This is a genomic window from Rhodococcus sp. T7 (assembly GCF_009872365.1).
GTDB lineage: Bacteria > Actinomycetota > Actinomycetes > Mycobacteriales > Mycobacteriaceae > Rhodococcus_F.
Map to the genome: position 1 here is coordinate 57,672 of NZ_WXYH01000011.1, position 57,671 is coordinate 115,342.

Sequence of the window (57,671 nt, forward strand, 5' to 3'; positions counted from 1 at the left end):
CTTGACCTTCTTGGCCTCGGGCGCAGTGCCCTCGACCAGGGTTCCCTCGAGGCCGTTGCGGCACAGCCACGTGCCGGGGATCTCGGCATCGTCGGCGAAGGGAATGTCGAAGACCTCACCGTTGTCGCACCGGTACTTGGCCATCCGACGGGGTGCGAGGTCGTGGTCACGGTCGGTCTCGTAGCTCACCGCTCCGAGTCGACTCCCTCGAAGTACGCGATCTGCCATGGTTGTGTCCTCTCCTCGTTCGTCTCCGCGCGAGCACGCCTGGACCAGCACCAAGCGTTCACACTCATCTACAACGCCACGGCCTCCCGATTGGTTCCCGCACGCCGCGCAGATGCAACCTCGACATCTTACCGGGCGGGCTCGGGGGCGCCGCGCAGTAAGGTGGTCGACCATGACCAGCGCCTCCCGCAGACCGGATTCCTGTGTGTGGTGCGGACGCGAAGTGGCCGAGACGGGGATGGGCCGGCGTCGCCGGTACTGCCGCCAATCGTGCCGGCAACGCGCGTACGAGCAGCGCAACCAGGTCAAGGGCACCAGTATCCCCGCCGATGCGGTGGTGCTCACGTCGGAGGAAGCCTCCGCCATGGTCGACCGGGTTTTCCAGGTTCGATGTGCCGCCGAGGACGTGGCGACAGCCGTTGCCGAAGGTGCGGCGGCCCATGAGGTGGAGTCCCTGTGCGCCGATCTCGTGCAACTCGCACGTGAGGCCGAACGCTTCCGCTGAGCCTCGCACAGAGGCAGGGGAGCGTGGGACGCACTCTGCTCGACCGGTCCGACCGTCGCCGATCGATGGCGATTCCGAAACGAACATCACGAATCGACGCACACCGGGCCCGCACGTACAGCACGATCAGTACAGCGTGGGAGACCGGCGTCGGTTGGTCCGTCTCACGCGCAGGACTTGCGCATCCAAGGTCTTCTACCCGCTGGGGGAACGAGATGACGACTGTGAATTCGCCGCAGCCGAATAACGGCGCCGAAGATGTGAACGTGAACGTTCCCGAGGGGGCCTTCCCGCTCTCCTCGGTGCAACGGAGCATGTGGTTTGCCCAACAACTGAGCCCCACGGTCCCCAAGTTCATCGCCCAGTACATCGAGTTGCGGGGCGAGATCGACCTGGACCTGCTGAGCGATGCGGCTGTGCGGGCCGGCCAGGAGTTCCAGTCGCCGTTCCTGCGTCTGCTCGACGTCGACGGGGAGCCTTACCAGGCGGTCGATTTCACGATCGACCCGTCGATCGGGTTCCTCGACTTCCGCGGCGAGGACGACCCGATGTCGGCCGCGCAGGCGTGGATCGACGAGGACTACGCGACACCTCTGCGGTTGACCCGGGACCGGCTGGTCGAGATGACCGTCCTGCAGGTCGGTGAGCAGCACTACCTGTGGTACACCAGGATTCACCACGTCGCCCTCGACGGGTACAGCGGCAACACCATGGTGAACCGGATCGCGGCGCTGTACACCGCGGCGATCGAGGGCACCGAACCGGAACCGAACCGTGCGCTGGACCTGCGCGACCTGTACGCACTGGACCAGAAGTACCGGAAGTCGACCCGGTTCGAGAACGACCGGTTGTACTGGGCCGAACGGATAGTCGGCATCGAGCACGGGTCGACGCTCGCCACCCACGACGCGCCCGCGGCCGCGAAGAGCAGGCTCGAGAGCGCGAAGATCTCCGAATCCGCGCTGGGTTTCCTCGGCGAGTCGGATCAGCGGGTCGGTGCCACGTCGGCGGCCGTCCTGCTCGCCGGGTTCGCCTGCTACCTGTCCCGGATGACGGGCAAGCGGGACGTGCTCATCAACCTGCCGGTGTCGGCGCGGACCACGGCGCCGCTGCAGCGGTCCGGCGGCATGCTCGTCAACGTCGCCCCGCTGCGGATCACCGTCCGCCCCGAGGACACGGTGGCCGAACTCGTGCAGCGGACGCAGCTCGAACTGATGGGTGCGCTGCGTCATCAGCGGTGCAGCCTCGAGGACATCCGCCGCGACGCAGGCCTCGCGGGGACGGCGGAGGGTCTCGCCGGTCCGATGGTGAACGTCATGCTGTTCCACCAGGCGTTCACGCTGGGCTCCGTCAGCGGCGAGTACCACATCGTGACGTCGGGCCCGGTGGACGACCTGCTGGTCAACATCTATCAGGGCGGTGACGGCGAGACACTCCTGGATTTCCGCGGCAACCCCAACCGGTACGGCGCGGAGGAGTTGCGCGCCCACCACCGGCGGTTCGTGGAACTGATCGAGGAATTCGTCACCGCGGAGCCGCAGGCGCGGACCGCCGGCATCCACGCCGAGAGCGCACGCCTCGGCGCGCGCTTCCTCGAGCGGGAGTCCCAGCTCGAGTTCTGGAAGCGGGAGCTGGCCGGACTGCCCGAGGTGACGGCGCTGCCGCTGGACCGGCCGCGCCCGAGCGAGCGGGCCGGGGCGGGCGAGGTCGTCGGGTTCGCCGTCGACGCCGACGTGCAGCGCCGCGCGGCACTGCTGGCCGAGGAGGCGGGCACCGGGATCTTCACCGCACTGCACGCCGCGCTGGCCGTGCTGCTGGGCCGGTTGGGTGACACCGACGACGTCGTGATCGGAACACCGATCGTCGGGCGTGACACGACGGACTCGGACGACCCGGAAGCCGGGGCGTTCTTCAACAAGGCCGTCCTGCGGTCGCAGGTGGAGGGGGCGTCGTCGTTCGCCGAGCACCTGAGCCGGGTCCGGGACGCCGACCGGGCCGCGTTCTCGCATGCGGCGCTGCCGTTCGACGATCTCGTCGCCGCCGTCGTCGCGGAACCCGACCCGTCGCACACGCCGCTGTTCCAGGTGATGCTCGAGTTCACCGACGGTGGCCATCCGCACGACTCCTCGGGGACCGTGACGGTCAGCCCGATCCAGCGTGAACACCGCGCCCTGGGGCTGGATCTCGTGTTCTCCCTCACCGAATCGGAGACCGGCGGAATCAGCGGCCGGCTGCGGTTCGCCACGGACGTGTGGGACCGCGACAGCGCGGAGGCGCTTGCCGCCCGCTTCGTCCGCATCCTGCAGGCGGTGACGGCGGATCCGGCCGCGCCGATCGGGGACGTCGACCTCCTCGAACCCGCCGAGTACGCGGAACTCGCGCCGGTCCGCGACGAGCCCGCTGTGGAGCCCCGCACGCTTCCCGCACTGCTCGCCGGTGCCGTCGCGGCGGGCGGCGACGGGGACGCTCTCGTCTACGAGGGACGCACCCTCACCTACTCCGAACTCGACGAGCAGTCGAATCGGCTCGCCCGCATGCTGATCGGTCACGGCGTGGGGCCGGGTTCGGTCGTGGCGCTGGCGATCGCGCGTTCGATCGAGTCGGTGCTGGCCACCTGGGCGGTCGCGAAGTCCGGGGCCGCATTCGTCCCGGTCGACCCGAACTACCCGGCCGACCGTATCGAGCACATGCTCACCGATTCCGGTGCGGTCGTCGGTCTCACGGCCATGGCGCACCGCTCGTCGCTGCCGGCGATCACGCCGTGGCTGGTGATGGACGACGCCTCGTTCGGGCGGGATCTGGAACAGCACACCGCAGGCGCAGTCACCGACGCCGACCGTCTCCGGCCGCTGCGGACGGCGGATCCGGCCTACCTGATCTACACGTCCGGTTCCACCGGCACACCCAAGGGTGTGGTCGTCACCCATGTCGGTCTGGCGAATTTCGCCGAGGACGAGCGGCAGCGGTTCGACGTCACCGCCGGGTCGCGGACCCTGCACTTCTCCTCACCGAGTTTCGACGCGTCGATCCTGGAACTGCTTCTCGCGGTGGGCGCAGGCGCCACGATGGTCGTGGCACCGTCGACGGTGTACGGCGGCACCGAACTCGCGGACCTGCTGCGCCGCGAACGGGTGACGCACGCGTTCGTGACACCGGCCGCGCTGGCATCCGTCGATCCCACCGGGCTCGACCACATCCGGTGCGTCGTCACCGGTGGTGAGAGCTGTCCTCCTGCGCTGGTGCAGCAGTGGGCGCCGGGACGCGTCATGTTCAACGCCTACGGTCCCACCGAGGCCACCGTCGTCGCGAGCGTCGCGGGACCGTTGACGGTCGGCGAACCGGTGACGATCGGCCGCCCGTCCCGCGGTTGCGGTCTGCTGGTGCTCGATTCGCGGTTGCATCCCGTCCCCGCCGGGGTGCCCGGCGAGCTGTACATCACCGGCGACGGTGTGGCACGTGGGTACCACAATCGGTCGGTCCCGACGGCCGAACGGTTCGTCGCCGACCCGCACGGGACACCCGGTGAGCGGATGTACCGCACCGGCGACCTGGCCCGGTGGAACGCGGCCGGTCAGCTGGAATACTTGGGCCGCACCGACTTCCAGGTGAAGATCCGCGGCTTCCGCATCGAACTCGGCGAGATCGACGCCGTCGTCCGCTCGCACCCGAGCGTGGCGTTCGCGACCACCGTCGGCCGCACCGCACCGTCCGGCGACACGGCGCTGGTGACGTACGTGCTGCCCGAGAGCGGGGCGCAGATCGTCGTCGGCGACATTCTCGAACACGCCGCCGCCGCGCTGCCCGCGCACATGGTGCCCGCCAGGGTGATGGAGCTCCTCGAAGTCCCGCTGACGCCTGCCGGCAAGCTCGACCGGAAGGCGTTGCCGGAACCACAGTTCGAGGCGACGTCCACCGTCTACCGGGCGCCGGTGACCCCGACCGAGATGCAGATCGCGGAGGTGTTCGCGACGCTGCTCGGAGTCGAGCGCGTCGGCGTCGACGACAGCTTCTTCGACCTCGGCGGCGACTCCCTCGTCGCGACCCGCGTGGTGTCCCGGGTCAACACGGCCCTCGGCACGGAGATCGGGGTGCTCGATCTGTTCGAGGCGCCCAGCGTCGCGTTGCTCAGCGCCCGCGTCGACGCAGCCGGGCCCCGCACCTCCGCCCGACCCGTTCTCGCCCCGCGGGCCGGTTCCGGCCCGGTGCAGGTGTCGCTGGCGCAGCAACGGATGTGGTTCATCAACCAACTTGACACCGCTTCGCCCGCCTACAACATTCCCGTCGGCATCCGGCTGCGCGGCACGCTCGACGTGGACGCGTTGCGGACCGCGGTGAGCGACGTCCTCACCCGCCACGAGTCGCTGCGGACCGTGTTCCCGAACACCCCCAACGGCCCGATCCAGGTGGTGCTGCCGGTCGCGGAGGTGAGCCCGCAACTCGACGCGGTCGAGGTCGCCGAGAGCGAACTCGAATCCCGCCTGATCGTCGACGCCGCAACCGGATTCGACGTCACCGTGGAACCGCCGATCCGGGCGGAGCTGTACCGGACCGCGACCGACGACCACGTGCTGGTGTTCGTCGTGCACCACATCGCCGCCGACGGCCTGTCGATGACGCCGCTGACCCGGGACGTGATGGTGGCCTACCACGCGCGCGCCGCCGGCGACGCCCCGCAGTGGGCGCCGCTCGAGGTGCAGTACGCCGATTTCGCGGTGTGGCAGCGCGAACTGCTCGGATCCGCCGACGATCCGACGAGTCTGCTGTCCCGGCAATTGGCGTTCTGGGCGCGCACCCTCGACGGTGCCCCCGAGGTCATGGACCTGCCGACCGACCGTCCCCGCCCGGCCCGGCAGTCGATGATCGGCGCCACCGCCGACTTCACGATTCCGGCACGCATCCACACCGCGCTGCTCGACATCGCAAATGCGAACGACGCCAGCCTGTTCATGGTGGTACACGCGGCCCTCGCGGTCCTGCTGTCCCGGTCGAGCGGGTCGGCCGACGTGTCGATCGGATCTCCGGTCTCCGGCCGGGGCGAACGGCAACTCGACGACGTCGTCGGCATGTTCGTCAACACGGTGGTCCTGCGCACCACCGTCGACCCCGATCGCAGCTTCCCCGAGATCCTCTCGCACACCCGTTCCGTGGATCTGGAGGCGTTCAGCAACACCGATCTGCCCTACGAGCGGCTCGTCGACGAACTGAAACCGACTCGCTCCGAAGCGCATTCGCCGCTGTTCCAGGTGATGCTGGTGCTGCAGGGATTCGCGAACACGAGGCTGGAGCTGCCCGGACTCGACGTGGAGGTCGAGGCACTCGAGACCGGTGCCGCCAAGTTCGATCTCCAGGTCATCCTCACCGAGCACATCGAGGACTCCGGCGCCCCGGGCGCGATCGACGTCCAGTTCTCCTACGCGTCGGAACTGTTCGACCCGCCGACGATGACGGCGCTGGCCGCACGGTTCGTGACGTTGCTCGAGACCGTCACCGCCGGATCGGACGCGAAGGTCGGCGACCTCGACCTGATCGGCGCGGACGAGACGCAGCGGATGCTCGAGCAGTGGATCGACACCGACGTTCCCGTCCCGGACTCGGCGACCCTGGTCAGCCTGTTCGAGTCGCAGGTGGCCCGCACCCCGGACGCCGTGGCCGTGGTGTTCGCCGAAGAGGAACTGCTCTACGCGGAGTTCGATGCCCGCGCCAACCGGCTGGCCCGCGAACTCCTCGCCCGCGGCGTCGGCCCCGAATCCCGGGTGGCCGTCGCGCTGCGCCGGTCCCTGGAACTGATGATCGCGATCTATGCGGTGGAGAAGACCGGGGCCGCGTACGTGCCGCTCGACCCCGACCATCCGGCGTCACGGATCGCGTACGTGATCGAGAGTGCCGAACCCGTCTGCGTTCTCACTGCCTCCCGTGACCGGTGCGAGGGCGTCGACAGCGCGGACGCCGCCGTGATCGAGATCGACACCCTGAACCTGTCCCGGCGGCCCAGCACCCCGATCACCGACGCCGAGCGGGGCGGTCCGATCCACCCCGATTCGACCGCCTACGTGATCTACACCTCCGGTTCGACGGGCAGGCCCAAGGGGGTCGCCGTCAGTCACCGGGCGATCGCGAACCGGCTGCTGTGGATGCAGGACACGTACCGGATGGATCACACGGACGTGGTGCTGCAGAAGACTCCGGTCACGTTCGACGTGTCCGTGTGGGAACTGTTCTGGCCCCTCGAGGTCGGTGCACGACTCGTCCTGGCTGCGCCGGACGGTCATCGGGACCCGACGTACCTGTCCCACATCATCGCCGACCACCAGGTCACCACCATGCACTTCGTGCCGTCGATGCTCGCCGTGTTCACGGCGGGCGCCGAACCCGAACTGTGCGGTTCGCTGCGCCAGGTGTTCTGCAGTGGTGAGGCGCTGCCGCCGGCCACCGCCGACGCGTTCCGCGAATTCGGAACCGCGGCGCTGCACAACCTGTACGGCCCCACGGAGGCCGCCGTCGACGTCACCTTCTGGGAGTGCACGGAAGGCGACCGCGCGTCGGTCCCGATCGGTGCACCCGTGTGGAACACGCAGCTGTACGTCCTCGACTCCCGGCTGCACCCGGTGCCGGTCGGGGTGCACGGCGAGCTGTACCTGGCCGGCGTCCAGCTGGCCCGCGGCTACGTCGGTCGCAGCGACCTGACGTCGGACCGGTTCGTGGCGAACCCGTTCGGCGCACCGGGACAGCGGATGTACCGCACCGGTGACGTCGTCCGGTGGCGCGCCGACGGCAACATCGAATACATCGGCCGCCGCGACTTCCAGGTCAAGCTCCGCGGGCAGCGCATCGAACTCGGCGAGGTGGAGGCGGCCGTGCTGGCGCACCCGTCGGTGGCGCAGGCCGTCGTGACGGTGCACCGCAGCGAGGCCACCGGTGAAAGCCTCGTCGGCTACGTGATCCCCGTGGCGGGCGCCGACATCGACACCGCGGTCGTGCGCGACGCGGCGGCGGAGGCGTTGCCCGCCTACATGGTGCCGACCCGGATCATCGTGCTCGACCGGTTCCCGCTCGGCGCCACCGGAAAACTGGATCGCGGTGCGCTGCCCGAACCGGAATTCCTCAGCCCCTCCGCCGAATTCGTCACGCCGCGCAACCCGATCGAGGAAATCCTCGCGTCGATCTTCGCGGACCTGCTCGATTCACCCCGCATCGGCGTCTACGACAGCTTCTTCGACCTCGGCGGCAACTCGCTGGTGGCCACCCGGCTGGTGGCGCGGGTCAACGCCGCGCTCGGCAGCCGGATCGGGGTCCGGGAGATCTTCGACGCCCCGACCGTCGCGACGCTGGCCACCCGGATCGAATCCGAGGCCGGGCAGGGCGCCGAACGTCCGCCGCTGGTGGCCGGGGTTCGCCCCGACCATCTGCCGGTCTCGCTGGCGCAGAAGCGCATGTGGTTCATCAACCAGTTCGACCTCGATTCCCCGGCCTACAACATCGCGCTCGCGGTGCGGCTGACCGGCGACCTCGACGAGGACGCGATGCAGGACGCCGTCGCCGACGTGATGGACCGGCACGAGTCGCTGCGTACCCGGTTCCCGATGGTGGAGGGCGAACCCCTCCAGGTGATCCTGCCGACCGAGGACGTGGTGCCGGATCTGTCGCCGATCGACTCGACGGAAGAGCAGCTGCCCGAACATATTTCGCGTCTGGCGGGCGCCGGCTTCGACGTCACGGTGTCGGTGCCGGTGCGCGCCGCCCTGTTCCGCACGGATCCCGGCGAGCACGTTCTCGTCATCGTCGTCCACCACATCAGCGCCGACGGCTTCTCCATGGCCCCGCTCGCCCGGGACGTCATGACCGCCTACGCGGCCCGCACCGGGGGACAGGCACCGGACTGGACGCCGCTGCCGGTGCAGTACGCCGACTTCGCGCTGTGGCAGCACCGGGTGCTCGGCAACGCCGACGATCCGGACAGCCTGCTCGCCGCCCAGCTCGACTACTGGACGCACACGCTCGCCGGGCTTCCGGAACTGCTCGCGCTGCCGACGGATCATCCGCGCCCGACGCAGCAGTCGATGCGCGGCGGCATCCACTCGTTCAGCATCGACCCGCAGATCCACAGCCGGTTGATCACGACCGCCCGCGAACACAATTCGAGTGTGTTCATGGCCGTCCACGCCGCGCTGGCCGTGCTGCTGGCCCGGTTGGGCGACACGGACGACGTGGCGGTGGGCACCCCGATCGCCGGCCGCGGCGACGCCGCCCTGGACGACATGGTCGGCATGTTCGTCAACACCCTGGTGCTGCGCACCCCGGTCGAACCGTCCGGAACGTTCACCGACCTGCTGTCCACGGTCCGCGACACCGACCTGAACGCGTTCCACCACGCGGATCTGCCGTTCGAGCGGCTGGTCGACGCGATCTCGCCGGAACGCGCGACGTCGCATTCGCCGCTGTTCCAGGTGGTGCTCGAGTTCCGCAACAACGAGCGGCCGCGGCTGGAGCTTCCCGGGTTGACCGTCACCGGCCTCGACCTGGCCACCGACATCTCCAACTTCGACCTGCAGCTCACGCTGACGGAGGAGTTCGGGGTGTCGGGGGAGCCGGCCGGGATCTCCGCGGCGTTCACGTACGCGGCGAGCCTGTTCGACGCGTCCACGATCGCCGGTTTCGCCGACTACCTGCAGCGGATCTTCGACGCGGTGACGTCCGAGCCCGGCATGGCCGTCGGCGACGTCGAGCTGATGGTGGCGTCCGAACGTGCGGCGCTCACCCCGGTCATGGACGGACCCGACGCCGAGCCGCGGACCCTGCCCGAACTGCTCGCGTCCGCGGCGTCCGTGGACCCGAAAGCTGCCGCGCTGTCCTACGAGGGCAGCGAGGTGACGTACCGGGAGCTCGACGAGCGGTCGAACCGTCTCGCCCGCCTGCTGATCGGGCGGGGCATCGGCCCGGAATCGGTGGTCGCGCTGGCGATGGCGCGGTCGCCCGAATCGGTGCTGTCGCTGTGGGCGGTCGCCAAGACCGGTGCCGCGTTCGTGCCGGTCGACCCGAACTACCCGACCGACCGGATCGTCCACATGCTCAGCGACTCCGGTGCGGCGCTCGCCCTCACCGTCGCCGAGTTCCGGCCCACCCTGCCCGACTGCACCCCGTACGTGGTGGTCGACGCGCCCGGCTTCGACGACCAGGTGAGCGCGCACTCCGCCGCCGTCGTGACCGACGCCGACCGGACACATTCGCTCGCGCTGGAGAACCCGGCCTACCTGATCTACACGTCCGGGTCCACCGGCACCCCGAAGGGTGTCGTCGTCACCCATCGCGGCCTGGCGAACTTCGCCACCGACGAACGCGTCCGGTTCGGGGTCACCCCGCGGTCGCGGACCCTGCACTTCTCGTCACCGAGCTTCGACGCCTCGATCCTGGAACTGCTGCTGGCGGTCGGGTCCGGCGCGACCATGGTGATCGCCCCGGCCTCCGTGATCGGCGGCACCGAACTCGCCGACGTGCTCCGCGAGGGCCGGGTCACGCACGCGTTCATCACCCCGGCGGCCATGGCGTCCGTGGACCCCGCGGGTCTCGACCAGCTCGAGTGCGTCGCCACCGGCGGTGACGTGTGCCCGCCGGAGCTGGTGGCGCAGTGGGTGACCGGCAGCAGGCGGATGTTCAACGCCTACGGACCCACCGAGGCGACGGTCGTGTCCAGCGTGACCGGACCGATGCAGCCCGGCGAGGGCGTCACCATCGGCCGTCCGCCCATGGGTACCGGCGAGATGGTGCTCGATTCCCGCCTGCACCCCGTGCCCAACGGGGTGACCGGCGAACTGTACGTCACCGGTTCCGGTCTGGCCCGCGGCTACAAGGACCGGGCGGGCACGACGGCGGAGCGGTTCGTCGCCAACCCGTACGGCGGCCTCGGTGCCCGCATGTACCGGACCGGTGACCTCGCCCGCTGGAACACCGACGGCCAGCTCGAGTACCTGGGCCGCAGCGACTTCCAGGTGAAGATCCGCGGGTTCCGCATCGAACTCGGCGAGATCGAGAACGCCCTCACCCGCTACCCGGGCGTCGCCCGCTCGGTGGTGTCCGCGCACAAGGGCAGCACCGGCGCCAACCGGCTCGTCGGCTACCTCGTCCCCACGGCGGGCGCGGAACTCGACCCGGAGGCCGTCCTCGACTTCGTCGGCGGATTCCTCGCCCCGTACATGGTGCCGTCCGCGCTGATCGTTCTCGACGAGTTGCCGCTCACCCCGGCGGGCAAGCTGGATCGCCGCGCGCTGCCCGAACCCGACTTCGGGGCCCGGGTGTCCACCGGCCGGGCGCCGGTGTCGGAGATGGAACAGGTGCTCTCCGGACTGTTCGCCGAGGTGCTCGGTCTGGAATCCGCCGGTGTCGAGGACTCGTTCTTCGCGCTCGGCGGCGACAGCATCATGTCGATCCAGCTGGTGGCCCGCGCGAAGGCCGCGGGCGTGGTGCTCACCCCGCGGGACGTGTTCGAGGCCAAGACCGTCGCCGGTCTCGCCGCGGTGGCGTCGTGGGTGGGCGCCGCCGACGTCGTCGTCCTCGACGAACTGCCCGGCGGCGGTGTCGGCGACATGCCGACCACCCCGATCACGAAGTGGCTGCTCGAACGGGGCGGCGAGTTCAACCGGATGTCGCAGTCCGCGCTGCTCACCGCGCCGCCGAACCTGCGCGAACTCGAACCGCTGATCGCCACGTTCCAGGCCGTCCTCGACCGGCACGACATGCTGCGCGCGCAGCTGATGGTCTCCGCCGACGAATCCCATCTCGCGGTCCGCCCGATCGGTGCCGTGGACGCGCAGGACCTGATCCGCCGTGTCGCGGTGTCCGCGGCCCCGGGAACACCGGCGTTCGCGGCCACCGTCATCGCGGACCTCGACGCCGCGCTGGACCGGCTCGATCCGGCGGCCGGCGTGATGATGCAGGTGGTGTGGTTCGACGCCGGGGAATCCGGCGGCCGCCTGCTCGTGGTCGCGCACCACCTCGTCGTCGACGGTGTGTCGTGGCGCATCCTCGTCCCCGACCTCGCGACCGCGTGGGCGCAGATCTCGGCAGGCCAGGAACCGGCCCTCGACCAGGTCGGCACGTCCATGCGCCGGTGGGCGCACGGACTGGTCGACGAGGCGACGAACCGGGCCGGCGAACTGGATCTGTGGCAGCGCATCCTCGACTGCGAGGACCCGCTCGTCGGCAGCCGCCCGCTCGACCCCGACGTCGACGTCAACGCGACCGTCGGCCGGGTCACGGTGCAGCTGCCCGCCGAGGTCAGCGAGGCCGTCCTCACGGCCCTTCCGGAAGCGATCCACGGCAGCGTCAACGACGGACTGCTCACCGCGCTGGCGATGGCGGTCACCCAGTGGCGGCGCACCCGCGGCCACACCCTGCACGGCAGGTCCGTCGACGGGACCCTGGTGAGCCTCGAGGGCCACGGCCGCGAGGACCAGGTCGTCCCGGGCGCCGACCTGGGCCGCACCGTCGGCTGGTTCACGGCCATGTTCCCGGTGCGCCTCGACCTGTCGGGCATCGACCTCGACGACGCGTTCGACGGCGGCCGGGCCGCCGGGTCGGCGATCAAGGCGATCAAGGAACAACTGCTGGCCATCCCGGACCACGGCATGGGTTACGGCATGCTGCGGTACCTCAACGCCGACACCGCACCGCTGCTCGCGGCCCGGTCGCTGCCGCAGATCAGCTTCAACTATCTCGGACGCTTCGCCGCCGACCTGTCCGAGGCGGCCACCCGCGCCGGCTGGACGCCGACCGGTGAAGTCGACATGGACCGGGCGCAGGACCTCGACACCCCGGTCACCTCGGCCATCGACGTCAACGCCGTCACCACCGAGGTGGACGACCGGCCCCAGCTGCGCGCCACCTGGGCGTACGCGGCCGGCGTCCTCACCGTCGTCGAGGTGCGGGAACTCGCCGAACTGTGGGTCCGGGCTCTGACCGCGCTCACGACGTACGCGGCCCGCCCCGACGCCGGCGGCGTGACCCCGTCCGACCTCGAACTGGTCAGCCTCGACCAGGACGCCATCGACCGCATCGAGTCGCGCTTCCCGGCGCTGTCCGACATCTGGTCGCTGTCGCCGCTGCAGTCCGGACTGCTGTTCCACGCGTTGCTGGCCGACGAGTCGATCGACTCCTACACGGTGCAGGTGACGCTCGAACTGAGCGGCGCCGTGGCGTCCCGCCTGCGGGTGGCAGGGCAGGCCCTGCTCGACCGGCACGCGAACCTGCGGGCGTCGTTCGTCTACGACGAGGGCGGCACCCCCGTCCAGGCGGTCCACGGGTACGCGGAACTGCCGTGGACGGAGATCGACCTGTCCGCACTCGACGAGGAGAGCCGCGAAGCCGAGATCGAAGAACTCCTCGACGCCGACCGGCGCCGCGGGTTCGACATGGCCACTCCGCCGCTGCTGCGGTTCATGCTGATCCAGGTCGGTGCGGACGAGCAGCGCCTGATCATCACCAATCACCACATCCTGCTCGACGGCTGGTCGATGCCGCTGCTGATCCGCGACCTCCTGACCCTGTACGCCACGGAGGGGGACACCACGGTGCTGCCGCGGGTGCACCCGTACCGCGACTACCTTGCGTGGATGTCGCACCGCAGCACCGAGGACTCCCTCGGGGTGTGGCAGCGCGCCCTCGCTGGGGTGGACGACCCGACGCTGCTCGCGCCGGCCGACGCGTCGGCGCAGAGCGACACGCAGTCGAGTGAACTGATCGTCGAACTCGACGTCGACCGCACCGATCAATTGAGTGTGCTCGCACGCGAACACGGGCTGACCCTGAGCACCCTGATCCGCACCGCGTGGGGAATCGTGCTGGGCGGCCTGGTCGGCCGCTCCGACGTCGTCTTCGGCGGAACGGTGTCGGGTCGGCCCCCGCAGATCGCGGGCATCGAGTCGATGATCGGCCTGTTCATCAACACCCTCCCGGTGCGGGTGACCCTCGACCCGCGGGAAACGCTGGGGGAGTTGCTCGAACGCATCCAGGGCGAGCAGGCCGCACTGCTCGACCACCACTACGTGGGGCTGACCGACATCCAGACTGTGGCCGGTCCGGGCGCCGGATTCGACACGCTGACCGTGTTCGAGTCCTACCCCGTCGACCGAGAGGGGCTGACCGAGCAGACCGACATCGCCGGCATGCACGTCCTCGACGTGCACGACAGCGCGAACGCCGCGCACTACCCGCTCGCCCTCATCGCCTCGGCGCACGAGAACCTGCAACTGAAGCTCGAATTCGTCGAGGATCTGTTCGACCGGGCCGCGGTCGAGCGGATCGGCGACCGGGTCGTCCGTGCGCTGATCGCGCTCGCCGAGCACCCCGGGATGAAGCTCGCGCAGCTGCGCCTGCTCACCGACGTCGAGGAAGCGGAACTGGTTCCGGCCCGCGGCAGGCCCGGCCGGTCCCTGCGCACACTGCCGCAGATGTTCGCCGAGACGGCCGCCGCGTCGGGCGACGCGACCGCGCTCGTGTTCGGGGACCGCCGGATGTCCTACCGGGAACTCGACGAACGGTCCAACCAGCTCGCGCGACTGCTCATCGGCCGCGGCGTCGGGCCGGAAGACATCGTGGCACTGGGCATCTCACGGTCCATCGAATCGGTGCTCGCCGTGTGGTCGATCACCAAGACCGGTGCCGCGTTCGTTCCGGTCGACCCGACCTACCCGCGGGAACGAGTGGAGCACATGGTCACCGACTCGGGGTGCACGTTCGGCGTGCGGGTGGCGGCCGATCGCGACCGGCTGCCCGCCGGGGTCACCTGGCTGACCCTCGACGATGCCGAGACCGACGCCGCCATCGGGGCGATGTCCACCGACACCGTGACCGACGACGAACGCGTCGTGCCGCTGCGCTTCGCGCACCCGGCGTACGTCATCTACACGTCCGGGTCCACCGGCAAGCCGAAGGGTGTGGTGGTCAGCCACCGCGGTCTCGACAACTTCGCCGAGGAGCAGCGAACCCGTTACGCGACGGATTCGGCGTCGCGGGCCCTGCACTTCTCCTCGCCGAGCTTCGACGCCTCGGTCCTCGAATACCTGCTGTCGTTCGCCGTCGGCGCGACCATGGTGATCGTGCCGCCATCGGTGTACGGCGGTGAGGAACTCGCGGAGCTGATCCGCGCCGAGGGCGTCACCCACGGGTTCGTCACCCCGGCGGCGCTGGCCTCCGTGGACCCCGAGGGTCTCGAGGTGTTCCAGAACGTGGTCGCCGGCGGCGAGGCCGTGCCACCGGAACTGGTGACCCGCTGGGCGCCGGGCCGCACCCTGTACAACGGCTACGGCCCCACCGAGACCACGATCATGAGCAACCTCAGCGATCACCTGCAGGTGGGGGAGACCGTCACCATCGGCGCCCCCGTCCGCGGCGTGTCCGAGGTGATCCTCGACTCGCGGCTGCAACCGGTCTCCGTCGGCGTCGCCGGCGAACTCTACATCTCCGGTGAGGGCCTGGCCCGCGGCTACCACGCCCGCGCCGGGCTGACCAGCGAGCGGTTCGTCGCCAACCCCTACGGCGACGCGGGCGACCGGATGTACCGCACCGGTGACCTCGCGCGGTGGCGGCCCGATCACACGGTCGAATACCTGGGCCGCACCGACTTCCAGGTCAAGATCCGCGGCTTCCGCATCGAACTCGGCGACATCGACAGCGCGCTCGCCGGGCACCCGTCCGTCGCGTTCGCCGTCACCCTCGGCCGTCCCGGTCCCGCCGGCGACACCGTGCTCGTGTCCTATGTGCTGCCGGAGGCCGAGTCGGTGCTCGAACCGCCGGAGCTGAAGGAGTGGACGGCGAATCTGCTGCCCGCGCACATGGTCCCGTCGAGCATCATGATCCTCGACGAGATCCCGCTGACCCCGGTCGGCAAGCTCGATCGGGCGGGGCTGCCGGAACCGCAGTTCCTGCCCACCTCCGACGCGTTCCGGCCGCCGTCGACGGTTCTCGAACACACGATCGCCGACGTCATCACCACCGTCCTGGGCATCGAACGGGTCGGCATCGACGACAACTTCTTCGACATCGGCGGCAACTCGCTGATCGCGACCCGGGTCGCGGCACGCCTGACCGCGGAACTCGACACCGACATCGGGGTCCGCACCCTGTTCGAGGCGCCGACGATCCATCAGCTGGCCCGCCTGATCGAGTCGACGGCCTTCGCCCCGGCGCACGACGGCGACCACGTGCGGCTGCCGCTCGGACCGATGGCGCAGCCCGCGCACGTGCCGGTGTCGCTGGCGCAGAAGCGGATGTGGTTCCTCAACCAATTCGATACCTCCTCGGCGGCATACAACATCCCCCTGGCCGTGCGGCTGACCGGTCACCTGGACGTCGAGTCGCTGCGCGCGGCGGTGACGGACGTGTTCGTCCGGCACGAGTCGCTGCGGACCGTCTTCCCGTCCCACGACGGTGAACCGACCCAGGTGGTGCTTTCGCCCGGTCAGTGGACGCCGAACCTCGAGATCACCGAGGTGTCCGAGGCCGAACTCCGTGAGCACATCGCCGGACTCGCGACCGCCGGCTTCGACGTCACGGCCGACGTGCCGATGCGGTCGGCGCTGTTCGCGCTCGCCCCCGACGATCACGTGCTCGTCATCGTGGTGCACCACATCTGCGCCGACGGGTTCTCGCTCACCCCGCTCGCCCGGGACGTCATGACCGCGTACGCCGCCCGCATCGCGGGAAGCGCACCGCAGTGGAACCCGCTGTCGGTGCAGTACGCCGACTACACGCTGTGGCAGCTGCAATTGCTGGGCGACGAGAGCGACTCCGAGTCGCTGATCTCCCAGCAGCTCCGGTACTGGACGGATCAGCTGGCCGACCTGCCCGAACTCCTGCAGCTGCCGACCGACCGGGCGCGCCCGGTCCAGCAGTCGTTCCGGGGCGCGCAGGTCGACTTCACGATTCCGGCGGACGTGCACCGGGCTTTGTCCGCGCTGGCGCGCAAACACAACTCCACCATGTTCATGGCTGTGCACGCGGCCCTGTCGGTGCTGCTGTCCGCGCTGTCGTCCGCCGAGGACATCGCGGTCGGCACCCCCATCGCGGGTCGCGGTGACGCCGCACTCGACGACATGGTCGGCATGTTCGTCAACACCCTGGTGCTGCGGAGCGCCGTCGACCCGGCGGCGGGTTTCGGTGCCCTGATCGATCAGGTGCGGGCCACCGACCTCGCCGCGTTCCACCACTCGGACCTGCCGTTCGAGCGGCTCGTCGACGTCCTCGCGCCGGAGCGTTCCACTGCGCACTCGCCGCTGTTCCAGGCGTTGCTCGAGTTCCGGAACAACGAGACACCGCGCCTCGAACTTCCCGAACTCACCGCGGCCGCCGTCGATTTCGACCTCGAGGTCGCCAAGTTCGACCTGCAGCTCAGCGTCGAGGAAGGCTTCGACGCGGACGGGGTGGCGTCGGGGATCACCGCGTCGTTCATCTACGCCACCGATCTGTTCGACGCCGGCACCGTCCGCACGTTCGCCGACCGGTTCCTGCGGATCCTCACCGCCGTGACCGCCGACCCGCAGGCCCCGGTCGGTGACATCGTGATCACCGACGCCGCCGAGCGGACGGCGATGGCGACCGTGTGGAACACCGCCGGAGTCGAGGCGGGCACCGACACCCTCGCGGACCGGTTCGCGCAGAGCGTGGCCCGGTTCCCCGACGCCACCGCCGTGACGTCGGAGGACGTGGCGCTGACCTACGCGGAACTCGACGCCCGGTCGAACCGGCTGGCCCGGCTGCTCATCGCCCAGGGGGTGGGCCCGGAAACGCTGGTGGCCGTGGCACTGCCACGTACCTGCGATCTGATCATCGCCCTGCTGGCCGTGATCAAGTCCGGCGGCGGCTACCTGCCCGTCGACATCACCTACCCGGCGGACCGGCTGGCGTTCGTGTTCGAGGACGCCGCACCGAACTGCGTGATCACCACGACCGGTGACGTTTCGGCCCTGCCCGACTCGGAGACCCCGGCGATCCTGCTCGACGACCCGGAGACCACCGCGGACCTCGCGCAGCAGTCGCCGGCGGCGATCACCGACGCCGACCGGGTGACCCCGCTCGACGCCGCGTCGGTGGCGTACGTCATCTACACCTCCGGGTCCACGGGCCGCCCGAAGGGCGTCGTCGTCTCGCACCGCAACGTGCTGACGCTGTTCGCGAACACCCAGCCGCTGTACGGGTTCGACGAGAACGATGTGTGGACGATGTTCCACTCGTACGCCTTCGACTTCTCGGTGTGGGAGCTGTGGGGTCCGCTGCTGTACGGCGGCCGGCTCGTCGTCGTCGACTACTACACGGCACGGTCTCCGGAGATGTTCCACGAACTGCTGCGCAACGAGCAGGTCACCGTCCTCAACCAGACCCCGACGGCGTTCTATCAGCTCGCCGAGACCGACCGCATCGTCTCGGAGATCGACGTGAACGCGGCGGCACTGGCGTTGCGGTACGTGATCTTCGGCGGTGAGGCTCTCGACCTCGGTCAGCTCGGCCGCTGGTACTCACGGCACGACGATTCCGCCCCGACCCTGGTGAACATGTACGGCATCACCGAGACGACGGTCCACGTCAGCTACCTCGCGCTCGACCGTGTGTTCGCGGAGTCCGCGTCGGCCAGCGTGATCGGCCGCGGCATCGCCGGGCTGCACGTGCACGTCCTGGACCGGCGCCTGCACCCGGTGCCCCCGGGCGCCATCGGCGAGATGTACGTCTCGGGTGACCAGGTCACCCGCGGCTACCTCGGCCGGGCCGGGCTCAGTTCCACCCGGTTCGTGGCCGACCCGCTCCGTCCCGGGGCACGGATGTACCGCACCGGCGACCTGGCGCGCTGGAACACCGATGGCCAGCTCGAATACCTGGGCCGCAGCGACTTCCAGGTGAAGATCCGCGGGTTCCGCATCGAACTCGGCGAGATCGAATCCGCGTTGCTCCGGTACCGCGGCATCGCGCAGGCCGTCGTCCTCACCCGCGACGACGGGCACGGCGGCCACCGGCTGATCGGCTACGTGGTTCCCGAATCCGGCGCCACCGTCGAGGTGTCCTCGGCCCTCGAGTTCGTCGGCACCCAGCTCACCTCGTACATGGTGCCCGCCACCCTCGTGGTCCTCGACACGCTGCCGCTGACGAGCAACGGCAAACTCGACCGCCGCGCGCTGCCGGAACCCGACTTCGGGGCACGGGTGTCGGCGGGCCGCGCCCCGGCGACGGAGATGGAGACCGTCCTCGCCGGTCTGTTCGCCGAGGTGCTCGGCCTGGAATCGGTGGGTGTGGACGATTCGTTCTTCGCCCTCGGCGGCGACAGCATCATGTCGATCCAGTTGGTGGCCCGCGCGAAGGCCGCCGGGGTGGTTCTCACCCCGCGGGACGTGTTCGAGGCCAAGACCGTCGCCGCCCTCGCCGAGGCCGCGTCCTGGGCGGGCGCCGCCGACGTGGTGGTCCTCGACGAACTTCCGGGCGGAGGGATCGGCGAGATGCCGGTCACCCCGATCACCGCGTGGCTTCTCGAACGCGGCGGCGACTTCCGCCGCTACACCCAGACCGCGCTGCTGTCCCTGCCCGCCGCCGCCGACGAGACGCTGCTGAAGCGCACGATCGCGGCCGTCGTCGATCACCACGACATGCTGCGGGCGCGTCTGCTCGGCGCCGCACCGCAGTGGCGGATCGAGGTGCAGGCCATAGGCGCCGTCGACGTGGACGACGTGCTGCACCGGGTCGAGGTCCCGTCGGTGGTCGGGTCCGCGTTCGCGGAGATCGCCACCCACGAACTCGATGCCGCCGCAGGACGATTGGACCCCGAGGCCGGGGTCATGCTGCAGATGGTGTGGTTCGACGCCGGCGACGAGGGTGGGCGGCTGCTGGTCGTGGCCCACCACCTGGTGGTCGACGGCGTGTCGTGGCGGATCCTGGTGCCCGATCTGGCGACGGCGTGGGCGCAGGTCTCCGCCGGTCAGGAACCGGCACTCGAACCGCTCGGCACGTCGATGCGGCGCTGGTCGCACGGACTCGTCGACGCGACCCGCGAACGCGGCACCGAGATCGAACTGTGGCGCCGGGTGCTCGAAGCCGACGACCCGCTGATCGGATCGCGGCCCCTCGACGCCGCGATCGACGTCGCGGGGACCGTCGAGAAGATCACCGTGGAGGTGCCCGCCGACGTCACCGACGCGCTGCTGACCCGGGTACCCGAGGCGTTCCACGGCGGCGTCAACGACGGTCTGCTGACCGCGCTGGCGCTGGCCCTGGCGCAGTGGCGGCGCACCCACGGCGACTTCACGCGTGAATCGCTGGTCAGCCTCGAGGGTCACGGCCGCGAGGACCAGGTGCTGCCGGGCGCCGATCTCGGCCGCACCGTCGGATGGTTCACGGCCATGTTCCCGGTGCGCCTGGACCTGTCGGGCATCGACCTGGACGACGCGTTCGCCGGTGGCAAGGCCGCCGGGTCGGCGATCAAGGCGATCAAGGAACAGCTGCTGGCCATCCCGGACCACGGCATCGGGTACGGCATGCTCCGCTACCTGGACCCGGACAGCGCCGACCAGTTGCGGGCGCTCGCGAAGCCGCAGGTCACGTTCAACTACCTCGGCCGGCTGGGCGGCGCGACGTCCACCGACATCCACGGGCACGCCTGGGTTCCGGTGACGGACACCAAACTCGACGACATTCCCGCCTCCGACATCCCGGTGGCGTCGGCGCTCGACATCAACGCCGTCACCGGCACCGGGGCCGACGGCAACCGGCTGCGGGCCACGTGGGCGTTCCCGACCGGAGTCCTCACCCCGTCCGAGGTCCGTGCGCTCGCCGACCTGTGGGTGCAGGCGCTGACCGCGCTGACCGAGCACGTCGCGCGGCCCGACGCCGGCGGTGTCACTCCGTCCGATCTGGACCTGGTGACGCTCGACCAGGACGCCATCGACCGGCTCGAGTCCCGGTTCCCGGCGCTGTCGGACATCTGGTCGCTGTCACCGCTGCAGTCGGGACTGCTGTTCCACGCCCAGTTCTCGGACGCCTCGGTCGACCCGTACCTGGTGCAGTTGGCGCTGAAGCTGCGCGGCGACGTGAACGCCGACCGGTTCCGCCGGGCCGGGCAGGCACTGCTGGACCGGCACCCCAACCTGCGGGCCGCGTTCGTCCACGACAGTGCCGGCGCCTCCGCGCAAATCATCCAGCAGCACGTGGAACTGCCGTGGTCGGAGTTCGACCTGTCGGGGCTGGGCCCCGAGGAGACCACCCGCGAATACGAGCGGATCGTGGCACAGGACCGGTCGGTGAAGTTCGACATGGCGGACGCGCCGTTGCTGCGCCTCGCCCTTGTCCGGCTCACCGAGGACGAGTACCGGCTGATCCTGACCAACCACCACATCCTGCTCGACGGCTGGTCGACCCCGCTGGTCATCCGCGACCTGCTGACGCTGTACGCCCTGGACGCCGACGGCAGCCTGCTGCCGCGGGTCCACTCCTACCGCGACTACCTGTCGTGGATGAAGCGCCACGACACCTCGGACTCGATCGACGCCTGGCGCATCGCGCTCGACGGTGTCGAGGAGCCGACGCTGCTGGCCCCGCTGGAGCGGGGCGAGGCACACTCCGCCGTCGCGGAGGAAACCGCGTTCACGCTGTCCGAGGAGCACACCACCCGGTTGCGGGACCTCAGCCGCGAACGCGGGCTCACTCTCAACACCGTCGTCCAGACGGCATGGGGAATCGTGCTGGGCGGCCTGGTCGGCCGCTCCGACGTGGTGTTCGGCGGGACGGTGTCCGGCAGGCCGCCGCAGATCGCGGGCATCGAGTCCATGGTGGGTCTGTTCATCAACACCCTCCCGGTGCGGGTCACCCTCGACCCGTGGGAGTCGCTGGGCGAGTTGCTCGAACGCGTGCAGCGCGAACAGGCCACGCTGCTCGACCACCACTACGTCGGACTGACCGACATCCAGTCGGCGGTCGGCGGCGGCGGCGCGTTCGACACGCTGACCGTGTTCGAGTCGTACCCGGTGGACGAGGCCGGACTGACGGAGCAGACCGACATCGCCGGGATGTTCGTCCTCGGCATCGACGGCAAGGACTCCGCGCACTACCCGCTCGCCGTCGTCGCCTCCGGTGACGCCCGGTTGAACTTCAAGTTCGAGTACCTCCCCGACGTCCTCGAGGAAAGCACGGTCGACGAGATCGCGGATCGGCTGCGGCGGGTGCTCGACGCTCTCGCCGACCGGCCCGAGATCCCGCTGGCCCACATGCAACTGCTCACCGAGGCCGAACTCGCCGAGTTCGCGCCGGTGCGCGGGCGCCCCGGGTTCTCCGTTCGGACGCTGCCGCAGATCTTCGAGGACGCGGCCGCGCTGGATCCGAACCGCACGGCGCTGACGTTCGAGGGCCGCAACGTCTCCTACCGCGAACTCAACGAGCGTTCCAACCAGCTCGCCCGGGTTCTCATCTCCCGCGGCGCGGGCCCGGAGACGTTCGTGGCGCTCGGCATTCCCCGGTCGATCGAGTCGGTTCTCGCGGTGTGGGCGGTGGCGAAGACGGGTGCCGCGTTCGTCCCGGTCGACCCGAACTACCCGATGGACCGCATCGAGCACATGCTCACCGATTCGGGCGCCACCATCGGACTGACCATGGCCGCGTACGAGAAGTCGCTGCCCGACTCGGTGCCGTGGCTGCAGCTCGACTCGCCCAAGTTCGAGAAGGCGTGCCAGTCGAAACCGGCTCTGCCGGTGGCTGATTCGGATCGCCGGTCGCCGATAAGCCTCGACAATGCGGCCTACATCGTCTACACCTCCGGGTCGACGGGCAAGCCGAAGGGCGTCGTCGTCACCCATGAGGGCCTCGACAACTTCGCCGAGGACCAGCGACAGCGTTTTGCGGCCGCCCAGACGTCCCGCACACTGCACTTCTCGACACCGAGCTTCGACGGGTCGGTGTTCGAGTACCTGCAGGCATTCGGGGTCGGCGCCACCATGGTCATCGCGCCGCCCACGGTGTACGGCGGAGCGGAACTGGCCGAACTGATCCGGTCGGAACACGTCACCCACGCCTTCGTCACCACCGCGGCGCTGTCCACGGTGGACCCGGCGGGACTCGACGAGTTCCAGCACGTGGCGTTCGGCGGCGAGGCGTGCCAGCCCGAGCTGGTGACCCGGTGGGCGCCCGGCAGGCAGTTGTCCAACGCGTACGGGCCCACCGAGACCACGGTGATGGCCAACATCAGCGACCCGATGACGGTGGGTGAACCCATCACCCTCGGCGGCCCGATCCGCGGCGTCGCCGAACTCGTGCTCGATTCGCGGCTCCAGCCGGTGCCCGTCGGCGTTCCCGGCGAGCTGTACATCACCGGCGCGGGTCTGGCCCGCGGCTACCACCGGCGCCCGGAACTGAGCAGCCAGCGGTTCGTCGCCAACCCGTTCGGGGAGGCGGGGGAGCGGATGTACCGCACCGGCGACATCGTCCGGTGGCGCGCCGATCACACCGTCGAGTACGTGGGCCGCAGCGACTTCCAGGTGAAGATCCGCGGCTTCCGCATCGAACTCGGCGAGATCGACAACGAGATCGCCACGTTCCCCGGGGTCAGCTTCGCCGCGACCCTCGGGGTTCCCGGCCCGTCCGGTGACACGGTGCTCGTGACGTACCTGCTCCCCGTCACGGAAGGGGGCGTCGATCCCGCCGAGCTGACCGCGTACCTGTCGACGCGGCTGCCCGCGCACATGGTGCCGACGAGCATCATGTTCCTCGACGAGATCCCGTTGACCCCGGTGGGCAAACTGGACCGGTCGGCGCTGCCCGCGCCGGAGTTCCACGTCACCACGACGGAGTTCCAGCCGCCGACCAACGACCTCGAACACAAGATCGTGGACATCTTCACCGACGTCCTCGGTCTCGAACGGATCGGCATCGACGACAACTTCTTCGATCTCGGCGGCAACTCGCTGGTCGCGACGCGCGTTACCGCGCGACTGCGGGACGCCCTGGACACCGACATCGGGGTGCGGGCGCTGTTCGAGGCCCCCGACGCCCGGTCGCTGGCCGCACGCGTCGCCGACAGCGTGAGCGGCGGCGCCCGCCCCGCGCTCGCCCCCGTCGAACGCCCCGATCGGATCCCGCTGTCGCTGGCGCAGAAGCGGATGTGGTTCCTCAACCAGTTCGACACGTCCTCACCCGCCTACAACATCCCGCTCGCGGTGCGGCTGACCGGAACCCTGGACGAGGACGCCCTGCGCCTGGCGATGGCCGACGTCCTCGAACGGCACGAGACGCTGCGCACCGTCTTCCCGACGGTCGGCAACGAACCGACCCAGCGGATCCTGGCCGCCGCCGACGCCCAGCCGGACGTCGACACGGTCGAGGTGGACGCGGCGGACCTGCCGCGGCACATCATGGACCTGGTGTCCCGCGGATTCGACGTCAGCACCGACGTCCCGGTGCGGGCGGCGCTGTTCCGGACGGCGCCCGACCATCACGTGCTGACGATCGTGGTGCACCACATCTGCGCGGACGGCTTCTCCCTGGCGCCGCTCGCCCGCGACGTCATGGTGGCCTACACGTCGCGGCTCGAGGGCGCAGGCCCGCAGTGGGCTCCGCTGCACGTGCAGTACGCCGACTACACCCTGTGGCAGCACGCCGGGCTCGGGTCGGAGAACGATCCCGAGTCGATGATCAACCGGCAGTTGCGGTTCTGGTCGGAGACCCTGGCCGGGTTGCCGGACGTCATCCAGTTGCCGACGGACCGGCCGCGCCCGATCCAGCAGACGTTCGAGGGTGATCGGGTCGAGTTCGCGATCGACGCCGACCTCCATCAGCGGCTGACGGCACTCGCCCGCGCCAACAACGCCACCATGTTCATGGCCGTCCACGCCGCGCTGGCCGTACTGCTGTCGCGGCTCGGAAGCACCGACGACGTGGTCATCGGCACCCCGGTCGCCGGGCGTGGTGAAGAGGCGCTCGACGAGATGGTCGGCATGTTCGTCAACACGCTGGTCCTGCGGAACCGGATCGATCCGTCCGCGACGTTCACCGAACTCGTGCGGCAGATCCGGGAATCCGACCTGGCCGCGTTCCAGCACGCGGACCTGCCGTTCGAGCGGCTCGTCGAGGAACTCAACCCGACCCGGTCCACGTCGTACTCACCGCTGTTCCAGGTGGCCCTCGAGTTCCAGAACAACGAGAACCCCACGCTGGAACTGCCGGACCTGCGGGTCGAGAACGTGGACCTGGAGACCCGGGTGGTGAAGGAAGACCTCGAGGTGATCCTGGCCGAGCGGTTCGACCAGGACGGCGCGCCCGCGGGTGTCGCCGGCGGCCTCGACTTCGCCGTCTCCCTGTTCGACCCCGACACGGCCCGTTCGATCGCGGACCGGTTCGTGCGGGTCCTCGCGGCCGTCGTCGCCGACCCGGACCGGCCGATCGGCACCGTCCCGCTGCTCGACGACGCGGAGATCGACGAGATGGTCCCGGCCCGCGGCAAGCCCGACGTGCGGCCCGAGGTGTGGCCGGACCTGCTGACGGCGGCCGCGGCCCTCGACCCCGACTCGGTGGCGCTGTCGTTCGAGGACCGGCAGGTCACGTACCGGGAACTCGACGAATGGTCCAACCGGCTGGCGCGGGTGCTGTGCGCTCAGGGTGTCGGACCGGAGACGTTCGTCGCCATCGGGATGCCGCGGTCGATCGAGGAAGTGGTGTCGATCTGGTCGGTGGCCAAGTCGGGTGCCGCGTTCGTGCCCGTCGATCCGACGTACCCGCGGGACCGCATCGACTACATGCTCACCGACTGCCGGGCCTCGGTCGGCCTGACCGTCGCCGGCAGGCGTGACAACCTGCCGGACACCGTGCCGTGGCTGGTGCTCGACGACGAGACGTTCGACGAGCAGGTCGCGGCCGTGTCCTCGGCGCCGGTCACCGACGCCGACCGCACGATGCCGCTGAATCTGGCGCACCCGGCGTACCTGATCTACACGTCGGGGTCGACCGGAAAACCGAAGGGGGTCATCGTCACTCACCGCGGCATGGCCAACCTCACCGCGGAGGAACACGAACGGTTCCAGGTCACGCACGACTCCCGGGTCTCGCATCTGGCGTCCCCGAGCTTCGACGCGTCGATCTTCGAGCTGATGATGGCGTTCGGCGCCTCGGCCCGGGTCGTGATCGTGCCGCCCACCATCTTCGGTGGCGCCGAGTTGGCCGATCTGTTCCGCCGCAACGAGGTCACGCACGCGTTCATCACGCCCACCGCGCTGTCGTCCATCGAGGACGTGGGGCTCGAGTCGCTGCGGGTCCTCGCGGTGGCCGGCGAGGCCTGCCCGCCGGAACTGGTGGAGATCTGGGGCAAGCACCGCAACATGCACAACGGGTACGGGCCCACCGAGACGACCATCCAGGCCAGCGTCAGCGCCCCGATGCGTCCGGGCGGGGTCGTGAACATCGGCGCCCCCGCTCTGGGCTTCGGTTCGCTGGTCCTCGACGAACGGCTGCAGCCCGTCCCGGCCGGCGTGCCCGGCGAGCTGTACATCACCGGACCCGGACTGGCACGCGGGTACCACAACCGGTCGGCGCTCACCTCGGAACGGTTCGTCGCGTGCCCCTACGGGGAGCCCGGCCGCCGGATGTACCGCACCGGCGACGTCGTGCGCTGGCGCGGCGACCACACCATCGAGTACATCGGCCGCACCGACTTCCAGGTGAAGGTCCGTGGTTTCCGCATCGAACTCGGTGAGATCGACGCCGTCCTCGCCCGCCACCCCGCGGTCGCGTTCGCCGCCACCATCGGTCACACCGGACCGTCCGGCGACACGCTCCTCGCGTCGTACGTCCGGGCGGCGGAGGGACACGATCTCGAGCCGGCGGAACTGCGCACCCACGCGTCCGACCGCCTGCCCGCGCACATGGTCCCGTCGGCCGTGGTGGTGCTCGACCAGATCCCGATGACCCCGGTCGGCAAGCTCGACCGCAAGGCGCTGCCCGCGCCCGAGTTCGGTACCACCGGCGCGGCCTTCCGGGCGCCGACGACGGCGACCGAGCGGATCATCGTGGAGGCCTTCGCCGAGGTGCTGGGTGTGGACCGGGTCGGCACCGCCGACAGCTTCTTCGACCTCGGCGGTAACTCGATCGTCGCCACCCGGGTGATCACGGTGCTCCAGGACCGTCTCGGACGGCGGATCCCGCTGCAGTCCATGTTCCTGGACCCCACGCCCGCGGGGCTGGCGCTCCGGGTCGACACCGAGAACGCGGCCGGGTCGCCGGTCGACGAGGCGCTCGGCGTCGTCATCCCGCTGCGCCCGACGGGGGAGAAGGCGCCGCTGTTCTGCATCCATCCCGGGATCGGGCTGTCCTGGGGGTATGCGGGACTGTTGCAGCACCTCTCGCAGGACCGTCCGGCGTTCGGGCTGCAGTTGCCGATCATCAGCGGCGGCCCGGCCGTCGACTCGATCGAGCAGCTTGCACACCAGTACGTGCTGGAGATGCGCAAGGTCCAGGCGCACGGGCCGTATCACCTGCTGGGCTGGTCGCTCGGCGGCGTCATCGCCCACGCCATGGCCGTCGAACTGCGGCGGGAGGGGGAGGCCGTCGACACCCTCGCCCTCATGGACAGCTACGTGGTGAACGGGACCGATCAGGGCCCGGAGAGCCTCACCGTGCCCGAGTTGCTGCACGGTCTCGGGCTGGACCTCGAGTCTGTGTCCGGGGAGGAACTCACGTACGAGCGGGCGGTGGAGTTGCTGGACGACGCGTTCGGGCAGAAGACCGGACTGACCCCTCGGCACCTCGAGCGGATCAGCGCCGGGTTCACGAACTCCTCGCGGATCATGAACACCTTCCGGCCGCAGGTGTTCGACGGGGACATGCTGTTCTTCACCGCCGCCGGGTCGGCGTCGACGGGCGAGCATTCACCGGAGGAATGGCGCGATTCGGTCACCGGCGGCATCCGGGAAGTCAAGATCGAGTGCGAGCACAACCAGATGATCGAACCCGAGGTCCTGGCCGTGGTCGGGCCCGTCCTCGAGGACTATCTGGGCACGCATTGACCCGTGTTCGTTGCGGCGGGCCCGCCGTCGATTGCAGTGCAGTAACGGGCGGGCCCGAATCGCGATATCTCCTGCGAACTCGGTAACAATCGATCTCTACCCCCACAACAGGAGGCGACATGAAGCGCTCACGTATCACGAGCCTCACCGCGAGCGCTCTGTGTGCCGCTTTCGTCGCCTGCGCCGCGATCGCGAACGCCGGAGTCGCCGCCGCCCTGCCGATCTATCCCGCCTCCGACCCGGATCCGTTCTACGGGCAGCCACAGGGTCTGGCGGAGGCCGCGGTCGGGGAGCCGCTCGCGGTCCGTCCGATGCCGCCGCTGCTGGCCTTCCCCGACACCGACGTCTGGCAGGTGAAGTACCGCACCACCAACTCGGAGGACCACCCGATCGCGTCGGTGACCACCGTGCTGGTGCCGCGCAACCGGCCGGTGAACGGGCCGTTGCTGTCGTATCAGCACATCATCAACGCGCTCGGGCCGGGGTGCGCGCCGTCGCGGACGCTGTACTCGAACGACCCGGACCTCCAGATCAAGGAGGCACCGGCACTGAACCTGGCACTGCAGCGTGGCTGGACCGTCGCGCTGCCCGACCACCTCGGCCCGAACAGTGCCTACGGTGCTGCCCGGCTCGGCGGAACCATCACACTCGACGGCATCCGCGCGGTGCAGCGGGTGCCGGAACTGGCAGTGGCGGAGAGCCCGGTCGCGCTGGCCGGGTACTCCGGCGGCGGCATGGCCTCGGCGTGGGCCGCGGCACTCGCACCGACGTACGCCCCGGAACTGAACATCGTCGGCGTCGCCGAGGGCGGTGTGCCCATGAACATCGGCAAGATGGCCAACGGTCTCGGCATGCAACCGCATCCGGCGTTCGGTCTCGCGATGGCGGCGGCGCTCGGACTCGAGCGGGAGTACCCGGACAAGCTCCCGATCAGCGAGCAACTCAACGACCGCGGACTGGCGATGCGCGACGAGATGGTCAACGCGTGCACCAACGGCATTCTCGCGGCCGGCGCCGGCCGCAGCGCCACGGAGGTCGCCAAGACCACCGACCTTATGAGCAGTCCGCAGGCCTGGGAGGTGCTGAACGAGAACAGCGTCGAGTTGTACCCGGGCGTTCCGACCGCACCGATCTTCGAATGGCACAGCCCGACCGATGTGCTCATCCCGGTCGATTCGATCGAAGCGACCATCGCCCGGTACTGCGCCGCGGGCGCCAAGGTGCAGTCGGACCTCTTCCCGAGTCCCGATCACCTGACCACGGCCGTCCTGGGCCTGCCGACCGCCCTCGATTACCTCGACGCCCGTTTCCGCGGCGACCCGGCACCGTCCAACTGCTGACCCGGCGGGGTGTCGATCGGCGGCGGGCCACCTGTGGCTCGTCGCCGGATTGTGTTCTGCCCGTGCGCAGTCCGAAAATGTTGAGAGTTTGAGCGGATCTACCAGGGGGTATTCCGAAGCCATGCACCCCAGCACACGCACCGCAGTCGTGACGGGATCTGATTCGCCGATGGGCCGAGCCGTCGCACTGGCGCTCGCGGACGACGGTTTCGACGTGGGCCTCGCGTACGCCGCGGACCGGGACAGCGCCGAAGCCACGGCCGCCGACGTCGAAACCAGATCGGTGCGCGCGGCCGTGCAGCGCATGGATCTGGCCGACCTGCCCGGCTCCGCCACCGCCGTCGACGAGTTCGCCCGGGACCTGGGCGGAATCGGCGTCCTCGTCAGCTGCCCCGGCAGCACGGCCGTCGAGTGCATCCAGCGCGCCGTGCGGTACATGATCGCCGGCGGCGGGGGCGGACGGATCGTCAACGTCACCACCTCCTCTTCGGGTCTCGGCGGGCTGACCGGTCTGCTCGCCGCCGAGCTGGCGCGCTATTCGATCACCGTCAATTCGGTGGTGGTGCCCGCGGTCGAACCGGACTTCGCGGCGCCCGGCCCCGACGACCGGGAAGTCGCGGCGGTGGCGTCGTATCTGTGTGCGTCGGCCGGAATGTTCGTCACCGGCGCCGGATACGTGGTCGACGGCACGCGCATCGCGATGATCCCGCACAGCCTGACCGAGGCCGGCGCGCTGCGTCAGCCCCGGCGCGCCGGCCGCATCCGGTCCTACACCGGCCGCTGGGCGCCCACCCGCTGGACGCGGTGATCGCGGGTCCGTCGAGACTCGCGGACGCGCAGCCGAAAGCGGCGTTGCCCCCGCGCACCGGGAGTACCGTGTGCGCAGGGGGCTGCGAGTCGAGAGTGACGGTGTGATGCCGGCGGCAGTGAAGGGCACAGTGGGAAACCTGCCCCACGAACTGACGAGTTTCGTCGGCCGTCGCCGTGAGGTGACCGAGGCGCGACGCCTGCTGTCCGTGTCCCGTCTGGTGACTCTCGCCGGGATCGGGGGTGTCGGGAAGACCCGGCTTGCGTTACGGGTAGCCGCCGATGCGAGCCGCGCCTTCGAGGACGGTGTGTGGCTGGTCGAGTTGGGGGAACTGGACGACGACACCACACTCGTCGACGCGGTGTCGTCAGCGCTGCGACTGCGGGAGCAGCGCACGGGGAACCCGGAAGTGCTGCTGACCGAGTACCTCGCCGACCGGCAACTGCTGCTGGTACTCGACAACTGCGAGCACGTGGTCGCCGCGGCCGCCGCGCTGTCGGAGACGTTGCTGCGGAGCTGCCCGGAGTTACGGATCCTCGCGACGACCCGGGAACCGCTGGCGATCGGCGGGGAGGCGGTGCTCCGGGTGCCGCCGCTGACGGTGCCGGAACCCGAACGCACCTCCCTGCAGGCCCTGCCGCAGTACGAGGCGGTGACGCTGTTCGTCGAGCGGGCGGCCACCGCGGTGCCGGAGTTCGAACTCACCGAAGAGAACCATGTGGCCGTGGCCCGGATCTGCCGCCAATTGGACGGGTTGCCGCTCGCGATCGAGCTGGCGGCGGTGCGGCTGCGGGTGATGTCGGCGGAACAGATCCTGCAGCGACTGACCGACCGCTACCGGTTGCTGACGGTGGGGTCGCGGGGTGCGCCGAGCCGCCAGCAGACTCTGCGGCTGTGCGTCGACTGGAGTCACGAACTGTGCACCGTGGAGGAACGCGAGCTGTGGGCGCGGCTGTCGGTGTTCGCAGGCGGCTTCGAACTGGACGCGGTGGAGGGAATCTGCGCCGGCGACCTGCCCGTCGAGAACGTCCTCGACGTGGTGGCGTCGTTGATCGACAAGTCGATCCTGATCCGGGAAGAGGTCGGGCCGGCGGTGCGGTACCACCTGCTCGAGACGGTGCGCGACTACGGCCGGGAGAAACTGCAGGAGACCGGCGAGCTCGTGTCGCTGCGGAGGCGGCACCGCGACTGGTATGAGCAGTTGGTGGTGCGGTGCGAGGCCGAGTGGATCGGACCGCGGCAGGTGATGTGGATCGGCCGGCTCGACGCGGAGAAGCTGAACGTGCGGGCCGCGCTGCATTTCTGCCTGACCGAGCCGGGGGAGTCCGAACCGGGACTGCGGACCGCCGCCGCACTGTATCCGTACTGGCGTGCCCGGGGACAGCTCCGCGAGGGGCGCCGCTGGCTCGGGCAACTGCTGGGACGGCACCCGGGCGGCGCGAGCCGGGAACGGATCGAGGCGCTGTACGTCGACGGTGTGCTCGCGGGCATGCACGGCGACCGGGAGGCCGCGAAGGCACTGGTCGACGAGGGGGCCGTCCTCGCCGAACGGAACGGCGACACGGTCCTCGGCGCCCTCGTGATGCATGCCGCCGGGTGCTGCGCCATGTTCGCCGGCGACCTGCCGCGGGCGCGGGCATGCTTCGAGGAGGCGCTGCCCGTGTTCCGCGACCGGGGCAGCCTGCTCCAACTGGCGTGGGGATTGCTCGGGGTGGCGCTGGTCAGCGGCATGCAGGGCGACGGTGCGGTCGCGAAGATGTGCGGATCCGAGATCTTCGCGCTCACCGAGGCCCACGGCGAATCGGTGTATCGCGGCTGGTCGCTGTGGGCGGCGGGAATGGCGGCATGGCAGCGCGGGCACCTCGCCCTCGCCGACGACTACGTCAAGCAGGGACTGCGGCTGTCGCATCTGGTGGACGACCGGATCAGCGCCTGCGGGGCCCTCGAGGTGCTCGCGTGGGTGGCCGTCGGCTCCGGCCGGGCCCGGAACGCCGCTGAACTGATGGGTGCCGCGGCGGCCGTCGCACGGGCCGTCGGCAACCCGAGCACCGTCTACCCGAACCTGCTCGTCCACCACGCGGAATGTGAGCAGCAGGCACGAGCCGTGATCGGGGACCGCGCGTTCGACGCGGCGTTCGACCATGGCATGCACACGTCCTTCGACGACGCGGTCGGGCTCGCGCTGGACGAGCGGCGACCCGACGCCGCGGCGTCGTCGAACGGGACGACGCACCTGACCCGGCGCGAATCGCAGGTGGCCGAACTGGTCGCCGAGGGGCTGACCAACAAGGCGATCGCGGCACGGCTGGTGATCTCCCAGCGCACGGCGCAGGGGCACGTCGAGCACATTCTCGCGAAACTGGGTTTCACCTCACGCACCCAGATCGCGGCGTGGATCGTCGAAAACGCGCAGGACCCGCACCCCTGACCTCGCCCCGCGCGGGGCGAAATAGGTATGTCTCCGGGTAGTTCAGCCGCTGTACTTCCGCGCTGCGGACGGGATGCTCATACACGTCCCCCACTCCGGCTCCAGACCGAGGCCCCCGATGTCCACTGATCCCCGAATGCACCGAAAGCCCGACCCCCAACTTCCACTGCCCCCGACGCTCCGTCGGGTGCACACCGCCGACCGGTGTCTCGAGTGGACCGGGGGGAAACATGTGGCATGCGACGCGGTGGGGCAGGATCTCGTGGGGGTGACGGCGTGACCACCGAAAATATGACCCGCTGGCAAGGAATCGCACAGAAGTGCGAACTGATGATCCAGCGGTGCCTCAACTGCACGACCCTGCTCGCGCCGTTGATGGCCACGTGCTCCGCCTGCCAGGGTTCGAACCTCGAACGGGTCCCGTCGTGCGGAGTCGGGTCGATCGTGTCCTCGAAGGTGGTCGACCGAGGGCACAGCGGCATCGACCGTGGCCGCGCCCCCTGCACGATCGCGATCGTCGAACTCGACGAAGGTCCGTGGGTGTACACCTGGATCGACGGCGACATCCCGGCACCGTCCGACTGCCCGGTCCGGGTCGAGTTCCGTCCGGCGTCGACAGCGGAACAGCTGCCGGTGTTCGCCGTCCGCTCCGGTGATCCGCGATGACCGCCGTGGCGACCGAGACCGTGGGCGAACCGGAAGAAGCGTTCGGCACCGAATGGCTGCGCCTGGCGCTGCGCCGGTGCGAGTTGCTCGCGCAGATGCACTCGGTGAGCTCGGATGCACGCTGGATGATCAGTTTCGCGATTCAATGGGCGCCGTTCGGCGGTGCGAGCGCGGCGGAACTGCTGGAACGATTCGGCGTCAACCGCCGTCGTTTCATGGAACTCGTGCTCGACGGACTCGCACCGAAGGCCACCGACATCCAGAAGATCCGCGCGATGAAAGGTCAGTTGCGTACCTCACTCGCACAGGCGTGGGGCGTGCAGTAGCCCGGCCGGTCACCCCGGCAGCAGATCGTCCAGGTGGATCGGCACCTTCCGCACCCGGACCCCGGTGGCGTGATGCACCGCGTTCGCCACCGCGGCCGCGGCCCCGACGATGCCGATCTCTCCGGCGCCCTTCGACCCCGTCGGACCGGCGTGCTCGTCGACGTCGTCGAGGCACACCGCGTCCAGATACCTGATGTCGGCGTGTGTGCTGACGTGATAGGAGGCCAGGTCCTGGGTCACGACGTGGCCGAACCGAGGGTCGTTCACGCTGCTCTCGTGCAGAGCCATCGACACCCCCATCGTCATGCCGCCGATGAGCTGCGACCGCACCGTCCGGGCGTTGACGACCCGGCCGATCGCGAACACGCCCAGCATGCGTTCGACGCGGATCTCGCAGGAGTCGCGGCGGACGTGCGCCTCCACGAAATGGGCGCCGAACGAATGGAGCGCGAACCTCTCGGCGTCGGGATTGTCGAGGGTCCCCGCACTCGCCTCCGCACCCGGGACCGGGGTGGTGCCGTATTGGTCCCGGAACGCGCGGGCCGCCGCGACGATCGCACTGCCCCAGGACGTGGTTCCCGTGGAGCCCCCGGCGACCGTCGCAGGCGGAAGGTTCGTGTCACCGATCTGCAGGACGATCGAGTCCAGCGGGCACCCCAGCGCGTCGGCGGCGATCTGGGTGAGCGCCGTCCACGCCCCGGTGCCGATGTCGACCGAACCGATCTGCACGGTGTAGGTGCCGTCGGATTCGTACACGATCCGGGCCACCGATCCCGGCGTGGTGTTCGCGGGGTACGTCGCGGAGGCCACGCCCAACCCCACCTGCCACTCCGAGTCCGACCGTGACCGCGTCGTCGCGTCGCGGTCCGCCCACCCGAAACGCCGGGCGCCCTCCCTCAGGCAGTCGGTGAGGCGTCGACCCGACCACGGGCGGCCCGAACTCGGGTCGACGTCGGGCTCGTTGCGGATCCGCAGTTCGACCGGATCCAGTTCACAGGCCACGGCCAGTTCGTCCATCGCCACCTCGGCCGCGTACATGCCCGGCGTCTCGCCGGGCGCACGCATCCACGAGGGGGCGGGCACGTCGAGGGCCGCGAGACGGTGGGCGGTGTGCCGGTTCGGCGTGGAGTACATCATCCGCGACGGGACCGCCGACTGTTCGGCGAACTCCTTGATCTTCGCGGACTGCTCGATCGCCTCGTGGGAGAGCGCGGTCAGCCGTCCGTCGGCGTCCGCGCCGAGCCGGATGCGCTGCACCGTGGCGGTGCGATACGCGGAGAGGGCGAACATCTGCTGCCGGGTCAGCGCGAACTTCACCGGCCGTCCGGCCGTCCGCTGGGCCGCCAGCACCGCCAGCACGTTGTGCGCGTGCGGCAGTCCCTTCGACCCGAACCCGCCGCCGACGTACGGGGCGATCACCCGCACCTGTTCGACTTCGAGTCCGAACAGCGGTGCCAGGGTCTGCCGCACGGAATGGACGCCCTGCGTCGAATCATGCAGTGTCAGAACCGGTCCGCTGCCGCCCGGGGTCCACCGGGCGATGGTGGTGTGCGGTTCCATCGGATTGTTGTGTTCCATCGCGGTGGAGTACACCTGATCGACCGTGACCGATGCGGCGGCGAGTGCGGCCTCGACATCGCCGTCGTCGGTGTCGGTCGGGAACCCGGCGTTGACGTCGTCGGGGGCGTACAGATCGCCTCGGTCGGAACGGAAGTCGGTGTCGTGGGGTGCCTCGTCGTAGTCGACACGGATGAGGCCCGCACCGTGCCGGGCGACTTCCGGTGATTCGGCGACCACCGCGCCGACGAACTGGCCGCGGAAGTGGACCTCGGGGTCCTGCAGGATCGTCAGTTCCCCGTCCGAGGTGTCCGCGAGACGGGGCGCGTCGAACACCGTCAGGACCGCGAGCACCCCGTCCAGGGCCTCCGCGTCGGCCGTGTGCATGGCGGTGACCCGGCCGCGGCCGATCGTCGACAGGATCGGGTACAGATATGTCGGGTCGGCCACGGTGTGCTCGAACGCGTACGACGCCGTCCCGGTCACCTTGTCGTGGGCGTCGAGGCGTTCGGCGGGGGTTCCGATCACTTTCGGCTCGACGAGCGTCATCGGTACGCCTCCTCGGCGAGAGACCGGAGTACCGACACGAGTACCCGGCGGGTCAGCACGACCTTGAACTCGTTGCCCGGAAGCGGCTGTGCGGCGGCGAGTTCCGATTCGGCCGCCGCGGTGAATGTGTCCTCCGTGGGTGGCGACCCGAGCAGGACCTCCTCGGCGCGTGTGGCGCGCCAGGGCCGGTGTGCGACCCCACCGAGCGCGACCCGCGCCGACGTGATCGACGCGTCGTCGATGGTCAGTTCGGCGGCCACCGACACAACGGCGAACGCGAAGGACGCCCGGTCCCGCACCTTCCGGTACGCGGACCGGTTCCCGGCGGGCGGTGGGGGCAACTCCACGGCGGTCACGAGGTCGCCGTGCCGCAGGACGGTGTCGAGGTCGGGCCGGTCCCCGGGAAGCCGGTAGAACTCGCGGAGCGGGATCCGCCGTTCCCCGCCGGTGTCGCGCACCACCACGACCGCGTCGAGGGCCGTCATCGCGACGGCCATGTCGGACGGATGCACGGCGACACAGTGCTCCGAGGCACCGAGAATGGCATGGTAGCGGACGTAACCACCGAGCGCGGAACAGCCGGTGCCGGGTTCGCGTTTGTTGCACGGCGTCGTGACGTCCTGGAAATACACGCAGCGGGTCCGCTGGAGCAGGTTTCCCGCGGTCGTCGCGAGGTTGCGCAGCTGTCCCGACGCACCGGACAGGAGCGCGCGCGACAGCATCGGGTACCGGGCCCGCACGACGTCGTGCGCGGCGAGGTCGCTGTTGCGGACCGCGGCGCCGATGCGAAGCCCGCCGTCGGGAAGTGCCTCGACGCCGTCGAGGGGGAGTCGGCTCACATCGACGAGGAGATGCGGCCCCGCCACCCCGAGTTTCATGTGGTCCACCAGGTTGGTGCCCCCGGCGAGGAACGCCGCCCGCGGGTCGGCCGTGACGGTGGCGACGGCGCTGTCGACGTCGGTGGCCCGCTCGTAATCGAAGGGAATCACGCCTCCGCCGCCTGCCGGATCGCCGCGAGGATGTTCGGGTAGGCGCCACACCGGCAGAGGTTCCCGCTCATCCGTTCCCGGATCTCGTCGTCGGTGAGTTCGGGCGGAGCGGTCAGGTTCTCGGTGACGGCACTCGGCTGCAGGGCCAGGAACTCGTCCAACATGCCGATTGCCGAACAGATCTGACCGGGCGTGCAGTAGCCGCACTGCAGTCCGTCCTGCTCGACGAACGCCTGCTGAACGGAATGCAACACGTCGCCGTCGGCCAGACCGTGCGCGGTGACGACGCGGGCACCGTCGTGGGCGACGGCGAACGTCAGGCAGGACGTGGCACGCCTGCCGTCGAGGAGGACGGTGCACGAACCGCACTGACCGTGGTCGCAGCCCTTCTTCGGCGCGGTGACCCCGAGGTGGTCGCGGAGCGCGTCGAGCAGGGTGGTGCGGGTGTCCACGTCGAGGGTCCGTTCCTCGCCGTCCACGGTGAGCACGATCTTCCGGTAGCGGGGGCTGTCCGCGGCATTCATGGCGGGAGGTTACCCGCGCAGGGCGATCCCGAATCGGGCCCGCGGTGGTTCCGCCGCCGACGGACTGGGTACTTGCTGAACCCGGAACAGTGGCTGAGCGGAAGGGACGTCATGCGCGTCGAACACATCACGGTGGTCGTGCCCGCCCACGACGAGGAAGCACTGCTGTCGTGCTGCCTCGACGGGGTGCAGACCGCCGCCCGGCAGGTGCCGGTGCCGGTCACGACGGTGGTGGTGCTCGACGGCTGCACCGACGGCAGCGAGGCCGTCGCCCGCGCGGCGGACGTCGAGGTCGTGGTGCTGGGTGCACGGAACGTCGGCGCCGCCCGGCGCGCGGGTTTCGACTCGGTCGCCGCGCGCCCACACGAATGGTTCGCGACCACGGACGCGGATTCGATCGTTCCTGCGCACTGGCTGTCCTCCCAGCTGCAGCACGCGAGTCGCGGGGCGCAGCTGGTGGCGGGCACGGTGACGGTCACCGACTGGTCGGCGTGGCCCGACCACGTCCGGTCGCGGTACGGCAGCGCCTACCGCTCCGGAACCGCCCACGGACACGTGCACGGCGCGTCCCTGGGATTCTCCGCGGACCTGTACCGGGCGGTGGGCGGGTTCGCCGCCCTGCCCGCGCACGAGGACGTGGACCTGGTGCAGCGGATGGTCGAACGCGGAGCGCACGTGGTGTGGAGTATCGACGCGCCGGTGGAGACGTCGGCACGAGCCGACGCCCGCGCCCCACAAGGCTTCGCCACCTACCTGGAGGGACTGCAGGACCGATGAGCACCGATGTCACCCACGACAGCAGCCCGACCCACGCCGCCGTGCGGGCGATCATCCGCTCGGGCGCCGCGGAACTGCCGCTGCCCGGCGGCGGGTTCACCGCGGCCCGGTGGGCGCAGCTCACAGAGTGGTGCCGCCGCGACCTCTCGGTCGGCCGGCTGCTCGAGGCACACGCCGACGCGGACGCGATCCTCGCCGAGATCGACGGCACCCGCGCAGGCCGGGACGAGTGGTGGGGCGTCTGGGCCAGCGAACCACCACACCCGGTCCTGGACGCCGCCCGCGACGCGAGCGGATGGCGACTGCGGGGAACGAAGGCGTGGTGCTCCGGAGCGTCGATGTGCACGCACGCCCTGGTCACGGCGCGCGTCGACGGGCAACCCCGGCTGTTCGCCGTCGATCTTCGCGAACCCGGGGTCACGCCGGGTCACGGGGGCTGGCGCAATCCGGGGATGGCGGCGACGGACACCGAGACGGTGACGTTCGACGGCGTTCCCGCGCGAGCCGTCGGCGCCGCGGACCGTTACCTCGACCGGGCAGGGTTCTGGCACGGCGGCATCGGGGTGGCGGCGTGCTGGTTCGGTGGCGCCCTCGCCGTCGCGGAACCGCTGCGGGTTCGCGCGCGCGGCGGCCGGGCGGACAGTCACCAACTCGCGCACCTCGGCGCGATCGACGTCGCCGTCAGCGCGACACGATGGGCACTCGAATCGGCGGCCGCGGAGGTGGACTCGGGTCCGCTCGATCGAAGGTCCGCCCAGGTGTGTGCGTTCCGGGTGCGGGGGCTCGTCGAGCGCACCGCGAGCGAGGTGATCGACCGTGTCGGCCGCGCGCTGGGCGCCGCTCCGCTCGCGGCCGACGCAGACCATGCCCGCAACGTTGCGGACCTGCTCGTCTACATCCGGCAATCCCACGCCGAGCGCGATCTCGCGACACTCGGCGAACTCGTCGCGGGGGAGGACTGACCGTGGACAACGCCACCAGATTCCGGGAGACACCCGTAGCCGGCCGGGGCACCCCGGAGCACGTGTGGCAGCCGTGGCTGGCCTCCGTCCGGTGTCCGCCGATACCGCTCACGGAATGCGACCGCTTGGTTGTCGTCGCGCCGCATCCCGACGACGAGGTACTCGGCGTGGGCGCCCTGATGGCCACCGCGGCGACCGCCGGTGTTCCCGTCCAGGTCGTGGCCGTCACCGACGGCGGGGCGTCGCATCCGCAGTCGCCGACCCTGTCACCCGCCGCGCTGGCGGCCGCGCGGATCGCCGAATCGAACCGCGCGACAGCGCTGTTGAGCGTCGGCGAACCACTCCGCCTCGGATTGTCGGACGGGGGTGTGTGTGCGCGCGAACGCGAACTCACCACGCGCCTCGTCGACGTGCTCACCGCGACCGCCCGGGCCGGGGAGGCAGTGTGGGTCCTCGCGACCTGGCGGGGTGACGGTCACCCCGATCACGAAGCCACCGGAAGGGCTGCGGCGCAGGCATGTTCGATTACCGGCCAGCGTCTGGTGGAGTACCCGGTCTGGATGTGGCACTGGGCCCGGCCGGCCGATGCATCGGTGCCGTGGAACCGGATGCGCGCACTGGCACCGACGCCCGACATACTGGCGCGCAAACGCCGGGCCGTCGACGAATTCCGCACCCAGATCCAGCCACTGTCCGAGGACCCCCGGGACGCCGCGATCCTCCCGCCGTGGGTGCTGGCGCGACTGATGCGGACGACGGAACGGGTGCTGTGGTGAGCGCGATGGATCCCGACTACTTCGAGTCGATGTACGCGGAATCGGCGGACCCGTGGGGGTTCGACGACCGGTGGTACGAGCGCCGCAAGTATGCGCTCACCCTCGCCGCGCTGCCCCGTCCGCACTATCGGCGGGCGTGCGAACCGGGATGCTCGATCGGGGTACTGACGGCGCAGTTGGCGAGACGCTGCGACCGGGTCGTCGCAACGGACGTGGTGCCTCGCGCGTTGGCGAGCGCGCGGGACCGGGTGCGCCGTGAGGGAGTGGCCGACCGGGTGGACCTGGACCGGGCGTCGCTCCTCGATCCGTGGCCGGCAGGCACCTTCGACCTCGTCGTGCTCAGCGAGGTGCTGTACTACCTGACGCCCGCAGACCTGGGCATCGTGCTGGGGCGGGCCGTCGACGCCCTGGAGGAGGGCGGCACCCTCGTGGCGGTGCATTGGCAGCATCCGGTGCCCGAATACCCGCAGACCGGCCGCGCGGTGCACGACGCCGTCGCGGCGCGCGACGGCCTCCGCCGCGTCGGGTCGTACCGCGACGCGGACTTCCATCTCGACGTCTACACCCGGGGTGCGACGCCGTCAGTCGCGGCGGCAGAAGGGCTGAGCTGACCGGTCGGCGCTCTCACTGTTCGGGCAGACTGCCGGTCTCCAGGAAGATGACCCGCCTGCCGATCTCCACCGTGTGGTCGCAGAACCGCTCGTAGAAGCGGCCGAGCAGGGTGATGTCGACGGCCGACTGGACACCGTGCGGCCAGTCCTCCGCCTGGGTGATCGTGAACAGGCTGCGGTGCAGGTCGTCCATCGCCTCGTCCGCCGTCAGCAATCCGCGGGCGCGCTCGGGGTCGCGGTGCTGCAGCACCTGTTCGGTCTCCCTCGCCTGCGCGACAGCAACGGTGCCCATCTCGGTGAACACGTCCCGTACCTCGTCGGGGACGACGTGGTCGGGATGCCGCCGGCGGGCGATCTTCGCGATATGCACCGCGAGACCGCCCATCCTGTGCAGATCCGCGGAGATGTGGAGCCCGCCGACCATGAATCGGAGATCGTGAGCCACCGGCGCCTGCAGCGCCAGGAGCGCGAACGCACGTTTCTCCCAGTGCGCCGCGGCATCGTCGAGCTCGCCGCTCACATCGATGACGTGCTCGGCGAGCTCGAGGTCGGCCTGCAGCAGTGCGTCGCTCGCCTCCGACATCGCGGTGACGGACAGCCGGCACATCGCAGCGAGATCGCCGGACAGGCTGTCGAGATTTTCCGCGAAACGGGTACGCATCGGCTCAGCCTAGGGGTGTTCTGGGACAAGTGCCTCGCTCTACCGGGGGTCGGCGTGGGCCAGCTTCCGGTACCCCTGGGCACCCGCCCGGTCGACCGCCGCCTTGACCAGGCCGAACACGATGCCCTGCACGGCGGCCGCGATCAGCACTTCGCGGGTGCTGCGGGACAGATCCTTGGGGTCGGGAGCCTCGGATTCGCCTGCGACACGCTTCCACACCTGACCGAACACGGCGCTCGCCGCCAGTCCGCCGGCGACACTCGCAGCCAGCGCCAACGGTTTGTACATCACTTTCGATGCCGCACTCATGTTCCCGCCCTTCGCATTCGATCCCGTCGATCGTTCTCCGCCGGTCGAGTACCCGAATTCGCCGTCCTCACACCGCCGCGGTCGTGACCGGGGGATTGTTTCGTTCGACGCGGGGTTGGGGAAAGCGTTCCGTATGACCCAGGAATCAGCTGGAGAGCCGACTCGCATCGTCGTCGTGGGCAGCGGCTTCGCCGGATTCGAGTGCGCCCGCGCTCTGGCGCGGCGCCTCCGGGGGACCGACGCCCGCGTCATCATGATCTCGCCCCACGACTACATGCTCTACACACCGCTCCTGCCCGAGGTGGCGGGCGGGATCCTGGACGCACGGTTCGTCACCGTGCCACTGTCCGAGGCGCTGCCGGACGTCGAACTGGTGACGGGCCGGGTCGACGCCGTCGACTTCGAGGCCCGCACCGTGCACGTCACCGACTGCGAGCAGGGCGTGGAGCAGGTGGCATGGGACCGGGTGGTGCTCACCCCCGGATCGGTGACCCGGTTGTTCGACATTCCCGGCCTCGCCGAGCATGCCAGGGGACTGAAGACGCCGGCCGAGGCGCTGTACTTCCGTGACCAGCTGCTCACCCAGATCGAACTCGCCGAGCGGGACACCGACCCCCGGGTCGCCGACGCCCGCCGGACGGTCGTCGTGGTCGGTGCCTCCTACGCGGGCACCGAACTCATGGCCCAACTCCGCGCCCTGGCCGACGAAGCAGCGTCCCGCCGCAACCTCGACCCCGCGAAAATCCGGTTCCTGCTGCTCGATGCCGCCGACAAGGTGATGCCCGAGGTGGGCGAGAAGCTGGGGGACAAGGTGCTGGAGGTGCTGCGCTCCCGTGGCATCGACGTGCGACTCGACACCACCCTGACGGAACTCGGACCCGAGCACGTCACCCTCGACGACGGAACCGTGATACCCACCCGGACGGTCGCCTGGGTGACGGGGGTGACCGCCAGCCCCCTCGTCGACACGCTCGGATTGCCCACCGAGAAGGGCAGATTGACGGTGCGCCCCGATCTGTCGGTCGACGGGCATCCCGACGTCTTCGCGGGCGGCGACGCCGCGGCCGTTCCGGATCCGAAGAACAGCGGATCGATCACCCCGCCCACCGCGCAGCACGCCGTCCGGCAGGGGCGGGCCCTCGCCCGCAACGTCGCCGCGAGCCTCGGCGTAGGTGACGCGGAACCGTACACCCATCGCGACATGGGTCTCGTCGTGGATCTCGGCCCGGGGTTCGCGGTCGCCAATCCCTTCGGCATCCGGCTGTCGGGGTTCCTCGCGAAGGTGGTCACCCGGGCTTATCACCTCTACGCCATGCCGAACGCCGCCAACCGCTGGGCGGTCGCACTCGCCTACCTCACCGATCTGATCTTCCCGCGCCCACTCGTGTCGATCGGGCTGGTCACGGATTCGGAATCACGGTTCGCGTCCGGGGAGGAAATCGGAGCGCAGGCCTGAAACGTCGGAAAGGAACAGATGATGAGTGACACCAAGAAGGAGTTCGTGGCCCTCCGCCTCGACGAGGTGATCCACGAATGGGAGGCAAACGCGCCGGCCGGCGGTTCGGGTTCGGAGGGGCCGCTGGTGACAGCGCAGCGCCATCGGGCCGAGATCGACAACGCGAGCGACGATCGGGTCGACGAGATCGCCGAGGCGTATCCCGACATCGCGCAGGCGTGGTCGTCGCGCGGCGCCTAGTTCCCCCAGAGCTCCGACAGCGGACTGGACTCGAGGTGGTCCAGTAGGTCCTGTGTGTCCTCGAACACGGCCACCGCGCCTGCTGCCGTCAATTCGGCGCGGGAGATGCCGCCACTGAGGACACCGACGAACGTGACACCGGCCCGGGACGCAGCCTCGGCGTCCCATACCGCGTCACCCACCATCACCGCGGAGTCCGCGGACACGGACGCACGGTCCAGAGCCGCCCGCACCACTCCGGGATCCGGTTTCGCGTCGTCGACGTCCGCGGACGAGGTGGCGTGTGCGATGCACGAGTCGACCGACAGGATCTCCCGCAACACATCCAATTCCTCTTCTGGGGCGGAGGTGGCGAGGACGACCTGCACGCCGCGCCCGTGCAGTTCACGAATCAGTTCCCGGGCTCCGGCCAGCGGCCGCATGCTGTCCCGTGCGCCGAGGTAATACGTACTGTGGAGGTCCTTCGCACGATCCCCGAGCGTCTGCGCGTCGTCTCCGAGCAGCGATTCCAGGAGCAGCGACGAATCCAGCCCGATCCCACGATGCACCCGCCACGCGTCCACGTCGTGCCCGACCTCCCGGAACGCCCGTTGCCACGCCCGCACGTGCAGGTAGTTGGAATCGACCAGCGTGCCGTCGACGTCGAACAGCGCCGCTCCGGTGGGAGACAGGGATTCCGCAGTCATGCGCTCGAGCCAACCACAGGCCGGGGTCGGTGGCCACCGCGACGCGCATCACGTTTTCGATGCGGCCGGGGAGGGTAAGCGCGGAGAGTCGTCAGGTACCGATTCGAGGGAGTGGTCGTCATCGAAGCACATCGCGACACGTCGGCTTCGGCTTCGGATGTATGGTCCGTCCTCGCCAACGGGTGGCTGTACCCGTCGTGGGTGGTCGGGGCGTCACGGATGCGTGCCGTGTCCGCCGACTGGCCCGCGGTGGGAAGCCGTCTGCACCATTCCGTCGGCGCCTGGCCCGCACTGATCGACGACTCCACCGAGGTGCTCCTCTCCGAGGAGAACCGTGAGCTCCGGCTGCTGGCGCAGGTGACCCCCACCAAAGCGATTGTGCGTCTTCGCCTGGAGCCGCGTGAATCCGGTTGCCACCTCCAGATGTCCGAGGTCGCGGCCTCCGCCCCGTTGACCTGGGTTCCGCGGATGGCACAGGACCTGGCGGTGCTCCCGCGCAATCTCGAGTGCCTGCGCCGCCTTTCGTTCCTCGCCGAGCGAAACACGAAACCCTGACATCGTGACCGTGCAGACAGTCGACGCCGTCGTCATCGGGGCCGGGCCGAACGGGCTGGCCGCGACGGCCACCCTGGCCGCGGCCGGCTGGGACGTCGTGCTCCTCGAACAGCAACCAGAGCCGGGCGGCGCAGTGCGGTCGGCGGAACTCTTCCCGGGTTTCCGCACCGACCTGTTCAGCGCGTTCTATCCGCTCGCGGCGGTGTCTCCGGCGATCCGGCACCTCGACCTCGGGGGAGTGGGACTGCGATGGACCCAGGCCCCCGCCGCAGTCGGGCACCCCCGGCACTCGGACGACGACGATGCCCCGATGATCCGCCGGGATCCGGCCGACACCGCGGCCGACCTCGAGCGCAGGCAACCGGGGGACGGGCAGGCGTGGCTCCGGCTCTTCGAGCAGTGGAAGGACGTCAAGGAGCCATTCCTCGACACGCTGTTCCGTCCGTTCCCGCCCGTCCGGGGACCACGACGGCTGCTGTCCCAGCTCGGCACCGCGGAAGCCCTGCGGTTCGTGCGTTTCCTCATGCTGCCTGCACGCCGGATGACGCACGAATTGTTCGACGGCGAAGCTGCCCGAGTGTTGTTGCTGGGTAACGCAATGCACGCCGACACCCCCGTCGACGCGCCGGGAAGCGGGGTCATGGGATATCTCCTGACCATGCTCGCGCAGGACGACGGGTACGTCGTCCCGGTCGGTGGCGCAGGCGCACTCTCGGCCGCGATGGCGGAGCGGGCGAGACGAGACGGCGCACAGGTCCGCTGCGGCGAGGAGGTGACCTCGATCGAGGTAGGTGGGGGAGCGGCCACCCACGTTCGGACGGCGGGCGGTGACCGCTACCTGGCCCGCCGCGCCGTGCTCGCCGACGTGTCGGCGCCGGCACTGTACGGACGGCTGCTGGATTCCTCGGTGGTCCCCGCAGGTGTGCGCGCCGACCTCGAGAAGTTCGAATGGGACACCCCCGTCGTGAAGGTGAATTACGCACTCGACCGCAAGATTCCGTGGCGGTCCCGGAACCTCGAATCCGCCGGAACGGTGCACCTCGGTGCCGACGACGACGGGCTGGTCCGCTGGATGGCCGACCTGACGACGGGGATCATCCCGGAACGCCCGTTCCTGCTGTTCGGCCAGATGACGACGTCGGACCCCAGCCGCTCCCCGGAAGGAACCGAAAGCGCCTGGGCCTACACACATCTGCCGCGGGGGATCACCGACGACGAATCTGCGGAGCTGCTGGCGCACCGCGTGGATGCGATGCTCGAATCGCACGCGCCGGGGTTCGCCGAGCGCGTGGTCGGCCGCAATGTACAGCGTCCCGGCGACCTCGAGGCGAGTAACGCGAACCTGCACGGCGGTGCCGTCAACGGCGGCACCGCCCAGTTGTATCAGCAGCTGGTCTTCCGCCCGACGCCTGGTTCGTCCGGGCCCTACACCTCGATCGACCGGCTGTACCTGGCCAGTTCCGCCACCCACCCGGGCGGTGGTGTCCACGGGATGTGCGGGTACAACGCAGCCCACGCCGCCCTGGCCGACCAGGGACGGTGGGGATGGGCGCGGAAGAAGGTCCGCGGCCGCATCCTCGACCTCGTGGTCACCCCCGACGGGCAGCGATCGCCGCGGCACCGCTGACGGTCAGGAACGCTCGGCATCGATGCGGGCAAAGAGCCACCGCGGACCGACCGTCCGAGCCCCCAGCGCCTCGACTCGGGCCCGGAGCCCACGGTCCGCGGTAACGACGGTGATCGGCCGGTCGCTGTCTTCGGCGGCCGCGGCCACCACGTCGACGATCGCGTCGTCGCCCGAACCGGGTGCCGCCACCACCCGCAGACCGTCGAATTCCCGATCCGGCTCCCCGGTGACCGCGGCCTTCGCCGCACCCTCGATCACGACCACCACCTCGGCCGGCCGGTCCAGATGCTGTTCCAGGGCGCCCAGTTGAACGAGCAATCGGCGGGCCGCACCGGCGCGATCACGCCACCAGCCGTCAGGACGCGAACCGACGACGTTCGCCGCATCCACCACGATCAGCGCAGTCCCGTCGTCGGTCACCTCCACAGTTTGCCCTTTCCGGGCAGCTGTGGATGCTATGACAGTGGTGACGGCGCGTCATGGCGAGGAGGCCGAAATGGACGTCCGCTTCATCTCCGACGACGGTGTGCGTTCTTGTGCGGCGACCGAACTGACAGAGTTGCTCGACCGGCCCGACGGATTGGTCTGGGTGGACATCCCGACCTGGGACGATCAGGCACACGAGACGTTGACGACCGTCTTCGATTTTCATCCTCTCGCCGTCGGGGATTCGATGAACCGCAATCAGGTGCCGAAGGTGCACCGGTATGTGGACCATTTCTTCGTGGTTCTGCACGCGCCGCAGTCGGGCGCACACGGGCACGTGCACTACGTCGAACTGGACCAGTTCATCGGTGCCCGCTACCTGGTGACAGTGCACGGCCCCGTGAATCCGGCGATCGATCCCTCGACGGCGATGGTTGAGGTGAATGTGGTGCTGGGCAGGCTGGAGTCGGGCAAATTGCGGCCCGGCACGGCATTCGAGTTGTCGTTCGCGCTCCTCGCCGCGTTGACGGCACGGATGCGTGCTTACACCGCCGAACTGACCAAGGACGTGTGGAAGCTCGAGCAGCAGGTCACCGGCGGGCACCTCGGTGATCCGGAGACCTTTCTCGACGAGATGTTCCGGGTCCGGCACGGTCTGCTCACGGTCGGCACCATGGCCGCGTTGAGCGGGGAGGTGTACGGCAGGATGGTCACCATCGAGGCATTCGGTACCGGTAAGGGCCGGGACCTCCTGCTCGATGCGGTCGATCAGTTCCAGCATCTGACCGTGATGGCCAGAGGACAGAAGGATTACCTGCAGGGCACGATCGAGTTCTACCAGGCGCGCACCAACACCAAGATGACCGTCGCCGCCGAGCGACTCGCCGTCATCGCGGCCGTCACGCTGCCGATCACCGCCCTGTCCTCGATCATCGGGATGAACGTCATCGTGAACGAACGGACGCAGTGGCCCTCCGTCGCCGTGATCGTGCTCGTCATGCTCGCAATGTCCGGGGCACTGCTCGTCTGGGCGAAGCGCAAAGGCTGGTTCTGACGCGAAGTGTGATCCGCTTTCCTCGAGTGTCGAGCGATCGGATGCCGCGATCATGTCGTCACCGAAGCGCCGTGGGAGGCTTGGGCTGGGGGAATACCGATTCGAACGACCACCCTCGGCCCGGCCATCCGGCGTGACGCGCACATACGAAAGGGGACGCCGCTGATGACCGTCCGAACCGTGAACACCGAGGCAGGGCGACTCTCCGGTAACCACACCGACGGGGTCGCCCGCTACCTGGGAATCCCCTACGCGGCAGCGCCGGCGGGCGAACTCCGATTCGCACCCCCGGGCCCGCCCGAACGATGGACAGGCACCAGGGACGCTACTGTTTACGGCGCGACCGCACCCCAGCCGCCATTGCACCCCGCTCAGGCGTCTCTGGCACCGCTGGTCGGGCCCGGATGGGTAACCGGAGACGGCAACTACCTCAATCTCAACGTCTGGACACCGGACCCCGGCACGACTGGGCTTCCGGTAATGGTCTACCTCCACGGCGGCGGGTTCATGATCGGCTCGGGTACCGCCCCGGCGTTCGACGGCACGTCGTTCGCGCGCGACGGCGTCGTCCTGGTCACCGTCAACTACCGACTCGGGGCGGAGGGCTTCCTCGCGCTGCGCGGGGAGGTCACGAACATCGGATTGCGCGACCAGATCGCAGCACTGCGCTGGGTACGCGACAACATCGCCGGATTCGGTGGGAACCCGGACGACGTCACCGTCTTCGGCGAATCGGCCGGCGGCACCTCGGTCGCGTTCCTGCTGCATTCCCCGCCGGCCGCCGGACTGTTCCGGCGAGCGATCGTCCAGAGTGGCCACGACGAGATGGCCCGCCCGCTCGAGCTCACCGAAGAACTCACGAAAGCACTCGCCGCCCGGCTCGGCACCTCCCCGACAATCGGAGCGTTCCGAGCATGCTCCGCCGTCGATCTGCTGCGCGCGCAGGGTGCCCTGCTCAGAAAGGCATCCCGCCCAGACCTGCGCGACGACAAGGGTTTCGACCCGGGCCACGGTCGCGCGCTGTTCCTCCCCGCCACCGGTGACGACGTCCTCCCCGACCCGGTCGGAGTTCCGAGCACACACTCGCGCGGCGTCGACCTGTTGATCGGCACAACGCTGGAGGAAGCCAACCTCGGTTTCGGTGCCGACGAGTTCGCCGCCTTCGACGCGCACGACGCCGTAGCCGAGCTGGCCGCCACCTACCCCGATGCCGAAGCGCTTCTCGAACGACACCGTCTGCACGACCCGGCAGTCACGCCCGCACAAGCACTCACAGCTGCCTACACGGACCTGATGTTCCGATCACCGAGCCGCCGCACCGCGCGCCGTCACCCGGGCCCCGCCTACGTCTACGAATTCGCATGGCGATCACCACTGCACGGCGCCGCACACGGCCTCGATGTCCCCTTCGTCTTCGACACCACAGATGCATGCTGCGGCCTCATCGGCGACGACGCACCCGACGCGCTCACCCACGCGATGCATCGAACCTGGCTCGACTTCGCGACCCATGGAGATCCCGGCTGGCCCACCTACGACAACGCCGGGAAAGCGATGAGATTCGATGCCGACCCCCATCTCTGCGAGGACACCGCTCCCGACGGCATCGGCGCTTGACAGGGTACGGCCGCTGACCCGAGACGTGATGGTGGCCTACCACGCGCGCGCCGGCGACCGGGGAGGCGTCCTCGGGGCGATTGGGGACGGCGGCCACTGGCGCGAAGGGCATGTTGTGATGTACAACGTACTCGTAAGTTTGTGACTCAGGTCACTAAGTCGCTATTACGGGGTACGCCAGCACATGACCCACACCACGGTGGAACAGCACGATCAGCGCACGACGTCGCCGTCCTGCGCCGAGGAGCCGGCACGCCGGCACGCGCTGCGTCCGACCGTGTACATCGCTTCCGTCTCGGCCGCGACCGCGACCGCGCCCGCCATCGTCGTCACGGGGTCCGTTCTCGTCGCGGTGGCCACTTCCGTGTCAGTGCTCGCTGCCGTTGCACTCGCCGCGCTCCTGATCTGACCGTCGTCCGTCTCGCGGACGCACCCCTCGACCACCCCGCGGCTCTCGCCGACGCGGAAGACAGAAAGCACTGGCAATGAACACCTTCACTCCCGTCTCCGCTCGCCATCGTGGCTTCGCCCCTTCCCGCGGCTCGATGAGCACGGTGGAGATCAAGAACCGCATCGAAGCGATGTTCCGCGAGGACGACGACCGCGAGTCGATTGCGATTCGGCCGGAGTAGGGCGTCGGCTCTCACGAACTCTCGCCACGCACCTCGTCGCGAAGGTGCGAGTCGAGGGACACCCGGACGAGGGCGGCCGCCAGTTCCGCGACCCGGCCGTGCGGGACGAGGTCGGACAGTGCGTCGGGATCGTCCGGTAGCCCCAGATCGCGCGCAGACTCGCGCGCCCGCATGTCGAAGTAGGGTCGCACCCACGGCCACACGTCCTGCACTTCCCGGAGAAAGATGTCGGCGCCCACCGGGCCGATCCCGTCGAATTCCGTCAGTAACCGGACCGCGGCGGAGGTCGCGTGATCGCAGGCGCGAGCCAGCCGCCGTAGGTCGCCGCCGTACTCCTCGTCGACTCGCACCGCGGCGGCGTGCAGACGGGTAGCCGTGCTTTCGTCGTAGCGAACGTAATTTCCGCGGCCGAGTGCAGAGATTATGGTGCGGCGGTCCCCCTCACGCATTGCGCGCGGGCTGCGCAGTCCCGCACGAAAGAGTTCCCTGGCCGCCGAGACGGCGATCTCCGAGGAGATTCGCGTGCTCAGAAGCAGCGACAGCGTCAGTAGTTGGAAGAGCGGTGTGGGAGTGTCTTTCAGGGTGATGTGCGACGCGGACGCGTATGTGGGGCCGGCCTTGTCGAGAAGCCGGCTCACGATTTCCGCAGCGGCGGACTTCGCACGCGCACGGGTCGGTTGATTCCCAGGCATCGCCGCTCCGATCAAGTGTGCGCGATCTTCTCCACCCTGTCGAACGCGTCGTGGACCGTGCTGAAGGTCGGAATCGTCGCGCTCAATCCGATGGCCTCGATGGGGCGCAATACCGCACGATTTCCCGCGAGCGCCCACGTAATGTGCTGCCGCCTGGCCGATTCCGCGAACTCGGAGAGAATCGACAATCCCGACGTTCCGACGAAGTCGACTGCCGTCATGTCGACGATGACGCGTGAGAAGGCGCCCCCGTCGGTCAGATGAGCGAGGGCAAGCGCGAAGGATGGTGCAGCGAGCACATCTATGTCGCCCGAGATCCGCCCCACGTTGGCGTCGGCGAACGGTGCGAATTCGACGGTCATGCGCAGACTGCGGTCGTCAAGCGCATCCCGTGTGCAGTGGGCGGCGGGTGACGCAGTCGGGGGAGTGCGGCGGAACGACATGCGTGACAGTTTCATGACCCCTCCGATCGCGTGCAACCTTGTCGGTCTCAGTGCGCTATCGGCGGAAAGAGCGCACCGGCAGGAGGATCACAGTGGCATGGGAGTGCGCGCAAATCCGTCCACCGCGCACTGCTGCGGCCTCCAAACAAACTGCGGCTGTGTTCTCAACCACGCGCGATCAACACTACGTCGCCACCAGGTGGGCATCAACCGATTGTCTACACCGCCCGAACTCAGTCGAACTTCGAGTTGTGATGCGCGATGACTTCCCGTGCGACGCCTGTCAGCTTGATGTTCATATCCTGCGACGTCTTACGCAACAGGTCGAAAGCCCTGTCCTCGGAGATGTCGTGGAAGGCCATCATCAGTCCGATGGCTTTCCCGATCTCGCGGTTGCTGGCGAGGCCTTCACGTAGCGTCTGCGCTTCCTCGTGTTCGTGCAGCGCTGTCAGCGTCACCGCCGCGAACGCCGTGATCAGAATCGCCTGATCGATCGACTTGTCGGTGAACTCTCCGGGGTTGTCCGCGAACAAATTGAGTGCGCCTACCTTGCGTCCGCGGATCACTAGCCGGAACCCTGCGGCGCCTCGGACGGGCGTCTCGGCAACTGTGCGCCGGGCGAGCCGCGGCCACTGCGTCGACCGAGCGAGTTCGGTTTCTACCTGCGGTGCGTCGTTTTCGATCGCGTCGAGGCAGGGGCCTTCCTGCTCGGCTCGCTCGAGTGCATCGACGTGCGCTGCGACCTCGTCGCTCGCCGCCACGGTGATGTGACGATCATTCTGCTTCAGCATGAGGCTGGCATGCGCACACCCGGGAACCAGAGTCGCCGCGGCATCGCAGATGGCCTGGTAGACGTGATCGAAGTCGTCGCCGTTGTACACCATCTCGGCCAGCTTCGCGAAGACAGCACTGGGACTGTCGCCCCCCATACGTCCCGTCGCCGAGAGTTCATTCGGCATGACTTAGCCTCCCGAGGTGCGACAACGCGGTGTGAACCGGGCGCCGCAGTTCGAGCGACGTCCGCCCAATTCTGCCAGAACGGCGACAACCGCCGGTAAACCGCTGCGTACTATCGAACATATTTTCGACCCCCGATCCGCCATCACGACCACATCCTTTCGCCGAAACAAGGGCGCCACCACGGCACGTAACGGGGTGGGTTTGTGCGCGGCGTGCAATTACGCGAAGGAAGGCGACCGGACATCACTACCGGTCGGCGGCCCCACGACTCCCGTCCGCGGCACGGAGGTCGGAAATCGAGACGATCCTCGTCGCGCATCTCCGAGCGTCCTGAAACGACGTCTGCCAGGCACCGTGTAACACCGCTGCGGCGTTGCGCGACTTGTCTGTTAACGCGTTGACACCTACTCGGGTGTTCGGCACGCGCCACGAACGGATGGGGTAGACCATGAAACGTCGTGTTTCAGCACGCAAGGTCGCGCATCGACGGAGGATCGCAGGCAGTCTGGTCGCCCCTGGCGCACTGGGACTGGCGGCGCTGCTCGCGACACCGTGGTCGAACCCGGGCTCACCTGCCACGACGGCGACAGCCTTGACCGCAGCGGCCTCGGACGCGTGCTACGACATGGTCAGCATCGCCGTGGCCGGCCGTGGTGACAGCCCTAGGCCGGGCACCCACCAGATGCTCGTGGCACCCGACGGCACGCCGCTTCCCGCGTCGTACTCCAGCAACTACGCCAGTCCCTGGATCGATGAGGTGGTGAACGCGCCGCAGCAGTCCGTCGGCGGAGGGTCCTACGCCGCGGTGTACGTCGAGTACCCGGCGAACATGAACTCTTACGAGGACGCCGTGAACGCCGGCGTCGACAACGCCGAAACTGTCATGCGTTCCATTCATGCGTCGTGCCCGGACACCAAGTTCTCGATCGTCGGCTACAGCGAAGGCGCCGACGTCGCGAGACGGGTTGCGATGGAAGTCGGGAATCAGGACGGCCAGGACGGTTCGTACGACATCCTCGATCCCGCTTCCGTTGTCGGTGTCGTCATCCTGGCGGACGCCGGCCGCACCCTCGGCGAAGGAGCATTTCCGGGCGCCGAGAACGAATTCCGCAATCCCGACGGTTTCGATCTCGCCTACCAGTCGGGTCAGGCCGGCACCGCCGGACGCGGTGCCCTGCCCGGGACGTCCGGCAGTTTCGGCGCCTTGGACGGGAAGGTGGCATCGTTCTGCTCGGAAGGCGATCTGACCTGCTCCGCACCCGAGAACATCGCGCTGCTGCAACTCGCCATCAACGCGGGACGGCAGTTGAACATCGACGCGCTGCAGAAGGAGGGCCTGACCCCGGCGACGGGACAGGATCTCGCGGTGGTACTCGGGCAGATCGCCCTCGCCGCGTTCGCGGACATCCAGTCGCAGGACAATTGGATGCAGTCCGACGAGACGTTCCTCGACGTGTTGGTCAAGGTGTCGGATCCGGCATACAAGCCCGCCGATTCCGCTGCGACGCAATCGAACACGCAGGCCGGTCCGATCTCGTCCAATCAGGCGGTCGACTTGGTCTACCTGCCCGCCAAGGTGCGGAACGAAATCATCGGGTTCATCGCGGACAATCAGAACACGATCCAGGTGGCGATGAGCGATCCGTACCAGCAGACGCTGGGTGAGGGGACGGGCCACCACTTCGACTACTGGCGTGATGCGAACGCAGGAAACGGGAAACCGTTGACCTCTGCACAGTACGCAGCGGCCTGGCTGACACACCTCGCGCAGGAAGCGGAGAAGGGCGAGGCGCGAACGGCTGCTGCGGAGCAGCCCACCGCGAAACTCGCCGCCGCCTCGACGAAGGACGCGGAAGCGGCGCAGGTCGCACCCACCACCACCGACGCGAAGAAGCCCGAGTTGGCGAGCAACCCGGCCGGCAACTCGGTCAGTGCAACCACGACGACCCCCAGTGCACCGGCACCCACGACGCTCGCATCCACGACGTCGCCGGAACCCACGACAGCCGCGGAGATGGCCGCCGCAGCAGCAACGACGTCGCCGTCTGCGCCGCAGGCCGTCTCGGAACCCTCCCCGGTGACGACCACCACGGCGGAACCCACGACGACGCCGGCAGCGGAGTCGGTTGCGGCGACCACGCCGGTTGTCACCACGACGACTGTGCAACCGGCGGCCGGGTGAACGCGGTCAGCCGCGGCCGGCCTCCCTCGCCGCCCGTTCGAGGCGGGCCCGGTAGTTCTCCCACCACGTGCGCTCTGCGGTAGGCACGTTGCCGTTGTCCCCTCTCAGTCCGACGGTTCCGTCGAGGAGTTCCCGGACGATGTCGGCGTGCCCCGCGTGCCGGTGCGTTTCGGCGATCACGTGCAGGAGAATCCGATGCAGCGTGACGTCGCGGCGGTCTTCCGGCCAGTGCCGTATCCGGCCGGGCGCGTCGAGCGGCAGCGCCCGGATGGTGGCGTCCGTGTGCTCCCACGCCCGGCGGTACAGGCCGACGACGTATTCGCGGGACTCGTCGGCGGTTGCCCACATGTCCGCGTTGTCTTCGGCGTCGTCGGTCACCCACGGTGGGAATTCGACGGATCGGCAGAACGGCTCCCCGAAGTAGCCGATCTCGACGCCGGTCAGGTGTTTGACCATCCCCAGCAGGTTCGTGCCGGTCGCGGTCATCGGTCGGCGGATGTCGTACTCGGACAACCCGTCCAACTTCCACAGCAGGGCATTTCGTGCGGCCTGAAGGTAGTCGTGGAGGTCCGCCTTCGGATCGGTCAATGACCTTCCTGATCGGTCAAAGTTTCGCCTTCGAGTGCTTTGACGCGCCGCCGTTCGAGGAGAACCAGGACGGTGCCGAGCACGAGGCACAGGACGCAGGCGATTCCGCCGATCAGCGCCCAGCCCTCGAATCCGTAGCCCGCCGCGACCAGGGTCAACCCGAGCACGGCGATTCCGGCGGCGATGAGGATGTACCCGGGCCAATTCCGGCCGTCGGTGATCGCTTCACCGACGTGGTTGCGCATGGTATGGGCGTCGTCCTGTGGACGGAATTCGGAATTCAACTCATGGCTGGGCCCGTTGTCCGGCTGATACGTCACAACATTCCTCCTGTGCTCGAGCGGCGGTTCGGGTTTGTCAGTCGTTTTCGGCGTCGGCGGAGTCCTCCGTCAACTCGGGCGCGTTTTCTCTGGTGGCCATGCCGCCGTCCTTGCCGTGATCGGCTGGGCCCGGGCGGCCACCTTTTGGTTCGTCCTTCTCGCCGTGCGTGCTCTCGGACACGATCACCCTCTCCTTCCGCTGCCCCCGTTTCGCCTACCCGGAAGCCGTCGGACCAAAACGCGGGCTCACCGGTGCCGCGACTGCAGGACTGCGGCGAAGCCCCAGAGTCCGCAGAACATCGCCAATGCGACAGCGGCGGCGACGGCTCCTGCGAGGGGTGAGATGACGAAACTGAAGATCAACGCCACCACACCGATCAGTGCCAGGCCGAGGGTGGCGATGCCACAGATCGCGAGCCGATGCGAGGCCGCGACGAGTTCGGGGAGTGCGTGCCTGCGGAACAGCATGCGGTGCAGACCGACGGGCGCGACGAGCAGCATCGTCGACGTCACCGACAGGGCGACCGTCGCCAGATAGATGCCGACCTCGCTGTCCGTGAGGTCCTCGAACCGTTGCTGGAACGGCAACGTCAGCAGGAAGCCGGTGAGCAGTTGCACACCGGTCTGCACGACGCGCAGTTCTTGGAGAAGACCGCTCCAGTTCCGGTCGAGCCGCTGAGTTTCGGTCTCGTGACGGGCGCGGTAGTTCCAGTCGGCGTCGTCGCGCTCCGGCCCTCGACTGTCCATTCCTAACGAATACCCCATTGCGGGCGCGAGACCACTGGTTCACACGAAATCGGCGGATCGCGTGACGGTGTGGCTTCGTGGGTATCACGAGATCCGGAGACCTGCACGGTTCCGGCACGGACAGGAGGGGCACAGATGCGGCTGCGGAACAGTGATCCGTCCTCGGCGGGTATTCGCCGGCGACGGCGGGGCCGAGGCTTCTCCTACGAGGCTCCCGACGGGTCGTCCGCCGTGTCGGACGACGACAGGGCGCGCATCGACGCTCTGGTCATCCCGCCCGCGTGGCGGAAGGTGTGGATCTGTCCGCACGCGAACGGTCATATTCAGGCGGTCGGTGTGGATGCCGCGGGACGCCGCCAGTCTGCCGGAATGGCGGGAGCACGTGGGGGAAGCGCTGCGCCGCCGAGGCCGGGGGAGGTACCGCGTCGAGGCGGTCGCGCTGCGGATGCTCGATCGCGGTGTCCTGCGGATCGGAGGCGAGGAGTACGCCGAGGAGCACGGTTCACGGGGTGTCGCGACACTGCTGCGCGAACACGTCACCGTGCGGGCCGACGAAGTGCAACTCGACTTCCCGGCCAAGAGCGGGGTTCAGCGGACCCTGGCGTTCGAAGACGCCGCCCTCGCGACCGCCCTGCGTTCGCTGTTGCGTGCGGACGCGCCGCCGAGCGATCGGCTTCTCGTCTATCGCAGGGGCGGCAAGTGTTTCGAGGTACATGCCGACGACGTCAATGCCCGGTTCAAGGACGTGGCGGGGGACGAGTACACCGTCAAGGATCTTCGGACCTGGCACGCGACCGTGATCGCCGCGGTGGCGTTCGCGGACATCGGTGGCGCCTCGTCGAAGCGGGCCCGCAGTTCCGCGGAAACCGAGGTGATGCGCGAGGTCGCGAGCGTACTGGGTAACACCCCGCAGGTCGCGCGGACGTCGTACGTCGATCCGCGGGTGATCACCGCGTTCGACTCGGGGCGCACCATCGCGTCGTCGTTGCAGCGAGCCCGGCGGGCGTCGTCCGAGGACGCAGAGCGGGAAGTGGTGGAGAGGGCGGTGATCCGCCTGCTGGGGCGATGACCGGGCCGGGGCACGCAGAAATCGGGCCTGCCCATCGTGTGACAGGCAGGCCCGATTCCGGAAATCAATGCGTCACACGTCGCCCGGTGACGAGCTTGACCAGGAACAGGAGTATCACCGCGCCGAGGAGGCAGGTGAAGAAGCTGAACCAGAGACCGCCGCCTTCGACGTCGGTGCCGAAGAGGCTGAGGATGAAGCCGCCGAGGAGTCCGCCGACGATTCCGACGACGATGTTGAGGATGATCCCCATCTGGGCGTCGGTCTTCATGATCTTGCTGCCGATCCATCCGGCGAGGCCGCCGATGATGATCCAGCCCAGAATTCCCAGTCCTAGCACGTATCAGTCCTTTCAGGGGTGAGTGACACCGGCGGTCGCCGGTGTCAATCGGAGCGGAGACGTTCCGTGCGGGCCGGGTTCCGGCCCGCAGCGTGTCACTGTTCGGCGCGCTGGCGAGCTTCTTGCGCCTCGGCCTTGCCGCGGGCCTTCTCCGCTTCGGCTTCCTTCGCGGCGGCCTCGCGCTGGGCGGCGGCTTTGTCCTGCTGCGCCTTGCCCTCGCGAGTGAGGTCGTCCTGGCCGGACACCGCGCCCGCGGCTTCCTTCGCTTTGCCCTTGACGTCTTCGACGACGCCCTTGACGGCTTCTGCCGGTCCGCTGTTGTTCTCAGCCATGTTCGTCACCTTTCGGTAGTGGGTAAGAGGGTTGTCCGTACTTACCGCGCTTGCGAGGCGGCCTGCTTCTCGGAGTGCGCACCGTTGGTGGAGAGGCTGCCGCCGGAGTTCTCGAGGTGGGCGCGCACGAACCACTGGAACTTCTCGAGTTCGCCGGTCTGGCCGATGAGAAGGTCCTCGGTGATCGGGTCGAGGTCGCCCGTTTCGGCGATCGCCTTGCGGTTGTCCTCGACGACGCCGCTGTACACGAGGTCGAGAGCACCGAGGTGCGCCTGCGCCGTGTCGCGGTTCACGGAGTAGTCGTCCCACGTGCGGTCGCGGGTGATGGCGGCCGGAGTGCCGTCGGGCGACTTTCCCAGGGCGGCGATGCGTTCGGCGACCGCGTCTGCGTAGCCGCGCACCAACTCGACCTGCGGGTCGATCATCTCGTGCACGCCGATGAAGTTCGGACCTACCACATTCCAGTGAATGTGCTTGAGCGTCAGATGCAGATCGTTGTAGGCGCTGAGCCGCTTCTGCAGGATGTCGGCGACTCGCGCTCCCTGCTCGTCGGAAAGACCCGGCACGGTGAATTTCGACATTCTCGGTCCTCTCTTTCGCTTGCTGACTGCCTGCGGAACCCCGGGGCGTGGATGCCCCGTTCGGTCGCCTGCGTGTCGGGGCGGCGCCTGGTGAACTCACCGCGTA

At 69.3% G+C, this 57,671-nt stretch carries 38 protein-coding genes and 2 pseudogenes (1 of these 40 only partly in view); 22 read left to right on the top strand and 18 right to left on the bottom strand.

Annotated elements, in window-relative coordinates; genetic code table 11:
• A protein-coding gene (locus tag MLGJGCBP_RS01540) for an RNA polymerase-binding protein RbpA (protein ID WP_005255751.1) crosses the window boundary here: on the bottom strand, positions 1–228 show its 5' portion. 111 nt of this gene lie to the left of the window's left edge; 228 of the gene's 339 nt are visible here — the first part of the coding sequence; its start codon is at positions 226–228; its stop codon lies beyond the left edge, outside the window.
• 172 nt (positions 229–400) lie between these two features.
• Between MLGJGCBP_RS01540 and MLGJGCBP_RS01545 the strand changes: the two genes are divergently transcribed.
• From MLGJGCBP_RS01545 to MLGJGCBP_RS01575, 7 genes are all read left to right on the top strand, one after another.
• A complete protein-coding gene (locus MLGJGCBP_RS01545) occupies positions 401–733 on the top strand; it encodes a hypothetical protein (RefSeq protein WP_124393462.1) in 333 nt (110 codons plus the stop codon).
• Between the two features lie 215 nt (positions 734–948).
• The gene (locus MLGJGCBP_RS01550; protein ID WP_160093803.1) at positions 949–27,738 is read left to right on the top strand and encodes a non-ribosomal peptide synthase/polyketide synthase; all 26,790 of its coding nucleotides are present in this window, start codon (positions 949–951) and stop codon (positions 27,736–27,738) included.
• Between the two features lie 119 nt (positions 27,739–27,857).
• Complete coding sequence (locus MLGJGCBP_RS01555; RefSeq protein ID WP_160093804.1) at positions 27,858–29,078, top strand: lipase family protein; 1,221 nt, start codon at positions 27,858–27,860, stop codon at positions 29,076–29,078.
• Positions 29,079–29,199: 121 nt separating this feature from the next.
• Complete coding sequence (locus MLGJGCBP_RS01560) at positions 29,200–29,886, top strand: SDR family NAD(P)-dependent oxidoreductase (protein ID WP_160093805.1); 687 nt, start codon at positions 29,200–29,202, stop codon at positions 29,884–29,886.
• Between the two features lie 70 nt (positions 29,887–29,956).
• Positions 29,957–32,314 carry an ATP-binding protein gene (locus MLGJGCBP_RS01565; RefSeq protein ID WP_160093806.1) on the top strand — a complete coding sequence of 786 codons (2,358 nt, stop codon included), beginning with the start codon at positions 29,957–29,959 and terminating at the stop codon, positions 32,312–32,314.
• Between the two features lie 276 nt (positions 32,315–32,590).
• Positions 32,591–32,980, top strand: a complete 390-nt coding sequence (locus MLGJGCBP_RS01570) for a Zn-ribbon domain-containing OB-fold protein (RefSeq protein WP_087557431.1) — start codon at positions 32,591–32,593, stop codon at positions 32,978–32,980.
• On the top strand, positions 32,977–33,306 hold the full coding sequence (locus MLGJGCBP_RS01575; RefSeq protein WP_087557430.1) for a hypothetical protein: 330 nt from the start codon (positions 32,977–32,979) through the stop codon (positions 33,304–33,306). The genes MLGJGCBP_RS01570 and MLGJGCBP_RS01575 overlap by 4 nt, the downstream gene beginning before the upstream one ends.
• Positions 33,307–33,315: 9 nt before the next feature.
• Here the strand turns inward: MLGJGCBP_RS01575 and MLGJGCBP_RS01580 are convergent, their stop codons facing one another.
• The 3 genes from MLGJGCBP_RS01580 to MLGJGCBP_RS01590 are packed head-to-tail and all read right to left on the bottom strand — an operon-like array spanning position 33,316 to position 36,925.
• Positions 33,316–35,412: a xanthine dehydrogenase family protein molybdopterin-binding subunit gene (locus MLGJGCBP_RS01580; protein WP_160093807.1), complete on the bottom strand. Its 2,097-nt coding sequence runs from the start codon at positions 35,410–35,412 to the stop codon at positions 33,316–33,318.
• Positions 35,409–36,401: an FAD binding domain-containing protein gene (locus MLGJGCBP_RS01585; RefSeq protein ID WP_160093808.1), complete on the bottom strand. Its 993-nt coding sequence runs from the start codon at positions 36,399–36,401 to the stop codon at positions 35,409–35,411. The genes MLGJGCBP_RS01580 and MLGJGCBP_RS01585 overlap by 4 nt, the downstream gene beginning before the upstream one ends.
• A complete protein-coding gene (locus MLGJGCBP_RS01590) occupies positions 36,398–36,925 on the bottom strand; it encodes a 2Fe-2S iron-sulfur cluster-binding protein (protein ID WP_087557427.1) in 528 nt (175 codons plus the stop codon). Before MLGJGCBP_RS01590 ends, MLGJGCBP_RS01585 begins: the two co-directional genes overlap by 4 nt.
• A gap of 111 nt (positions 36,926–37,036) precedes the next feature.
• On the opposite strand from MLGJGCBP_RS01590, the gene MLGJGCBP_RS01595 reads away from it, so the two are divergent.
• Genes MLGJGCBP_RS01595 through MLGJGCBP_RS01610 form a run of 4 tightly spaced genes read left to right on the top strand, consistent with a single transcriptional unit; the run spans position 37,037 to position 40,051 of the window.
• The gene (locus tag MLGJGCBP_RS01595) at positions 37,037–37,702 is read left to right on the top strand and encodes a glycosyltransferase (RefSeq protein ID WP_087557426.1); all 666 of its coding nucleotides are present in this window, start codon (positions 37,037–37,039) and stop codon (positions 37,700–37,702) included.
• Entirely contained in the window at positions 37,699–38,664 is a 966-nt protein-coding gene (locus MLGJGCBP_RS01600) for an acyl-CoA dehydrogenase family protein (protein WP_160093809.1), read from the top strand. The genes MLGJGCBP_RS01595 and MLGJGCBP_RS01600 overlap by 4 nt, the downstream gene beginning before the upstream one ends.
• 2 nt (positions 38,665–38,666) lie before the next feature.
• A complete protein-coding gene (locus MLGJGCBP_RS01605) occupies positions 38,667–39,440 on the top strand; it encodes a PIG-L deacetylase family protein (RefSeq protein WP_160093810.1) in 774 nt (257 codons plus the stop codon).
• 5 nt (positions 39,441–39,445) lie between these two features.
• A complete protein-coding gene (locus MLGJGCBP_RS01610; protein WP_236580872.1) occupies positions 39,446–40,051 on the top strand; it encodes a class I SAM-dependent DNA methyltransferase in 606 nt (201 codons plus the stop codon).
• Positions 40,052–40,064: 13 nt separating this feature from the next.
• Here the strand turns inward: MLGJGCBP_RS01610 and phoU are convergent, their stop codons facing one another.
• Positions 40,065–40,712: a phosphate signaling complex protein PhoU gene (gene phoU, locus MLGJGCBP_RS01615; protein ID WP_160093812.1), complete on the bottom strand. Its 648-nt coding sequence runs from the start codon at positions 40,710–40,712 to the stop codon at positions 40,065–40,067.
• Between the two features lie 39 nt (positions 40,713–40,751).
• Entirely contained in the window at positions 40,752–41,021 is a 270-nt protein-coding gene (locus MLGJGCBP_RS01620) for a DUF4235 domain-containing protein (RefSeq protein ID WP_087557421.1), read from the bottom strand.
• 133 nt (positions 41,022–41,154) lie between these two features.
• Here MLGJGCBP_RS01620 and MLGJGCBP_RS01625 point away from each other — a divergent pair, with 133 nt between their 5' ends.
• Positions 41,155–42,477, top strand: a complete 1,323-nt coding sequence (locus tag MLGJGCBP_RS01625; RefSeq protein WP_160093813.1) for an NAD(P)/FAD-dependent oxidoreductase — start codon at positions 41,155–41,157, stop codon at positions 42,475–42,477.
• 21 nt (positions 42,478–42,498) lie between these two features.
• On the top strand, positions 42,499–42,717 hold the full coding sequence (locus MLGJGCBP_RS01630) for a hypothetical protein (RefSeq protein ID WP_087557565.1): 219 nt from the start codon (positions 42,499–42,501) through the stop codon (positions 42,715–42,717).
• Here MLGJGCBP_RS01630 and MLGJGCBP_RS01635 read toward each other — a convergent pair.
• Positions 42,714–43,403 carry an HAD family hydrolase gene (locus MLGJGCBP_RS01635; RefSeq protein ID WP_160093814.1) on the bottom strand — a complete coding sequence of 230 codons (690 nt, stop codon included), beginning with the start codon at positions 43,401–43,403 and terminating at the stop codon, positions 42,714–42,716. The genes MLGJGCBP_RS01630 and MLGJGCBP_RS01635 overlap by 4 nt on opposite strands.
• A gap of 111 nt (positions 43,404–43,514) precedes the next feature.
• Here MLGJGCBP_RS01635 and MLGJGCBP_RS01640 point away from each other — a divergent pair, with 111 nt between their 5' ends.
• Positions 43,515–43,958: an SRPBCC family protein gene (locus MLGJGCBP_RS01640; protein ID WP_087557419.1), complete on the top strand. Its 444-nt coding sequence runs from the start codon at positions 43,515–43,517 to the stop codon at positions 43,956–43,958.
• 4 nt (positions 43,959–43,962) lie between these two features.
• Complete coding sequence (locus MLGJGCBP_RS01645) at positions 43,963–45,585, top strand: phytoene desaturase family protein (RefSeq protein ID WP_160093815.1); 1,623 nt, start codon at positions 43,963–43,965, stop codon at positions 45,583–45,585.
• Positions 45,586–45,588: 3 nt separating this feature from the next.
• Here MLGJGCBP_RS01645 and MLGJGCBP_RS01650 read toward each other — a convergent pair whose 3' ends face one another.
• Positions 45,589–46,005, bottom strand: coding sequence for an NYN domain-containing protein (locus MLGJGCBP_RS01650; RefSeq protein WP_087557564.1), 417 nt, complete (start codon positions 46,003–46,005; stop codon positions 45,589–45,591).
• Between the two features lie 76 nt (positions 46,006–46,081).
• On the opposite strand from MLGJGCBP_RS01650, the gene MLGJGCBP_RS01655 reads away from it, so the two are divergent.
• The 4 genes from MLGJGCBP_RS01655 to MLGJGCBP_RS01670 all read left to right on the top strand — a co-directional run bounded on the left by MLGJGCBP_RS01655 (position 46,082) and on the right by MLGJGCBP_RS01670 (position 49,314).
• Positions 46,082–47,065, top strand: a complete 984-nt coding sequence (locus tag MLGJGCBP_RS01655) for a magnesium transporter CorA family protein (RefSeq protein WP_087557417.1) — start codon at positions 46,082–46,084, stop codon at positions 47,063–47,065.
• A gap of 165 nt (positions 47,066–47,230) precedes the next feature.
• Positions 47,231–48,682 (top strand): carboxylesterase/lipase family protein, encoded by a 1,452-nt coding sequence (locus tag MLGJGCBP_RS01660; protein ID WP_160093816.1) that lies wholly within the window; start codon positions 47,231–47,233, stop codon positions 48,680–48,682.
• A gap of 184 nt (positions 48,683–48,866) precedes the next feature.
• Entirely contained in the window at positions 48,867–49,091 is a 225-nt protein-coding gene (locus MLGJGCBP_RS01665; RefSeq protein WP_160093817.1) for a hypothetical protein, read from the top strand.
• Positions 49,092–49,167: 76 nt separating this feature from the next.
• Positions 49,168–49,314, top strand: coding sequence for a hypothetical protein (locus MLGJGCBP_RS01670; RefSeq protein WP_160093818.1), 147 nt, complete (start codon positions 49,168–49,170; stop codon positions 49,312–49,314).
• 11 nt (positions 49,315–49,325) lie between these two features.
• On the opposite strand, the gene MLGJGCBP_RS01675 is transcribed toward MLGJGCBP_RS01670, so the two are convergent.
• From MLGJGCBP_RS01675 to MLGJGCBP_RS01685, 3 genes are all read right to left on the bottom strand, one after another.
• Positions 49,326–50,006, bottom strand: coding sequence for an endonuclease (locus tag MLGJGCBP_RS01675; RefSeq protein ID WP_160093819.1), 681 nt, complete (start codon positions 50,004–50,006; stop codon positions 49,326–49,328).
• A gap of 11 nt (positions 50,007–50,017) precedes the next feature.
• Positions 50,018–50,464 (bottom strand): STAS domain-containing protein, encoded by a 447-nt coding sequence (locus MLGJGCBP_RS01680; RefSeq protein ID WP_160093820.1) that lies wholly within the window; start codon positions 50,462–50,464, stop codon positions 50,018–50,020.
• Positions 50,465–50,682: 218 nt separating this feature from the next.
• The gene (locus tag MLGJGCBP_RS01685; protein ID WP_160093821.1) at positions 50,683–51,408 is read right to left on the bottom strand and encodes a GAF and ANTAR domain-containing protein; all 726 of its coding nucleotides are present in this window, start codon (positions 51,406–51,408) and stop codon (positions 50,683–50,685) included.
• A gap of 132 nt (positions 51,409–51,540) precedes the next feature.
• Between MLGJGCBP_RS01685 and MLGJGCBP_RS51330 the strand changes: the two are divergent.
• Together MLGJGCBP_RS51330 and MLGJGCBP_RS01690 are read left to right on the top strand one after the other, a co-directional pair.
• Positions 51,541–51,743, top strand: a pseudogene (locus MLGJGCBP_RS51330) (HNH endonuclease); the annotation flags it as partial.
• A gap of 114 nt (positions 51,744–51,857) precedes the next feature.
• On the top strand, positions 51,858–53,591 hold the full coding sequence (locus MLGJGCBP_RS01690; RefSeq protein WP_160093822.1) for a cutinase family protein: 1,734 nt from the start codon (positions 51,858–51,860) through the stop codon (positions 53,589–53,591).
• Between the two features lie 6 nt (positions 53,592–53,597).
• On the opposite strand, the gene MLGJGCBP_RS01695 is transcribed toward MLGJGCBP_RS01690, so the two are convergent.
• From MLGJGCBP_RS01695 to MLGJGCBP_RS01705, 4 genes are all read right to left on the bottom strand, one after another.
• The gene (locus tag MLGJGCBP_RS01695) at positions 53,598–54,179 is read right to left on the bottom strand and encodes a DinB family protein (RefSeq protein WP_160093823.1); all 582 of its coding nucleotides are present in this window, start codon (positions 54,177–54,179) and stop codon (positions 53,598–53,600) included.
• Positions 54,176–54,499, bottom strand: coding sequence for a hypothetical protein (locus tag MLGJGCBP_RS01700; protein ID WP_087557410.1), 324 nt, complete (start codon positions 54,497–54,499; stop codon positions 54,176–54,178). The genes MLGJGCBP_RS01695 and MLGJGCBP_RS01700 overlap by 4 nt, the downstream gene beginning before the upstream one ends.
• Positions 54,500–54,536: 37 nt before the next feature.
• Entirely contained in the window at positions 54,537–54,680 is a 144-nt protein-coding gene (locus MLGJGCBP_RS50290; protein WP_179220188.1) for a hypothetical protein, read from the bottom strand.
• 65 nt (positions 54,681–54,745) lie between these two features.
• A complete protein-coding gene (locus tag MLGJGCBP_RS01705; protein WP_087557409.1) occupies positions 54,746–55,246 on the bottom strand; it encodes a DUF6328 family protein in 501 nt (166 codons plus the stop codon).
• Positions 55,247–55,381: 135 nt separating this feature from the next.
• On the opposite strand from MLGJGCBP_RS01705, the pseudogene MLGJGCBP_RS01710 reads away from it, so the two are divergent.
• A pseudogene (locus MLGJGCBP_RS01710) lies at positions 55,382–56,315 on the top strand (DNA topoisomerase IB).
• Between the two features lie 64 nt (positions 56,316–56,379).
• Here the strand turns inward: MLGJGCBP_RS01710 and MLGJGCBP_RS01715 are convergent.
• The 3 genes from MLGJGCBP_RS01715 to MLGJGCBP_RS01725 form a co-directional block, all read right to left on the bottom strand.
• Positions 56,380–56,652: a GlsB/YeaQ/YmgE family stress response membrane protein gene (locus MLGJGCBP_RS01715; protein ID WP_160093824.1), complete on the bottom strand. Its 273-nt coding sequence runs from the start codon at positions 56,650–56,652 to the stop codon at positions 56,380–56,382.
• A gap of 95 nt (positions 56,653–56,747) precedes the next feature.
• Positions 56,748–56,984: a microaggregate-binding protein 1 gene (gene mbp1 / locus MLGJGCBP_RS01720; RefSeq protein ID WP_005570747.1), complete on the bottom strand. Its 237-nt coding sequence runs from the start codon at positions 56,982–56,984 to the stop codon at positions 56,748–56,750.
• Between the two features lie 41 nt (positions 56,985–57,025).
• A complete protein-coding gene (locus MLGJGCBP_RS01725) occupies positions 57,026–57,565 on the bottom strand; it encodes a Dps family protein (protein ID WP_160093825.1) in 540 nt (179 codons plus the stop codon).
• Positions 57,566–57,671 lie beyond the last annotated feature (106 nt).

Excerpts from the sequence above, each read along its gene's own strand:
- MLGJGCBP_RS01595 (WP_087557426.1), top strand. The coding sequence starts at position 37,037 with ATGCGCGTCGAACACATCACGGTGGTCGTGCCCGCCCACGACGAGGAA.
- MLGJGCBP_RS01690 (WP_160093822.1), top strand. The coding sequence starts at position 51,858 with ATGAAACGTCGTGTTTCAGCACGCAAGGTCGCGCATCGACGGAGGATC.
- MLGJGCBP_RS01560 (WP_160093805.1), top strand. The coding sequence starts at position 29,200 with ATGCACCCCAGCACACGCACCGCAGTCGTGACGGGATCTGATTCGCCG.
- MLGJGCBP_RS01630 (WP_087557565.1), top strand. The coding sequence starts at position 42,499 with ATGAGTGACACCAAGAAGGAGTTCGTGGCCCTCCGCCTCGACGAGGTG.
- MLGJGCBP_RS01660 (WP_160093816.1), top strand. The coding sequence starts at position 47,231 with ATGACCGTCCGAACCGTGAACACCGAGGCAGGGCGACTCTCCGGTAAC.
- MLGJGCBP_RS01665 (WP_160093817.1), top strand. The coding sequence starts at position 48,867 with ATGACCCACACCACGGTGGAACAGCACGATCAGCGCACGACGTCGCCG.
- MLGJGCBP_RS01580 (WP_160093807.1), bottom strand. The coding sequence starts at position 35,412 with ATGACGCTCGTCGAGCCGAAAGTGATCGGAACCCCCGCCGAACGCCTC.
- mbp1 (WP_005570747.1), bottom strand. The coding sequence starts at position 56,984 with ATGGCTGAGAACAACAGCGGACCGGCAGAAGCCGTCAAGGGCGTCGTC.
- MLGJGCBP_RS01550 (WP_160093803.1), top strand. The coding sequence starts at position 949 with ATGACGACTGTGAATTCGCCGCAGCCGAATAACGGCGCCGAAGATGTG.
- MLGJGCBP_RS01670 (WP_160093818.1), top strand. The coding sequence starts at position 49,168 with ATGAACACCTTCACTCCCGTCTCCGCTCGCCATCGTGGCTTCGCCCCT.
- MLGJGCBP_RS01620 (WP_087557421.1), bottom strand. The coding sequence starts at position 41,021 with ATGAGTGCGGCATCGAAAGTGATGTACAAACCGTTGGCGCTGGCTGCG.
- MLGJGCBP_RS01625 (WP_160093813.1), top strand. The coding sequence starts at position 41,155 with ATGACCCAGGAATCAGCTGGAGAGCCGACTCGCATCGTCGTCGTGGGC.
- MLGJGCBP_RS01600 (WP_160093809.1), top strand. The coding sequence starts at position 37,699 with ATGAGCACCGATGTCACCCACGACAGCAGCCCGACCCACGCCGCCGTG.
- MLGJGCBP_RS01590 (WP_087557427.1), bottom strand. The coding sequence starts at position 36,925 with ATGAATGCCGCGGACAGCCCCCGCTACCGGAAGATCGTGCTCACCGTG.
- MLGJGCBP_RS01705 (WP_087557409.1), bottom strand. The coding sequence starts at position 55,246 with ATGGACAGTCGAGGGCCGGAGCGCGACGACGCCGACTGGAACTACCGC.
- MLGJGCBP_RS01685 (WP_160093821.1), bottom strand. The coding sequence starts at position 51,408 with ATGCCGAATGAACTCTCGGCGACGGGACGTATGGGGGGCGACAGTCCC.
- MLGJGCBP_RS01575 (WP_087557430.1), top strand. The coding sequence starts at position 32,977 with ATGACCGCCGTGGCGACCGAGACCGTGGGCGAACCGGAAGAAGCGTTC.
- MLGJGCBP_RS01545 (WP_124393462.1), top strand. The coding sequence starts at position 401 with ATGACCAGCGCCTCCCGCAGACCGGATTCCTGTGTGTGGTGCGGACGC.
- MLGJGCBP_RS01680 (WP_160093820.1), bottom strand. The coding sequence starts at position 50,464 with ATGAAACTGTCACGCATGTCGTTCCGCCGCACTCCCCCGACTGCGTCA.
- MLGJGCBP_RS01675 (WP_160093819.1), bottom strand. The coding sequence starts at position 50,006 with ATGCCTGGGAATCAACCGACCCGTGCGCGTGCGAAGTCCGCCGCTGCG.
- MLGJGCBP_RS01610 (WP_236580872.1), top strand. The coding sequence starts at position 39,446 with ATGGATCCCGACTACTTCGAGTCGATGTACGCGGAATCGGCGGACCCG.
- MLGJGCBP_RS01635 (WP_160093814.1), bottom strand. The coding sequence starts at position 43,403 with ATGACTGCGGAATCCCTGTCTCCCACCGGAGCGGCGCTGTTCGACGTC.
- MLGJGCBP_RS01655 (WP_087557417.1), top strand. The coding sequence starts at position 46,082 with ATGGACGTCCGCTTCATCTCCGACGACGGTGTGCGTTCTTGTGCGGCG.
- MLGJGCBP_RS01725 (WP_160093825.1), bottom strand. The coding sequence starts at position 57,565 with ATGTCGAAATTCACCGTGCCGGGTCTTTCCGACGAGCAGGGAGCGCGA.
- phoU (WP_160093812.1), bottom strand. The coding sequence starts at position 40,712 with ATGCGTACCCGTTTCGCGGAAAATCTCGACAGCCTGTCCGGCGATCTC.
- MLGJGCBP_RS01555 (WP_160093804.1), top strand. The coding sequence starts at position 27,858 with ATGAAGCGCTCACGTATCACGAGCCTCACCGCGAGCGCTCTGTGTGCC.